Source organism: Rhodococcus sp. WAY2 (assembly GCF_009859915.1).
Taxonomy (GTDB): domain Bacteria; phylum Actinomycetota; class Actinomycetes; order Mycobacteriales; family Mycobacteriaceae; genus Rhodococcus_F; species Rhodococcus_F oxybenzonivorans.
The window spans coordinates 3129731-3187401 of record NZ_CP046572.1; the positions used below are offsets into that span (position 1 = coordinate 3129731).

48 protein-coding genes and 3 pseudogenes (2 of these 51 running past the window's edge) are annotated in these 57671 nt (G+C 63.5%); 25 read left to right on the forward strand and 26 right to left on the reverse strand.

The window, feature by feature from the left end; translation table 11 throughout:
• The 10 genes from GFS60_RS14410 to GFS60_RS14455 form a co-directional block, all read left to right on the forward strand.
• Window positions 1–110: the 3' end of an SDR family NAD(P)-dependent oxidoreductase gene (locus GFS60_RS14410; protein WP_159922179.1), read on the forward strand. 616 nt of this gene lie to the left of the window's left edge; the window shows 110 of its 726 coding nt (coding positions 617–726); the start codon falls outside the window, past its left edge; the stop codon is at window positions 108–110.
• Window positions 111–124: 14 nt separating this feature from the next.
• Entirely contained in the window at window positions 125–1021 is an 897-nt protein-coding gene (locus GFS60_RS14415; protein WP_159922181.1) for an intradiol ring-cleavage dioxygenase, read from the forward strand.
• Complete coding sequence (locus tag GFS60_RS14420; protein WP_159922183.1) at window positions 1018–2094, forward strand: maleylacetate reductase; 1077 nt, start codon at window positions 1018–1020, stop codon at window positions 2092–2094. Before GFS60_RS14415 ends, GFS60_RS14420 begins: the two co-directional genes overlap by 4 nt.
• A 49-nt stretch (window positions 2095–2143) precedes the next feature.
• Window positions 2144–2533, forward strand: a complete 390-nt coding sequence (locus GFS60_RS14425; protein ID WP_159922185.1) for a nuclear transport factor 2 family protein — start codon at window positions 2144–2146, stop codon at window positions 2531–2533.
• A gap of 76 nt (window positions 2534–2609) precedes the next feature.
• Window positions 2610–3392 (forward strand): SDR family NAD(P)-dependent oxidoreductase, encoded by a 783-nt coding sequence (locus GFS60_RS14430; RefSeq protein WP_159922187.1) that lies wholly within the window; start codon window positions 2610–2612, stop codon window positions 3390–3392.
• Window positions 3393–3648: 256 nt separating this feature from the next.
• Window positions 3649–5202: a sugar ABC transporter ATP-binding protein gene (locus tag GFS60_RS14435; RefSeq protein ID WP_159922189.1), complete on the forward strand. Its 1554-nt coding sequence runs from the start codon at window positions 3649–3651 to the stop codon at window positions 5200–5202.
• Window positions 5195–6193, forward strand: a complete 999-nt coding sequence (locus GFS60_RS14440) for an ABC transporter permease (RefSeq protein ID WP_159922191.1) — start codon at window positions 5195–5197, stop codon at window positions 6191–6193. Before GFS60_RS14435 ends, GFS60_RS14440 begins: the two co-directional genes overlap by 8 nt.
• Window positions 6190–7203 carry an ABC transporter permease gene (locus tag GFS60_RS14445; RefSeq protein ID WP_159922193.1) on the forward strand — a complete coding sequence of 338 codons (1014 nt, stop codon included), beginning with the start codon at window positions 6190–6192 and terminating at the stop codon, window positions 7201–7203. The genes GFS60_RS14440 and GFS60_RS14445 overlap by 4 nt, the downstream gene beginning before the upstream one ends.
• Window positions 7200–8222, forward strand: coding sequence for a sugar ABC transporter substrate-binding protein (locus GFS60_RS14450; protein ID WP_159922195.1), 1023 nt, complete (start codon window positions 7200–7202; stop codon window positions 8220–8222). Before GFS60_RS14445 ends, GFS60_RS14450 begins: the two co-directional genes overlap by 4 nt.
• A gap of 24 nt (window positions 8223–8246) precedes the next feature.
• Window positions 8247–9047 (forward strand): SDR family NAD(P)-dependent oxidoreductase, encoded by an 801-nt coding sequence (locus GFS60_RS14455; protein WP_159922197.1) that lies wholly within the window; start codon window positions 8247–8249, stop codon window positions 9045–9047.
• Window positions 9048–9490: 443 nt separating this feature from the next.
• On the opposite strand, the gene GFS60_RS14460 is transcribed toward GFS60_RS14455, so the two are convergent.
• Window positions 9491–10501, reverse strand: a complete 1011-nt coding sequence (locus GFS60_RS14460; RefSeq protein WP_236603459.1) for an NADP-dependent oxidoreductase — start codon at window positions 10499–10501, stop codon at window positions 9491–9493.
• 236 nt (window positions 10502–10737) lie between these two features.
• Here GFS60_RS14460 and GFS60_RS39105 point away from each other — a divergent pair, with 236 nt between their 5' ends.
• The 8 genes and pseudogenes from GFS60_RS39105 (at window position 10738) to GFS60_RS14495 (ending at window position 18835) form a co-directional block, all read left to right on the forward strand.
• Window positions 10738–11247, forward strand: a complete 510-nt coding sequence (locus GFS60_RS39105; RefSeq protein WP_236603460.1) for a polysaccharide deacetylase family protein — start codon at window positions 10738–10740, stop codon at window positions 11245–11247.
• Window positions 11244–11705, forward strand: a complete 462-nt coding sequence (locus GFS60_RS39110; RefSeq protein ID WP_236603461.1) for a hypothetical protein — start codon at window positions 11244–11246, stop codon at window positions 11703–11705. Before GFS60_RS39105 ends, GFS60_RS39110 begins: the two co-directional genes overlap by 4 nt.
• 45 nt (window positions 11706–11750) lie before the next feature.
• On the forward strand, window positions 11751–13271 hold the full coding sequence (locus GFS60_RS14470; protein WP_159922201.1) for a long-chain-fatty-acid--CoA ligase: 1521 nt from the start codon (window positions 11751–11753) through the stop codon (window positions 13269–13271).
• A gap of 86 nt (window positions 13272–13357) precedes the next feature.
• Window positions 13358–14311 (forward strand): helix-turn-helix transcriptional regulator, encoded by a 954-nt coding sequence (locus tag GFS60_RS14475; RefSeq protein WP_268962601.1) that lies wholly within the window; start codon window positions 13358–13360, stop codon window positions 14309–14311.
• A 139-nt stretch (window positions 14312–14450) separates the two neighbouring features.
• Window positions 14451–15286: pseudogene (locus GFS60_RS14480) on the forward strand (SDR family oxidoreductase).
• Between the two features lie 472 nt (window positions 15287–15758).
• Window positions 15759–16532, forward strand: a complete 774-nt coding sequence (fabG, locus tag GFS60_RS14485; protein WP_159922205.1) for a 3-oxoacyl-ACP reductase FabG — start codon at window positions 15759–15761, stop codon at window positions 16530–16532.
• A complete protein-coding gene (locus GFS60_RS14490; protein WP_159922207.1) occupies window positions 16529–16984 on the forward strand; it encodes a MaoC family dehydratase in 456 nt (151 codons plus the stop codon). Before fabG ends, GFS60_RS14490 begins: the two co-directional genes overlap by 4 nt.
• A 510-nt stretch (window positions 16985–17494) precedes the next feature.
• On the forward strand, window positions 17495–18835 hold the full coding sequence (locus tag GFS60_RS14495; RefSeq protein WP_159922209.1) for a potassium channel family protein: 1341 nt from the start codon (window positions 17495–17497) through the stop codon (window positions 18833–18835).
• A 283-nt stretch (window positions 18836–19118) separates the two neighbouring features.
• Here GFS60_RS14495 and GFS60_RS14500 read toward each other — a convergent pair whose 3' ends face one another.
• The 16 genes from GFS60_RS14500 to GFS60_RS14575 all read right to left on the reverse strand — a co-directional run bounded on the left by GFS60_RS14500 (window position 19119) and on the right by GFS60_RS14575 (window position 38423).
• The gene (locus GFS60_RS14500; protein WP_236603463.1) at window positions 19119–19793 is read right to left on the reverse strand and encodes an esterase/lipase family protein; all 675 of its coding nucleotides are present in this window, start codon (window positions 19791–19793) and stop codon (window positions 19119–19121) included.
• Window positions 19794–20738: 945 nt separating this feature from the next.
• Window positions 20739–21812: a 2-oxo acid dehydrogenase subunit E2 gene (locus tag GFS60_RS14505; protein WP_159922211.1), complete on the reverse strand. Its 1074-nt coding sequence runs from the start codon at window positions 21810–21812 to the stop codon at window positions 20739–20741.
• 18 nt (window positions 21813–21830) lie between these two features.
• Entirely contained in the window at window positions 21831–24167 is a 2337-nt protein-coding gene (locus tag GFS60_RS14510; protein ID WP_159922213.1) for a transketolase-like TK C-terminal-containing protein, read from the reverse strand.
• 481 nt (window positions 24168–24648) lie between these two features.
• On the reverse strand, window positions 24649–26271 hold the full coding sequence (locus tag GFS60_RS14515; protein WP_201453574.1) for an AMP-binding protein: 1623 nt from the start codon (window positions 26269–26271) through the stop codon (window positions 24649–24651).
• A 159-nt stretch (window positions 26272–26430) separates the two neighbouring features.
• Window positions 26431–27555 (reverse strand): 3,4-dihydroxy-2-butanone-4-phosphate synthase, encoded by a 1125-nt coding sequence (locus GFS60_RS14520; protein WP_159922215.1) that lies wholly within the window; start codon window positions 27553–27555, stop codon window positions 26431–26433.
• Between the two features lie 2 nt (window positions 27556–27557).
• Entirely contained in the window at window positions 27558–28076 is a 519-nt protein-coding gene (locus tag GFS60_RS14525; RefSeq protein ID WP_159922217.1) for a flavin reductase family protein, read from the reverse strand.
• Between the two features lie 81 nt (window positions 28077–28157).
• Entirely contained in the window at window positions 28158–28913 is a 756-nt protein-coding gene (locus GFS60_RS14530; protein WP_159922219.1) for a creatininase family protein, read from the reverse strand.
• Between the two features lie 8 nt (window positions 28914–28921).
• On the reverse strand, window positions 28922–30829 hold the full coding sequence (locus tag GFS60_RS14535; RefSeq protein WP_236603464.1) for an AMP-dependent synthetase/ligase: 1908 nt from the start codon (window positions 30827–30829) through the stop codon (window positions 28922–28924).
• 2 nt (window positions 30830–30831) lie between these two features.
• A complete protein-coding gene (locus GFS60_RS14540) occupies window positions 30832–32103 on the reverse strand; it encodes an ABC transporter substrate-binding protein (RefSeq protein WP_159922221.1) in 1272 nt (423 codons plus the stop codon).
• A gap of 111 nt (window positions 32104–32214) precedes the next feature.
• Window positions 32215–32934, reverse strand: coding sequence for an ABC transporter ATP-binding protein (locus GFS60_RS14545; protein WP_159922223.1), 720 nt, complete (start codon window positions 32932–32934; stop codon window positions 32215–32217).
• A complete protein-coding gene (locus GFS60_RS14550; RefSeq protein ID WP_159927182.1) occupies window positions 32921–33706 on the reverse strand; it encodes an ABC transporter ATP-binding protein in 786 nt (261 codons plus the stop codon). The genes GFS60_RS14545 and GFS60_RS14550 overlap by 14 nt, the downstream gene beginning before the upstream one ends.
• Window positions 33706–34695 (reverse strand): branched-chain amino acid ABC transporter permease, encoded by a 990-nt coding sequence (locus tag GFS60_RS14555; RefSeq protein WP_159922225.1) that lies wholly within the window; start codon window positions 34693–34695, stop codon window positions 33706–33708. The genes GFS60_RS14550 and GFS60_RS14555 overlap by 1 nt, the downstream gene beginning before the upstream one ends.
• A complete protein-coding gene (locus GFS60_RS14560; RefSeq protein ID WP_159922227.1) occupies window positions 34692–35558 on the reverse strand; it encodes a branched-chain amino acid ABC transporter permease in 867 nt (288 codons plus the stop codon). Before GFS60_RS14560 ends, GFS60_RS14555 begins: the two co-directional genes overlap by 4 nt.
• Window positions 35559–35568: 10 nt before the next feature.
• Entirely contained in the window at window positions 35569–36363 is a 795-nt protein-coding gene (locus tag GFS60_RS14565) for an enoyl-CoA hydratase/isomerase family protein (protein WP_159922229.1), read from the reverse strand.
• A 3-nt stretch (window positions 36364–36366) separates the two neighbouring features.
• Window positions 36367–37233 carry an enoyl-CoA hydratase/isomerase family protein gene (locus tag GFS60_RS14570; RefSeq protein ID WP_159922231.1) on the reverse strand — a complete coding sequence of 289 codons (867 nt, stop codon included), beginning with the start codon at window positions 37231–37233 and terminating at the stop codon, window positions 36367–36369.
• Complete coding sequence (locus GFS60_RS14575) at window positions 37230–38423, reverse strand: LLM class flavin-dependent oxidoreductase (RefSeq protein WP_159922233.1); 1194 nt, start codon at window positions 38421–38423, stop codon at window positions 37230–37232. The genes GFS60_RS14570 and GFS60_RS14575 overlap by 4 nt, the downstream gene beginning before the upstream one ends.
• 338 nt (window positions 38424–38761) lie before the next feature.
• On the opposite strand from GFS60_RS14575, the gene GFS60_RS14580 reads away from it, so the two are divergent.
• Window positions 38762–39364, forward strand: coding sequence for a TetR/AcrR family transcriptional regulator (locus tag GFS60_RS14580; protein WP_201453575.1), 603 nt, complete (start codon window positions 38762–38764; stop codon window positions 39362–39364).
• A 343-nt stretch (window positions 39365–39707) separates the two neighbouring features.
• Window positions 39708–40061, forward strand: coding sequence for a VOC family protein (locus GFS60_RS14585; RefSeq protein WP_159922235.1), 354 nt, complete (start codon window positions 39708–39710; stop codon window positions 40059–40061).
• Between the two features lie 34 nt (window positions 40062–40095).
• On the opposite strand, the gene fdhD is transcribed toward GFS60_RS14585, so the two are convergent.
• The 3 genes from fdhD to GFS60_RS14600 form a co-directional block, all read right to left on the reverse strand.
• Window positions 40096–40923, reverse strand: a complete 828-nt coding sequence (fdhD, locus tag GFS60_RS14590; protein ID WP_159922237.1) for a formate dehydrogenase accessory sulfurtransferase FdhD — start codon at window positions 40921–40923, stop codon at window positions 40096–40098.
• Window positions 40923–43226, reverse strand: coding sequence for an FdhF/YdeP family oxidoreductase (locus GFS60_RS14595; RefSeq protein ID WP_159922239.1), 2304 nt, complete (start codon window positions 43224–43226; stop codon window positions 40923–40925). Before GFS60_RS14595 ends, fdhD begins: the two co-directional genes overlap by 1 nt.
• A gap of 81 nt (window positions 43227–43307) precedes the next feature.
• Window positions 43308–44222, reverse strand: a complete 915-nt coding sequence (locus GFS60_RS14600) for a LysR family transcriptional regulator (RefSeq protein ID WP_159922241.1) — start codon at window positions 44220–44222, stop codon at window positions 43308–43310.
• Window positions 44223–44555: 333 nt separating this feature from the next.
• Here GFS60_RS14600 and GFS60_RS14605 point away from each other — a divergent pair, with 333 nt between their 5' ends.
• Window positions 44556–47864 (forward strand): protein kinase domain-containing protein, encoded by a 3309-nt coding sequence (locus GFS60_RS14605; protein ID WP_159922243.1) that lies wholly within the window; start codon window positions 44556–44558, stop codon window positions 47862–47864.
• Between the two features lie 31 nt (window positions 47865–47895).
• Here GFS60_RS14605 and GFS60_RS14610 read toward each other — a convergent pair whose 3' ends face one another.
• Window positions 47896–48477, reverse strand: coding sequence for a dihydrofolate reductase family protein (locus GFS60_RS14610; RefSeq protein ID WP_159922245.1), 582 nt, complete (start codon window positions 48475–48477; stop codon window positions 47896–47898).
• Between the two features lie 225 nt (window positions 48478–48702).
• Window positions 48703–49449, reverse strand: a pseudogene (locus GFS60_RS14615) (helix-turn-helix transcriptional regulator); the annotation flags it as partial.
• Window positions 49450–49698: 249 nt separating this feature from the next.
• On the opposite strand from GFS60_RS14615, the gene GFS60_RS39115 reads away from it, so the two are divergent.
• On the forward strand, window positions 49699–49917 hold the full coding sequence (locus GFS60_RS39115) for a recombinase family protein (protein WP_328799831.1): 219 nt from the start codon (window positions 49699–49701) through the stop codon (window positions 49915–49917).
• Between the two features lie 168 nt (window positions 49918–50085).
• Window positions 50086–51882: a zinc ribbon domain-containing protein gene (locus GFS60_RS14630; RefSeq protein WP_159922247.1), complete on the forward strand. Its 1797-nt coding sequence runs from the start codon at window positions 50086–50088 to the stop codon at window positions 51880–51882.
• On the opposite strand, the pseudogene GFS60_RS40120 reads toward GFS60_RS14630, so the two are convergent.
• Window positions 51873–52275 (reverse strand): annotated as a pseudogene (locus tag GFS60_RS40120) (LuxR family transcriptional regulator); the annotation flags it as partial. The gene GFS60_RS14630 and the pseudogene GFS60_RS40120 overlap by 10 nt on opposite strands.
• A 103-nt stretch (window positions 52276–52378) precedes the next feature.
• Here GFS60_RS40120 and GFS60_RS14640 point away from each other — a divergent pair.
• Both GFS60_RS14640 and GFS60_RS14645 read left to right on the forward strand, forming a co-directional pair.
• Window positions 52379–52849, forward strand: coding sequence for a grhN (locus GFS60_RS14640; protein ID WP_236603466.1), 471 nt, complete (start codon window positions 52379–52381; stop codon window positions 52847–52849).
• Window positions 52850–52860: 11 nt separating this feature from the next.
• Window positions 52861–53664 (forward strand): MBL fold metallo-hydrolase, encoded by an 804-nt coding sequence (locus tag GFS60_RS14645; RefSeq protein WP_159922249.1) that lies wholly within the window; start codon window positions 52861–52863, stop codon window positions 53662–53664.
• Window positions 53665–53795: 131 nt separating this feature from the next.
• Here GFS60_RS14645 and GFS60_RS14650 read toward each other — a convergent pair whose 3' ends face one another.
• The 3 genes from GFS60_RS14650 to GFS60_RS14660 all read right to left on the reverse strand — a co-directional run.
• The gene (locus tag GFS60_RS14650; RefSeq protein ID WP_159922251.1) at window positions 53796–54662 is read right to left on the reverse strand and encodes an SMP-30/gluconolactonase/LRE family protein; all 867 of its coding nucleotides are present in this window, start codon (window positions 54660–54662) and stop codon (window positions 53796–53798) included.
• A 267-nt stretch (window positions 54663–54929) separates the two neighbouring features.
• Entirely contained in the window at window positions 54930–56561 is a 1632-nt protein-coding gene (locus GFS60_RS14655) for a flavin-containing monooxygenase (protein WP_109329781.1), read from the reverse strand.
• Between the two features lie 46 nt (window positions 56562–56607).
• Window positions 56608–57671, reverse strand: the 3' portion of a protein-coding gene (locus GFS60_RS14660) for an AMP-binding protein (protein ID WP_159922253.1). Its footprint extends 553 nt past the window's final position; only the last 1064 of its 1617 coding nucleotides appear in the window; the start codon falls outside the window, past its right edge; the stop codon is at window positions 56608–56610.

The following is a 57671-nucleotide window of genomic DNA, read 5'->3' on the forward strand; positions in this document are numbered from 1 at the left end:
CCGCCAATCCTCGCGAAATCGCCTATGGCGCATTGTTCCTCGCCAGCGACGAGGCCAGTTACGTCACCGGCATCGAACTGCCGGTCGACGGCGGCTACACCGCACCGTGAAAGGAGTTGAACCGATGACCGATCGTGGACTGTTCACCGAAGGCCGCTCAGCCGAGGTGGTGATCGACAGCCTCGGAGCCGACACCGATCCCCGGCTGCGGCAGATCCTGACCTCCCTGATCCAGCACCTGCACGACTTCGTCAAGGACGTCCAGCTCACCGAGGAGGAGTGGGAGAAGGGCATCGAGTTCCTCACCCGCACCGGGCACACCTGCAACGACGTGCGTCAGGAATTCATCCTGCTCTCCGATGTTCTCGGGGTATCGATGCTGGTCGAGACGATCAACCACCGCGCCCTCGATCACGCCACCGAGCAGACCGTTCTGGGCCCGTTCCACATGGTCGACTCCCCGCCGCGCGAGCTCGGCGACACCATCGCCCTCGACGACGGTGGTGAGCCGTGCCTGGTGACCGGACAGGTCCGCAGCGCGGACGGCACCCCCTTGGCCGGGGCGAGTGTGGACGTCTGGCAGGCGAACGCCGAAGGCTTCTACGACGTCCAGCAACCCGGCATCCAGCCGAGGCTGAACTTGCGTGGGTTGTTCACAACCGACGACGAGGGCAAGTTCTGGTTCCGCTCGATCGTTCCGCGGTACTACCCCATACCCGACGACGGACCGGTGGGGGAGCTGCTGGCCATCACCGGGCGCCATCCCAACCGGCCGGCGCACGTGCATTTCATCGTCACCGCACCCGGCCACGAACCGGTCACCACCCATCTGTTCGTCGACGGCACCCCTTACATCGACTCCGATGTCGTGTTCGGGGTCAAGGAAAGCCTGATCCGGGAGTTCCCGGTGGTCGACGACCCGGACCGCGCCCGCGAGCTCGGATTCGACAATCCTTTCCGCACGGTCCACTTCGATGTGACCCTGCTCGAATCCGAGGTACGAGAGGCGGCCGGACTGTGACCCTCACCAGCTCCTTCCACTATCAGGCCCTGCCGATGCGGGTGAGCTTCGAGGTCGGCGCGGTGACCAAGATCGGGGAGGAACTCGACCGACTCGGGCTGAGGCGGGCGCTGGTCCTGTGCACTCCCGAGCAGAAGCACCTGGCCGATCTCGTCATGGATCATCTCGGTGACCGCGGTGCCGGCATCTTCGACCAGGCTCGCATGCACGTGCCGGTCGACACCGCGGACCGCGCCCGGGACCGGGCCCGCGAGCTCGGCGCGGACAGCTGCGTGGTGATCGGCGGTGGTTCCTCGATCGGCCTCGGCAAGGCGATCGCCCTCGAACACGGGCTACCGATCATCGCGATCCCCACCACCTACGCCGGATCGGAGATGACCCCGATCTGGGGTCTGACCCGCGACGGGCGCAAGCAGACTGGGCGCGACGCGAAGGTGCTGCCGCAGAGCGTCATCTACGACCCACAGCTGACCGCCACGCTGCCGGCGGAGATCTCGGCCGCCAGCGGTCTGAACGCGGTCGCGCATGCCGTCGAGGCGCTCTATGCCCCGGACGCCTCGCCGATCATCTCGCTGATGGCCGAAGAGGGAGTACGCGCCTTCGCCGAATCGCTGGCCGCGGTGGTCGCCGACGGCACCGATCTCGACGCCCGCTCGAAAGCCCTCTACGGGGCATGGCTGTGCGGCGCCTGCCTGGGGGCGACCACGATGTCGCTGCACCACAAGCTCTGCCACGTCCTCGGCGGATCCCTCGACCTGCCGCACGCCCAGACGCACGCGATCGTGCTGCCCTACGTGCTGGCCTACAACGAATCCCACGCCCCGGCAGCGCGGGCCGCCCTGCAGCGGGCCCTGGGCGCCGATGGTGACCCGTCTGCCGCGTTGTGGGACCTCGAGCAGCAACTGCAGATCCCGCACTCGCTCGAAGAACTGGGCGTGCGCGAAACCCAACTCCCTGCCGTCATCGACGAGGTCCTGTCCAACCCTTACTCGAACCCGACCCCGGTCACCGAGGACGGGCTGCGTCACCTCCTCGGCCAGGCTCTGCGCGGCGATCGGCCCACCCGCCGATGACCCGGTACGACACCCACCCTCACCCACCCTGAACAGCACAGGAGCCGACGTGACAGCTACCCACGACGCGACGACCACCATCCGGGATCTCGAAAACGCCCGGTACCGGGCGATCGTCGACCAGGACCTGGCCCGGTTCGCCGAGCTCAGCCACCCCGACCTGGCCTACTCGCACTCCTCCGGCGACACGGACAGCCTCGACTCCTACCTCGACAAGGTGCGGTCGGGCTACTACGTCTATCACGACATCGACCACCCGATCGAGTTCATCCGGATCGTCGACGACGTCGCGCTCGTCATCGGTGAGATGAACGCCAGCATCACCGCCGGCGGACGCGAGAAGAAGCTGCGTAACCGGTGCCTGGCCGTATGGAAGTACACCGATGATGCGGGCTGGCGATTCCTCGCCTACCAGCCCACCCCGGTGCCCACCGCGTAAACCCCCTCACCCGACTCCCCCGTGCACCGGTGTGCCGGCGGAGCTCACCCCACCCGAACACCAGATTGGATTCCCCATGTCCACCCTCGAGAACAAGATCGCCATCGTCACCGGAGCCAGCCGCGGACTCGGTGAGGGCATCGCCGTCGAACTCGCCCGGCGCGGGGCCACCATCGTCTGCGCCGACCTGCACAGCGCCGAGGACACCGCCGCCACGCTGCAGTCCGCAGGCAGCCCGAAGAGCAGCTCCGCCAAGGTCGACGTGTCCAGCGCGGCGTCGGTGGACGAGTTGGTCGGTTCCACTGTCGAGACGCACGGGCGCCTGGACATCATGGTCAACAACGCCGGCATTTACACCTACGGTGCAATCGCCGACGTCACCGACGAAGACTTCCGCCGCACCATGGACGTCAACATCGGCGGCGTCTTCAACGGATCCCGTGCGGCCGCCCGGGTGATGAAAGAGCAAAAGTCGGGGCGGATCATCAACACTGCCTCCCAGCTCGGCAAACTCGCCCGCCCCAACGAGGGCGTCTACTCCGCATCGAAGGCGGCCGTCATCTTGATGACGCAGGCCCTCGGGCTGGAACTGGCGCCTTTCAACATCACCGTCAACGCCATCTGTCCCGGCTGCATGTACACCGAGATGATGGAGAAGTCGTTCGCGGAAATCGCTCAGAGCGAGGGAATTACGCTCGAGCAGAAGCTGCAGGACTACCTCGACGCCAAAATACCCACGGGTCGTTTCGGCACTCTCGACGATATGGGCCGGATGGTCGCCTGGCTGGCCTCCGACGAGGCTTCGTTCACCACCGGTTCCGCTCTCAACCTCACCGGTGGCGAGCAGGTCTTCTTCTAGGTCTCCGGCCTCCTCGGCGCAGACACCGCGGTGGTAACCGATCGGCTTCGTCCGATCGGTTACCACCGCGTCTGTATTCAGCTGCAATGAACATTGTCCAATGCTACTCCATGATTCCCCGATATTGACAGTCACACTGAACTAGATGGTATGGTGGGCGTCACACTTTAAGTAGTGATGAAAAGTCGTTCGGGGCGTCCATCACCCCCGCGCCCTGCAGTACCGCGTTATTTCCCAGCCTGTATCAGGAGCCCCCGTGACCTCACAGATCCCCGCTTCGTCACCCGCTGCCATCGAGGCCACCGGGGTCAGCAAGCACTTCGGCGGTGTGCACGCGCTCGAGGACGTGAGCATCCGCATCGACTCCGGTACCTGTCACGCCATAGTCGGCGCGAATGGCGCCGGCAAATCCACACTGATGAAGGTGCTCGCCGGCCTCTACACCCCCAACGAGGGTCAGGTGCTGGTCTCCGGACAACTGCTGTCCGGGGGGACCGTAGCGTCCAAGGCCGCCGGCATCGCACTGGTCCATCAGGAACTGAGCCTGTGCCCGGACCTGACCGTCGCCGAGAACATCTGCGTCGGAACCACTCCCACCAAACACGGACTCGTCGACCGCAAAGCTATGCGCTCGATCGCCGCCGCACTGTGCGCGCGGCTGGGCGTGAACATCGACCCCGACACCCTCGTCGGTCAGCTGCCGGCGACCCTCCAGCAGTTCGTCGAGATCGCCAAGGCATTGCGCCTGGACCCGCAGATCCTCATCCTCGACGAGCCCACCGCCTCCCTGACACCCCAGGAGACCGACCAGCTGCTCGACCTGCTCGAGTCCCTGCGCGATCAGGGTGTGACCATCGTGTACATCTCGCACCGGCTGCGGGAGATCTTCAAACTGTGCAGCCGCGCTACCGTCCTCCGCGACGGCCGCCTGGTCGAGCACCTCGACCTCGCCGAGACCACCACCGACCGGCTGGTCGAGAGCATGGTCGGGCAGAAACTGCTCGACCAGGAACAACACGAGCGGGAAGAGAAGACGGACTCATTCGGTGAGGTGGTCCTGTCCGTCGACAACCTCTGGGCGCCTGGGGTGTTCGGCACCAGCCTCGAGGTCTGTGCCGGCGAGGTCCTCGGTCTCGGCGGACTGATGGGCTCAGGTCGCAGCGAACTGGTCCGGGCCATCCTCGGCCTCGAACCCCGCTCCCGCGGGTCGGTCACCCTCAGCTACGACGGCCACCGCCGCACCATCAGTTCCTACCGCTCCGCGGTCCGGTCCGGCGTCGCCTTCGTCCCGGAAGACCGCCGTACGGAAGGGGTACTGCTAGCCCGATCGGTGCGCGAGAACCTGGCGCTACCCTCGCTGACCGCGCTGAGCCGGTTCGGACAGATCCGTACCAAGGCACTGAAAAAGATGGCCACCGGCCTCGCCGGCGAGGTCAACCTGCGCCCCGCCAACACCTCCGCCACCGTGAAACTGCTCAGCGGCGGCAACCAGCAGAAGGTCGCCTTCGGCCGGTGGCTACCCACCAATCCACGACTGTTCGTCCTGGACGAGCCCACCGCCGGCGTCGACGTCGGAGCCAAAGCCGAAATTCACGAACTAGTCCGCTCTTTGACCGCGAAGGGCACCGCCGTCATCGTCGTCTCCTCCGACCTCGAGGAACTGCTCTCGTTGTCGGACCGGATCGCGGTCCTGCGCGACGGCACGATCACCGGCGAACTGTCCGCCACCGAGGCCGACCAACAGGCCATCGTCCGGCTCGGCACCCATCACGACACCACGCACCAACGCAAGGAAGCCGCACATGTCTGACACCCAGATCGCGCCGGCAGGGCGGGTCGCACCTTACGTGCCGCCCCTGCGGCGCACATTCGATGAGAACCCCACCGCAATCGTGGTCACCGGGGCGCTGATCGCACTACTGCTGTTCGCCGCGGTCGGACTCGACGGTTTCTGGTCCGCACAGAACCTCGGCACGCTGCTGCGTAACAGCACCTTCCTCGGATTCGTCGCACTGGCAATGACGTTCGTGGTCGTCTCAGGCCTGATCATCGACCTGTCGGTGGTGCCGCAGATCGCCCTCGCCGCTATCGTCGTGATCGCGGTGAGCCCGCACGGCATCGCCGTGGCCGCACCGGCCGCGATCCTGGCGTGCCTGTCCTTCGCGATCATCAACGGCATCGGCGCCGGACTGATGCGCGGCAACGGAGTCATCGTCACCCTGGCCACCGCCACCGCCGGCATGGGCGTGCTCAACTACATCACCGGCGGCGCCCAGTACTCCGGAAACACCACGCTGTTGTCGTGGATCGGCAACGCCTCCGTCGCCGGCATTCCGGTGGTTTTCCTGATTTTCGCCGTCGTGGCCGTGCTCGCCCACAACCTGCTCTCCGCCACCAGCTTCGGGTACTCGCTGCGGGCCACCGGCACCAACCGCGGTGCCGCCCGGATCGCCGGACTGAACACCACCCGCACCCTCACCCTCACCTTCGCCGTCTCCTCGCTCGGGGCGGCCGCGGCGGGCATGGCGCTGGCCGGCTACAGCTCGAGTGCAGTCTCGACGATGTCCGCCGGCTACGACTTCAACGCCCTCGCCGCCGTCGTCATCGGTGGCACCAGCCTCTTCGGCGGCCGCGGATCGATCCTGGGCACCGTCCTCGGTGTCGCGTTCGTCCAGGTACTGCTCAGTGTCCTGTCCCTGGCCGGGTTGCCGTTCCAATGGCAACAGTTCGTGCAGGGCTTCATCATCGTCGCGACCCTCGCGGCGGACGCCATCCTGCGCCGACGTGGAGGTCTCAAGTGAACGGCCACACTCTTCTGACCCAGTTCAAGAGCTGGACCGCATTCCGGGCGGTGATCCTGCTGGCCCTGGTCGTCGTGGTGCTGCTGGCAGTCCAGCCGACCGCACTCGGCTCCTACGGCATCGCCCTGTCCCGCATCGTCGACGTCTGGCTGGTGGCGATCGCGCTGGACCCGGTCCTCGTCCTCGGCGAGATCGACCTCAGCGTCGGATCGACCATGGCCGTCACCGCGGCCGTCGCCGCGCAGGCCTCCGGCAACCTCGCCGTCTCGATTCCCCTCGCGCTGATCACCGGTGCGGTGGTGGGACTGATCAACGGTCTCCTGGTCGTCAAGGTCGGCATCAACTCCTTCATCACCACCCTCGGCATGCTGATCACCCTGCAGGGTCTCGCCCTGGCGATCACCGACGGCGCCCCGGTGCCACTGCAGGACTCCACCCGGGCCCTGGAATTCAGCGTCCCGCTGATCGGGCAGATCACCCCGGACATCGTCATCGCCGTCGCCGCGACCGCCGCCCTGTGGTTCTTCATGACCAAGATGCGTACCGGCCGCGAGCTCTACATCATCGGCGGCAACGCCGAAGCCGCGGCGTCGGGCGGTATCTCCATCGACACCCGCAAGATTCTCGCCTTCACCATCTGCAGCTGCGTCGCCGGCCTCGCCGGTGTCGTCGACACCCTCAACCTGGTCGCCGCCTCACCCACCCTGGGATCGACGGTGATGCTGCTGGCGATCGCGGCCGCCGTCGTCGGGGGCGCCAGCCTGTCCGGTGGCCGCGCCAGCGTGATCGGCGCCGTCATCGGGGCGATCGCGCTCGGTGGCATCAGCATCGGCCTGCAGATGAGCGGGCTGGACTCGAGCGTCGAGGGCATCGCCATCGGCGCAATCCTGTTCGCCGCCGTCGTCTTGACGAAGGAGGGCGTGCGCGCCCTGCGGCTCCCATCGCTGCTCGGTCCCCTCACGGGCGCATCCTCAGACCCCACAGCCGTCGCAGCAGGAAAGGCACGATGATGGCGCACAAGAATTCTCTATTCCGGCGAGCTGCACTCGCGATCGCCGTCTGCGTAGCCGCCGTGCTGGCCGGCACCGCGTGCGGCGCTCCCGGCGCGGCCACCGACAACGGGGATTGGCCCACGATCGCCTTCCTCGTGCCGATGGACCGCAACCACGAGTACGGGCGCAACTACGTTTCGTCCCTGCGGAAGGCAGCCGAAGAACACCACGTCAACGCATTCGTGATGAACTCGAACTACGACGCTTCGGTGCAGGCGTCGCAGATGAAGATTGCGATCGCCAAGAAGGTCGACGGCATAGTCATCTGGCCCGCGCTCTACGGCGCCGAACAGCCGATGCTGATCCAGGCCCAGCGGGCCGGAATTCCGGTCAACATCAGCAACTCCCAGCCCCCCGAGAGCCTCGACGCCAGCCTGTACCACGCGTTCACCGGACCGAACGACCAACGTATCGGCGAACTCCAGGGCAAGGAACTCGCGAAGCTGCTCGGCGGCAAGGGAACCTACGTCTACATCGGCGGCACCCCCGGCAACGCGGCAGCGATCAACCGTCAGATCGGCCTCGAACGCGAGATGGCCAACCACCCCGACATGAAGCTCCTCGGCTCCCAGCCGGGCAACTTCGACAAGAACCAGGCCCAGACCGCAGCGAGCTCACTGATCAGCCGCTTCGGCAACCAGATCGACGCCCTCGTCACCCCGGACGACATCATGGCCTCCGGCGCCGCCCAAGCCCTCGACGCCGCAGGGATGGCCGGACAAGTCAAACTCCTCGGCCACAACTACGCGCCGGTCGCCCGGACCCTGCTCGAGAACGGATCCATGTCGACGACACTGTTCCAATCCCCGTGCTGGGACTCCACCCACGCCCTGACCACCATGATGGACGTCCTCGCCGGCAAAGACGTGCCGCCGGTCCTTTACATGCCGCTGCCGGTGGTCACCAAGGACAACCTCGACGAGTTCACCCCCAACGGCTGCCTGCCGGCGGGGTACTCCGAACTCGCCCGCAACTAACACCCACGCCCGAGAGGAATCACGATGGAAACCGGACTAGGGGACAAGGTCGTCGTCATCACCGGCGCCGGCTCCGGAATCGGAGCCGCATCCGCACGGGCTTTCGCCGCGGAAAACGCCCGCCTCGCCCTGCTCGATCGCGACCGGCACGGCCTCGACATCCTCGCCAAGGAACTCGAGCAGGTCACCGAGGTGCACTACGCCGTCGCCGATCTGAGCACCGAGGCCGGGGTGACCGGAGGTCTCGACGAGGTCCTTGCCCCTTACGACGGCCGCGTGGATGTGTTGTTCAACAACGTCGGCGCCGGCAGCCTGGGAACCATCGACAGCCTCACCGACACCGACTGGGTCTCCACCCTCGAACTGAACTTCCTCAGCCAGGTCCGCGCCGCTACCTACGTGCTGCCGACCATGCGGGCCGCCGGACACGGTGTCATCGTCAACAACGCCTCGGACCTGGGTCGTCAGCCGATCGCCGCCGGACCGGACTACGCCGCGTCGAAGGCGGCCATCCTGTCGTTCACCAGCTCGCTGGCCATCAGCGAGGGCCCGATCGTGCGAGTCAACGCGGTCGCACCCGGCCCCATCCTCTCGCCGATGTGGCTGATGGAGGGTGGCCTCGCCGACACCTTCGCCGCCGTCCACGGCGTGCACCGCGACGAATCCATCGACGTCGAGATGAAACATCGCGGACTTCCTTTGCAACGCATAGGAACTCCCGAGGAAGTGGCCAACGTGGTTGTCTTCCTCGCCTCCGACCTCGCCTCGTACGTCACCTCCTCGGTGTACGGCGTCGACGGCGGTTCCTTCCGCGCCATCACCTGACCGCCCGCCCCACCCGGAGCGGCTGTCGATCACTGACACGGTTCGGATCCATCGGAAGTGAGCCGAAGCGTTCGCTGAAGGGCAGCCTTGTGGTCGTGTGGTATAGCCCGACGAGACCGCACGGCCTGCGCCACAAGCAGATTCCGGTCGCGGCCGGCTTGACTGATGGTCAGGCGCGGCGCGAGGAACCACTTTTCGTATCCAATCTGGTTGCGCAGTCGGGGCGCCCAGGGCGGGAAGCCGCGGACTGAGCCCAGTACGCCTCGACAACCACCCGACCGGGTAGTTAGCGGGTATACCACGAAAGGGGAGCGTGCTATCCGGCTGGGGGAGTGATCCGTTGGTGGGGGGTGCTCGGACAGTGATGGATGCGTGTGGAGGCCGGATCCCTCCTGCGCGGTGGCGGGATAGGGCCTCGGGCTGAGGCCGGCTTCAGAGGCTGGCTACGCGGTGAGATCGATGATGATCTTGCCTGGCTGGCCGTTGGAGAACGAGTCCACGAAGGCGGCCGGCAGCTGTTCGAATCCGGGCAATACTGATTGCACGGCCTCCAACTGTCCGGAACTGATGAGTTCGCCGAGCGTGGCTTCAACCTCTGCTGCTCGGTCCATGTAGTCGAGCACGATGAATCCTTGTGTGAGGATTCGCTTGGTGAGAAGCTGTCCGAAATTGCTTGGTCCGGCGGGTCGCTCGGTCAAGTTGTAGCCGTCGATCAGGCCACACAACGCGATGTGTGCGTGGTTGTTGAGTCGGGTGATCGATGCGTCGAACATCGGGCCTCCGGAGTTTTCGAAGAGGCGGTCGATGCCGTCCGGTGTTGCCGCCTCGAGCTGGCCCTTCCAGTCAGGGGCCTTGCGATCGATGACGGCGGCGGCGCCGAGTCGGGCGACCATCGAGCACTTCTCGGCGCCTCCTGCGATGCCGACAACATGTGCGCCCGCCTGCTTCGCGAGCTGGACGGCCACGCTTCCGACTGCGCCCGAGGCGCCGGAGATCAAGACGGTGTGCCCTGGTTCCGGCCGCAGGATGTCGCATACTCCGGCCCACGCGGTCAGGCCCGTCATCCCGAGGATTCCGAGGTAGTGCTCCAAGGGAACGTCCTCCCGTGGTGTGATTCGGTCCCAGTCAGTACCGGGCGAGCTGATGATCTGGCGCCGTTGCCAGCCGACGAAGCCACGCACAATGTCGCCCACGGTGAAGTTGCTGTTGCGTGAGGCGGTCACGCGTGCCAGACCGAAAGCGCGCACTGGCTCTCCGATCGCGACTGGCGGAAGATAACTCGGTCGGTCGTCGAGCCAGCCCCTGATGGCCGGATCGATCGAGATGAAGAGGGTCTCGAGTACGACGTCGCCGGCCTCGAGTTCGGCCAGGACGACGTCCTCCACACGGAAGTCCTCCACGCTCACGTGCCCGTGGGGGCGCTGCGCCAGGACGATCTGTTGTGATGAATTCACGGTGTGCTTCTCCTTCGTCACCACCGACGGTAGAAGTCATGACAAGGCGAAACTTGGCCCGATGCGCACGGAATTCGACGAGCACGCACAGCGCGCATTTCAATGCCGGATGCGTGTGCGCCTGATGAAAGCAGATGCGCGCAAACAACCAAGACGTGACGTCCGTCACTTCGTAGGGTCGGTGAGAAGTGGGCTGCGTGCCGAGGAGCCCACCTGGAAGATCCGGAGTCAACGCAATGAATGACACACGCACCGACCGACCTCTCGAGATTGCGGTCACGATCGATGACTTCGTCCTGTGGGACGGCGTACCCATGCCGGACGAGACCACTCCCACCGACATCACGCGGTCTGTGGCGAAAACGCTGAACGACTACGGACTTGCGGGAACCTACGGCTTCTCTCATACCTACCGGCTCGAGAACGAGCCAGAGCAAATCGAGGCCTTCGAGGCGTGGGCCGAAGCGGGCCATCACCTGGGCAACCACACTCACCAGCACGCTCCACTGCGCTGGATGCCCGATGCGGCATTCCGATGCGATTTCGAGACGGCCGAGAAGTACATCGGTCATCTGATCGACGCCGCACCGTCGAAGTACTTCCGGTACCCCTGGACATGTCATCAGGATCGGAACGACGTCGAGGGGAAGTCGAGACGTACATCGCAGATCTCGGCTACCGCACTGCCCCGATCACGAGTTGGTTCAGTGATTTCGCGTTCATCATGCCGTACTTTCGCGCGATGACCCTTGGCGACAAGGACGTGCAGAAGCAGGTCCGCGACCTGCATGTGTCGACCGCAGTTGACATGCTCTACAAGCACGCGGACACCGCGCGTACCTTGTTCGGTGCCGACGCCCCTCTCATCTGGCTCGTACACGGCACCCCGATCTCTCGTGACACCCTCGCTCCGATCCTCGAGGCCTTCCTCGAGCGTGGCGTCGAATTTGTCACCCTCGATGAGGCGATGAAGCATCCGGTGAACTTCGGGAAGCCGCCGTGTAATGAGAGCTTCACCAACCAGCTTCAGAGGTTCGCGCTTGCTGCGCGCGTGCCGAAACCTGAACTCGACGTCGAGCGGCTGGCCGAGATCCTGAACCTTGCGCCCATTCCTGGTCTCGACACGATGGCGACCTACGAAGAGCGCATGTTCAAGCCGCTGGCGAAGCGGGTGGGAGCGAAGTACGACTGGGATTGGTCCTGAGTCGGCATTCCACATTCACAAACGTCATTATCTGAAAGCAGGATCATGCTCAACCTGGCCACCATGCTTGCCGACACTGCTCGACGCACTCCCAGCAGAACCGCTGTCATCGAAGGTGACCGCACCCTTACCTTCGGTGAGATCGATGCGGCTGCGAACAGTGTGGCCCATTTTCTTCTCTCACGGGGGTTGCGTCCAGGCGACCGCGTCGCCTTGACGATTGCGAATGTTGTCGAGTTTCCGATCGTCTACTTCGGCATCCTCAAGGCCGGTGGAGCCGTCGTGCCGCTCAACACGATGCTCAAGCGGGAGGAGGTTGCCTATCACCTCCGTGACTCGGGCGCGACGGCATACTTCTGTACCGTGCCGGGGCCCGACGACGAGGCGTGGCGCGGGTTCCAGGACGTCGAATCCTGCGAGTATCTGGTCACCCTTGGTTCCGCGTTGCCCGATGAGCCAGACGTGGGAACAACCCTGGCGAAAGTATTGGCCGAACACCCCGCGAAAGACGTCCTGCAGGTGACCGAGGCAACGGACACGGCGGTAGTCCTGTACACGAGCGGGACGACCGGCCAGCCGAAGGGCGCGGAGCTCACCCACGCCAACTTGGTCCTCAACGCCATAGGGCATAACCAACTGCTCGACGCCCGAGCCGACGACGTGCATCTGGTCACTCTTCCGCTCTTTCACTCGTTCGCGCAGACCGTACAGCTGAACGCCGGTTTCGCAATGGGTGCCACCCTGGTCCTGCTGCCACGATTCGACGCAGCTCAGGCTCTGGCATTGATGACACAGCACCGGGTAACGGTCTTCGCCGGTGTTCCGACGATGTACTGGGCGCTGCTCAACAAGGCCGCTGACGGAATAGACGTCGATCTGGCCGGTCTCCTGCGAATCGCGCTTTCGGGCGCAGCTGCCATGCCCGTCGATGTGCTGGAGCGGTTCAGGGATGTCTTCGGTGTCGGGATCCGGGAGGGCTACGGACTCTCCGAAACCAGTCCGACCGTCACGTTCAACCCGCTCGACCAACCGAACCGGTCGGGGTCGATCGGCACACCGATCTGGGGAGTAGAGGTCAAGCTCATCGACGATCAGTGGAACGAGGCTCCCGCCGGTGAGCCAGGAGAACTCGCGATACGTGGATACAACGTGATGAAGGGATACCTGGGGCAACCCGAGGCGACACAGGAGGTGATCCGAGACGGCTGGTTCCGCACGGGCGATATCGCAACGCGAGACGAGGACGGCTACTACTTCATCGTCGATCGCGCCAAGGACTTGATCGTGCGGGGAGGCTTCAACGTCTATCCGCGCGAACTCGAGGAAGTGATCATCGGCCACCCAGAGGTCAGCCTCGTGGCCGTCGTCGGAATCCCCGACGAGCGAATCGGTGAGGAAGTGAAAGCCTTCGTCATCCGCGAGCCCGGATCGGAGTTGAAGGAAGAAGATCTGATCGGCTGGTCACGGGAACGGTTGGCGGCTTACAAGTACCCGCGCCTGGTCGAGTTCAGGGAGACCTTACCGATGAACGCGACAGGAAAGCTCCTCAAGCGGGCTCTGCGATGATCAAGCCGTTGGCGTGGGCGCCAGCGCGCGCTAGCGTCGACTCTGGCACGAGTCGCAGTTTCTGCATACCGGTGTGAGTAGGTGTTGTGGCCTTGTATTCCGTCGATACGTTGCGTAGCAACGAGCATGACCAGCGCGAGCGCGGTGATTGGTGGCGCGATCAAGTCTCTTCGATCCACTGTCCGATGGCCTTCTCCCTCGCAGACAACTACCAGGGAACCCTTCAGCATCAACATTCGGACACGTACCAGCTAATTCGCTGGTGGGGTGAAGCGGAGGTCCTCTCCCGCACGGCATCCGACATCCGTCGACATCCACACGGCGCCTACGAACTGCTCATACCGGTCCAGGGTGAAGTAATCCTCGAGCAGGATCGTCGTGAAGCCACGATCACACCGGCGGTCATGGCCCTCACGTCGCTGGACACCGCGACCGTTCTGCGCCACGGTGATGGCTTCTCCTCTGTCGCATTCGTGATTCCACGTGACCGGATCGAGGCGCGGGTGCCGACATTGCCTCACCCCGGCACCGTCCTCGATGCAACATCGGGACTGGGACGCATCGTTGTCGACGTGGTCAGTAGTTTGCGCAGGGAGCGGCACCAGCTCACCGGCGGTCAATTCGACGCGATCGCCGACCGAATCGTCGATCTCGTGGCACTCGCCTACAACGCAGACACGGCCGGCCCCTCCGTCGACGTTCAGGACGAGTTGGTCACCGCCATCCGGCGCTTTGTCCGAGAGAATGCGCACGACCCGAACCTCACAGGCGCCGTGGTCGCGACGCGCCTGGGCTGGTCGCTCCGTCACGTGCAGGCCCAATTGCAGCGGATCGGGACAACACCGTCGGACCTCATCAGACAGGAGCGTCTGGCGTTGGCCCGGTTGCGTCTTCAGGACCGTGGCTGGAGCCACCAGAGCGTTTCTCAGGTCGCATACTCCTCAGGATTCGGCGACCTCAGCACCTTCAGTAATGCGTACCGGCGGGCCTTCGGTGAGCGCCCGTCCGACACACGTTCTGCAGCATCCGAACACGACTGAATCAGCAGACCCGTGGGTCGGCTCGAGCGTGAGGATCGGGCCCGCCCGCCGGGTCAGCTCATGGGTTTGCTGCGCGCGGTGCAAGCGGAGTGCGTTGCCCCCCAATAGATAACGTCAATGCGTTCCTAGCGTAGATAGCATGAATAGTGCCACGACGTACGAAGTGCGACCGGAATTCGACTCCCTCTTCTCTGTCGCCGGGACGACCGCCGTCGTAACCGGTGGCTCACGAGGGATCGGCTCCATGATCGCCCGCGGCCTGGCACTGGGCGGTGCCCACGTTGTCATCACCAGCCGAAAGGAGGAACAGTGTCGCGCGACGGCCGAAACTATCAATGCCGAGGCAGACGCTGCGGGAACGGCAGGACGCTGCACCCCCGTCGCCGGTGACCTGTCATCTGTAGACGGGGTGGCCGGTCTGGTCGACTGGCTCGGCGAGCACCTGCGAGCATCGACATCCTGGTGAACAATGCCGGGGCTACCTGGGGTGCGCCGCTTGAAGAATTTCCCCTCGTCGGTTGGACGAAGGTACTCAACACCAACCTTGTCGCTCCGTTCTACCTCATCACGCTTCCGCTTCCGCTTCTGCGCAATGCGGCACGGCCCGACCGGCCCGCTCGGGTCATCAACATCGGCAGCGTGGATGCCTTGGCTACGCCGAGCTGGGAGAACTACTCATACAGCGCGAGTAAAGCGGGGCTGCACATGCTCACCCGCCATTTGGCCAAGCAATTGGCGTCCGACGGCATCACCGTCAACGCGATTGCCCCTGGCCCGATCCTGACGGACATGCTCGGACACATCGCGGCGGATCCAGAGGTCGAGTCCGGGCTCCTCGGGCGCGTCCCGCTCGGCCGCTACGGAGAAACCGACGATCTGATCGGCACGGTCCGGTTCCTGGCCTCCCGTGCCGGCTCTTACCTCACCGGCAGCATCATTCCGCTCGACGGCGGGATCTCCGGCTGCGCCGGCTGAATGAGAACCACCATCTGCTCCTTCTTCCACAGCAATCACCGATTCGAGGAACACCCCCTGCCTGAAGCTGTCATCGGCGCCTCCGCCGGTTTACCGATCGGGAGAGCGATCAAGGGCTCATTGAAGGACATTCTGCCCGATGGTTTCACCGTCCAGATGATTGGAATCACTCCACTTACGCGCATCGTCAGCACCGGGGTCACCGGCTTGTAGCCCCGAGATCATGAAGATGTCGCCTTCCCCGGCGCGAAAGGCTTTGCCGGACGTGTACATCCGAAGCTTGCACCGAGACCTTCTCAGCGCCAACGTCAACGATGGGGCCATCGCAGAAGACGAAAACCGGGACAACCCCCGCGGGGGTGAGACCCCGAAACTATGTGCGTAGGCAGAGGACGGGGCATGGCCCTGACCCTCGACTCGCTCTCCTGACCCGAAGTCACACCGATCTAATCCCCGGAAGGAACCCCATTTCGTGAACGCATCACCTCATCCCGAACGCCGCCGCACCGCCATCGTCACCGGCGCCGCCGGGGGAATCGGCGCCGCCGTCGCACAGCGGCTCGCAGCAGACGGCCACGCTGTCGCCGTCCTCGACCTGGAGGAGGCCGCCGCCCAGAACGTGGTCGACACGATCACCCAGGCCGGAGGCACCGCACTCGCCGTCGGCGCAGACGTCTCCAACGCAACCGCCGTCGAAAAAGCAGTGGATAAGATCACTACGGAGCTCGGAGCACCGGTCGTTCTGGTCAACAACGCCGGCATCACCCGCGACAATCTTCTGTTCAAAATGTCGGCCACCGACTGGGATAGCGTCATGAACGTCCACCTACGTGGCTCGTTCCTGATGACGAGAGAGGTCCAGGGACACATGACTCAGGGTGGTTTCGGACGAATTATCAACCTCTCGAGCGTGTCGGCGCTCGGAAACCGCGGTCAAGCAAACTACGCCGCAGCCAAGGCCGGGCTGCAAGGTTTCACCAAGACCCTCGCCCTCGAACTCGGCAGATTCGGCGTTACCGCCAACGCCGTTGCTCCCGGTTTCATCGAGACCGAGATGACAGCCGCAACAGCAGCGCGAATGGGAATGAAATTCGACGAATTCAAGAAGAGGGCGGCCGCTGACATCCCCGTCGCCCGAGTTGGGATCCCCGACGACATCGCACACGCGATCTCATTCCTTGCGAGCGAGGGAGCCGGATTCGTCTCCGGGCAGGTTCTCTACGTCGCTGGAGGCCCTCAGGTATGAAGACACTCAAAGGGATCGACGGACTGCACGCCGTGGCGAACACCCGGATCGGCCACTCGTCATGGCACACCCTCACCCAGGAGAAAATCGACGCATTCGCTGACGCAACGGGTGACCGCCAGTGGATCCACGTCGACCCCTCACGGGCTGCTGACGGACCGTTCGGCGCCACCATCGCCCACGGACATCTGCTGACCTCGATGATCCCGATGCTGGTATGGGAGGTCTACGCCGTCGACGGCATGCGAATGGGCATCAACTACGGGTCGAACAAGGTGCGATTCCCAGCGCCCGCACCCGTCGGCTCACGAATTCGGGCTGCGGTTGACATAGCAAACGTTGAAACCGTTCCCTCGGGCGTCAAAGTTGTCACGGTCGTCGCGATCGAACCCGAGAATGCCGACAAGCCGGTTTGTATAGCTGAGATCGTCAGCATTTACGTCCCGAATTAACGTCGCAAAATTGCAACCTGTGCATCCCAGTGTCCCGACTCTTGCCCACGCGCGACGCTAGACAGACCGCCTTGTTCTATCGTCCCTCGGCGCTGTATTCGTCCGATCCGGAAGGACGTGTCATCATCCCCGGTGAAAACCGCACTCAGTAGTCGGTGAGGGGACCAGGAACGGGCGCACTTCGATCCGCGGCAGTGACGTATTGGGAAGTGTCTGTGTAATGCACTACCGCTCGGTGCGAATCCCAGGGCCTTGAACGGGATCACCCCTGACCTGGTTCGAATTCTCGCCTACCGCCGTGAGGCCGGCGGTGGAACGGGGCGACAACAGAGGTGGTGACGTGCGGTGAACATCAGGTTTTGTGAGCGCGTAGTTCCGGACTTCGTGTGCTGCGGTCCTGTTGCGCTACAGCCGAGCTTGCTCCGGACTACTCGCCGGTAGAAATTCTCGTGTGGGATCCGTGGTTTTTCTCGGGTACGCTCTCGTGATCCCGAGCCGGAAGGACCACACGTGAACGACTCATATCTCGTCATCGGCGAAACCACCGTGGCCCGACGGGTCTGTGCCTCCCTCCGCGAGAGGGACTTTCACGTACGCCATCTCGTTGCCCCGGACGACGACGAACTTCGCGTGGCGATGGCGGACGAGCCTTGCGGTATGGCCGTACTGGTGCGCGACGATGTCGTCGCGCTGCGTTACGCGCTGGCCGCGGCGCACATCTCGGCGTCGGTCCCGTTGGTGGTGACTATCTTCGACCGCACGGTCGCGGACCAGCTGTCCCAGCTGCTTCCGCAGTGCGAGGTGACGTCCCCGGCCGACCTCGCCGCACCGACGCTCGCCGGACCCTGTCTGGAATCCGAACTCGTCGCTGCCCGGCATGCGGGCGAGCACATGCTGACGGTCCGCATGATCGACGGCCACCCAGAGGGCGCGCACGTCGACCTGCCCCGGCGGAGCTGGTGGCGCACCGCGACGACCGGCGCGACCGGACTGTTGCGGTCGCACGACATCGGCACACGCATTCTGCTCGGTGGGCTCGCCGGACTTCTCGCGGTCCTGTTCGCTGACTGGCTGTGGCTGATGCTCGGTCAGCACGTGGCACCGCTCGACGCGTTCAACGAGGCGGTGCGCGTGGTGACCACCGTCGGCCCGGGAACCGATACCCACGGCAGCCCCGCTTACGCTGTGTTCTCCTCGGTGGCGATGCTGTTCACCGTCGTCTTCACGGCCATGTTCACCGCCGGGATCATCGAGCGCCTGCTCGGCCCCCGGCTGGTTGGCCTGGTGGGCAGCCGCGTCCTGCCCCGCTCCGGCCACGTCATCGTCGTGGGCCTCGGCCAGGTCGGGCTCCGGCTCTGTCGGGAACTCCAGGCTCTCGGTGTCGCGGTGGTGGGCGTCGAACGCGACCCTCACGCCAGGAACCTGCGGCTCGTGCGGTCGATGAACATTCCGACCGTCGTCGGGCACGGCGGCGACCGTGAACTCCTCGAGCGACTGGGCGTGCGCCGCGCGCTGGCCCTGGCCGCCGTCGGCTCCGACGACCTGGACAACATCGCCGTATCCGTGGCCGCGCAGGCACTGTCACCCGGACTGCGGCTGGTCCTGCGAGCCGGTGAGCAGGAGGCGATCGCCGAGACACGGTCGTTGCTGCGGCTCGGCATCATCCGCGACGTCACCAGCCTGAGCGCCACCTACGTGGTGGCCAAGCTGATCGGCCTGCAACCGCAGGGGGTCGTGGCCAACGGCAGCCACCTCTACCTGGAGGTGCCGACGGCGGAATCGCCCGAACCCATATTCACCGAGCTGCCCGTGTCACCGCGGATGAGTTGCCGGCACCTTGTCACTGCCTAACGACTAGCGCGTCCGCTCGAAGCCGCCGGTTCGCTCGAATCCATGATCTGAAATCTTCTGGCAGGGCTTGCAAGTCGGGAACGCGTCGTCGCGGCTGCCGTCGGTCGGTCGAGCGGCCCGGTTCGTGGCGCGTGAGATGAATGCTCCGCTGGCGTACCAGCGTGCCGCCCATTACCGACAGCTCGATTGGGCCCACCTGATGGTGACCGGGAAGGTGGGCAGTGAGGAGTCCGGAATTGTGGACCGAAACCGCGGTACGCGATTCCGGTCCACACCAGCGGTGCTACCGGACGAAGTCGCGGACCTGACCGTAGATCGTAGAGTTCTCGAGTATTCCGTTGTGGGTGAGGCATCCTGTCTGAGTGTTGGTCGCACCGGCAAGGGACACGCTGGAGTCGGGGTTGATCACCGTGTCGCAGGGCGACCACCACGTTCCGTAGGCGGGCGCACCGGGCGTCTCGTCTCCGGAATTGAGACTCGTCAGATACGCCGAGCCGATCCGCATTTCGGTGCAGGAAGCGGTTAAGCAGCCGTTCGAGGTGTCGGTGCCGTGGTTGGGGCCCGCAAGGGAGATCCAGTCGTCGATCTTGGTGGCGCCGTTGAGGTTCTTGGCGTAATACCGGGTGGATAGTCCGCCCATCGAGTGTGTGACGACATCCACCTTGGCGGCGCCGGTGATGCGGAGAATGTCGTCGACCTTCGCCTCTACCTGTGCGGCGGTGGTGACATTGGATTGATTGGAGTTGTACGACCAGTTGTAGAGCTCGGCGTCGGTCCATCCGTCTGCCTTGAATGCCGCGATCATGGTGTTCCACTGCGAAGAGCTGCCCTGCCATCCATGCACGAAGAGGATGGGATCGTGCCCGGTCGCGTGAGCGGGCGCCAAGGGTGCGATCAGCAACGACACCGCGGCCAGGCCGACGGCGGCGAACAGACGCGAGAGTAGAACACGAGGCATGTAGGTCTCCACTTGTAAGAAACTGATAAGGACTGGTGATGTTAACCACCGGTAACTTAGCCGCTGGCGTAGGAGCGGGGAGCGTTTTGGCCACACTCGTTCATGGGGTCCCGGCAGGGTGAATGTAACCCTGCGACAACAGATACCACCTTTCATACCAAGGACGACTTCCTCGCTCGAGGGCGCGAACATCTTGGCGACGGCGGGTTCCATCTCGCATTGAGCGGTCGAGACATCGCGGCTTTGCGACCAGTCCGGCCAGCAGCTCAGCTAGCTCGGCGTCGCTTGGTCCCATCCCATCGGACCGTTATGTGCGATGTGAGAAGTAGATGGATCGGAGCGTGGTGGCGGTCTGGGGGTCGCAGTCCGGCTTTGAGAGGGCATCGGCAAGAACCTCGAGGTATCGCGCCGCTGTCATGCCGTATCGGACGAAAATCTCTTCCGTGGGCACCTTTCCGTAGGGTGCCCATGCCTGTGCAAAACGTATGAGATCAACGCTTTCTTCTGGTAACTGACGGTGTCGCGCTCGACGCAGTTCCTCGGACATTCGAGCGCGGCGCTGGCGGCGGTAGGCGCTCAGCTGGTCGGTGAGGGAATCTGAGGACATGGACGTGTGGTTTCCGGTGAGAGTGTTGCTCGGTGCTCGCTCCGCTCAACTGCAGATTGTCGGTCGTGAGGCGTCCAACTTGTGCTGGCAGAGTGCAATGATGTGTTGCCGGTCCGATGGATCCAGGCGTGGGCACGGGGGCGTCAGAAGGAGTGTGAGGAGTCTCCGGTAGTACATCGTTGGCTGCAGTCCGAACTCCGGCAAGATGTACTCGTCGAAGTCGGGGAAATTGTCGTTGATGGCAACTATCGGTGCCCACCGTAGGGCGAATGCGACGAGTCGGTGATCGTCACTGGTGCTGTGTCCGGGCATAGAACCTGGGACGTGTGCTGGCCCATTCACTGCAGGTCCGACGAGAGAAATCCGCCTTCGAGGCTGTGACGGACGGCGGCGAGGTAGCCGGCGGCGTCGGCGCCGTCGACGATGCGATGGTCGTATGACAGTGAGAGGTACGCCATCGACCGGACGCTGATCTGGAGTGCGCCGCCCTCGCCGCGCGTGGGGACGACGCGTTCGACGACGGTTCCAATGCCGAGGATGGCCGACTGCGGCTGGTTGATGATCGGGGTATCGAACAGGGCTCCGCGGCTGCCGGTGTTGGTGATGGTGAACGTGCCGCCGGAGAGGTCGTCGGGCCGGATCGTCCCGTCCCGCACGCTGTCCGCGACGACGGCGATTGCATTCGCGAGTTCAGGAATTCGCAATGCTCCTGCGTCGCGGATGACGGGAACCATCAGTCCCTTGTCGCTGTCGACGGCCATGCCCAGGTGCACCGCCCCGTGGTAGGTCACCTCGGTGCAGTCGACGTTCAGGGACGAATTGATCACCGGATGCTCGGCGAGCGCTTCGACGGCGGCGGTGACGAAGAACGGCAGAAAAGACAGCTTCACCCCGGTGCGGCGCAGAAACGCATCTTTCTCCCGAAGACGCAGACGTGCGATGCCGGTGACGTCTACTTCGACGATCGTGGTCAATTGCGCTGATGTCTGCAGGGATTCGAGCATGCGCTTTGCGATGGTTCGCCGAATGCGGGGCAGCTTCTCCACCCGGTCTACTGCGGAAGGTGGTGAAGCTGGACGGGGAGCCGGGTTCGAGAGGGATGTGGGTGCAGGGCCCTCTGGAGCGGCAGCGGGCGCCAGCGTGTCCTGGGGATCGCTGCACTGTGGGCCGAGGATGGCCATTGCCGCCCCGACCTCGACGACAGTGTCTTCCGGGGCGACAATTTCGAGGAGGGTGCCGGCGGCAGGGGAGGGGACCTCGGTGTCGACTTTGTCGGTGGCCACCTCGAGCAGCGGCTCTCCCGCCTCGACTCGGTCCCCTCGGGCCTTGAGCCAGCGGGTGATCGTGGCTTCGGTGACGTTCTCACCGAGCGACGGCAACACCACGGTGGTGCCTGTCTGTGTCGTGGTCATTCGTCATGTCTCTCTGGGTCAGTCGGTGAGGTCGAGGGCGGCGCGGACGATGTTGTCGGTGTCGATGCCGTGGTAGCGGTAGACGTCGTCGAGGGAGCCGACCTGCCCGAACTTGCTGACGCCGAGCGCCGCGCCGGGGACGTTGTTGATCCCGGTCAGGAATGCGAGGGTGTGCGGGTGGCCGTCGAGGACGGTTACCATCGGTGCCGCCCGGTCGGCGGGGAACACTTGGTCCAGGATCCACGACGGGCCGTCGGCGAGTCCGCGGCGCGCCTGCACCGCCTCGAACAACAGTCCCGGACTGGTGACGCACACGACGTCGGCGGTGATGCCCTGATCGGCTAATCGGTCTGCGGCGGTGAGGGTTTCGGTGATGACGGCGCCCATCCCGACCAGGGTGACGGCCGGACTGCCGGTGTGGCAGAGGGTGTAGGCGCCGGCGACGACCTGACGGCGACGGCGTTCCCGGGCCGCCGGATCGGAGGGGACGGCGGCGAGAGTCTGATCGACGGGGCGGGTCGAGAGTCGCAGATACGACGAGGAGCCGTCGGGGCGGCCCAGGCGAGAGATGCTGTCGAGCAGGGTCCACTCCACGTCGATCGCGAAGGCTGGTTCGTAACTCACGCAGCCGGGTTGTACGAGTCCGATCGAGGGGGTCTTGATCGACTGATGGGCGCCACCCTCCGCGGCGAGGGTCACCCCAGAAGGGGTGCCGACCAGGATCGACTGCCCGCCCGCGTAGATCCCGTACGACCACGGCTCGAGCGCCCGCTCGACGAACGGGTCGTACATCACCCCGATCGGGAACAGCGGCTGACCCCACCGACTCCATGTGGCGCCGAGCTCACCCATCAACCCGACCAGGTTGGTTTCCGCGATCCCCAGTTCCATGTGCTGTCCGGTCGGCTTTTCCCGCCAGTGCATGATCGTCTCGGCGTCGTCGTCGAACCAATTGCGGCGTTCGTTCGGTGACCACACCCCCACCTTGTTCAACCACCCGGCCAGGTTCGTGGTCGAGGAGACGTCGGGGCTGACCGTCACCACCCGCTTCGCCGCCTCCGGTGCCTCCCGGGACAGATCGAGCAGCGCCCGGCCCAATGCGGCCTGTGTCGTCGAGATCCCGGACGGGGTGCGGCCGATGTCGGCCGGCGCCGCAGGCGGGGTTGCCAGCTTGGTGGGGTCACGCTGAAGCCATTCGGCGGAGGCGGTGCAGACGCGGCCGGCGGTGCTGTCCGGGGCGAACCGCGCCCACGGATTGTTCGGGTCCATCCCCAGCTCCGCGGCCAATTCTTCGTACTGTTCCACCGTGAGGAGCGAGGAGTGGTTCTGCGGATGCCCCTGCGTCGGCAGACCGCGGCCCTTGATCGTGTAGGCGATGATCACCGTCGGGCGGGTGTCGTCGATCTGCCCGTACGCCGCGCGCAGGGCGTCCAGGTCGTGACCGCCGAGATTGCGAATGGCACGCAGGACGGTGTCGTCGTCAAGACCGGCGATCAGGGCGGCGATCTCCATCGCGTTCGGGCCGCCGCCGGGCAGCCGGTCCCGCACCTGCTCGGCCGTACAGCGCAGCAGCCGCTGGTACTCGGGATTGGGCATGTCCAGGATTCGGGTGCGCAGCGCCGACCCACCGGGTCGGCTGAACAGTGATTCGAGCAGGGTCCCGAATTTCACGGTGAGCACCTGCCAGCCGGCGGCAGCAAACATCGCTTCGAGCCGGCCGGCGGCGATGTTGGGCACCACCCGGTCCAGGGACTGCCGGTTCAGGTCGACGATCCACACGATCTCCCCGAGTTCGGCGACGGAGGTGTCGAGGATCGCCTCCCACACCGCACCCTCATCCAACTCCGCGTCGCCGACTAGCGAATACTGCCTGCCCGTCCCGGCGCCGCCGAGATGGGTGTCGACGAAGCGGCGGGCGATGGCACCCCATATCGGCGCCGTCGCCCCGATCCCGACCGACCCGGTCGAATAGTCCACTGGATCAGGATCTTTCGACCTGCTCGGGTACGACTGCAGCCCACCGAACTCCCGCAACGTCGTCAGATACTTCTCGTCCAGCTCGCCGAGCAGGTAGTTGATGCCGTGCAGCACCGGGGAGGCGTGCGGCTTGACCGACACCCGATCACCGGGACGGAGCTGCTCGAACCAGAGCGAGGTCATAATGGTCACGATCGACGCACACGACGCCTGGTGACCACCGACCTTCAGCCCCGTGGGGTTGGGGCGAACCCGGTTGGCGTGGTGGATCATCGCGGTCGACAGCCACAACACGCGTTGCTCGATCTCCACGAGCGCCTCGGGGGTCGGGGAGGGAGCGGTGTTGATGCCGGTGTCGACTGTGTTCGTGCCCTGCATGAGATTGCGTCCTTGCCTATGAATTCGTGGGACCGACTGAACTGCGGCCAGCTCAGGTCGTGAGCGGTCGGTCGGTGATGTCAGCAGGCGGCTCTGGTGAGAGTCCGACGCCGCCAGTGGCGGTCGGTGAATCCGCCTGCTGAGGAGGAAGTCCCGTGTGCAGAACTCGCCTATAGTTCAGCATCGGCAGGTACTTTGTGCAACACCCATCGCAAGACTTCAGCATTGTGCGCACCGGTGCGCCTACAACCTCGCTGGGGGGTAGCACAATGCCCAATCGCGGCCACCATTTTCGGCGATCTCCGCGCCGCGGCGACGTGATCGCTGTGCTCTCCGATAGACGCCGGAAGTGTTCTGGCGCAGGTATTCTGCGAATCAGTCACACTGCAAACGCGGGTCGGACCGAGAAATAGCCTTTCGGCACCGGCCATGCCCCGGTGTGGTGGCGGGCGCCACCGCCAGTGCAACAGCTCGACAGTTCTCAGCCGTTGATCATGTTGTGCCGTGAACTCCACTCCGCGTCACGCAGTTCGTTCTTGCGAATCTTTCCTGTTGACGTTCTGGGAAGGTCGTCGACGAACTCGACCGATCTGGGTGCCTTGTATGACGCGATTCGCGACTTCACGTGTGCGATGACCTCAGCCTCGTCGATGTGCGCTCCATTGCCAGTCATCACGAACGCTTTCGGCCGTTCGCCCCACTTGTCGTCAGGTACCCCCACGACGGCGGCTTCGAGTATCGCCGGATGCGACAGAATTGCCTGCTCTACCTCGATCGTCGAAATATTCTCTCCCCCGGAGATCACCACGTCCTTCGCCCGGTCGAGAAGTTGCACGTATCCGTCGGGATGCATGACGCCCAGGTCACCTGAGTGGAACCAGCCACCCTCGGTTGCCTTCCGCGTCCCGTCCTCGTCGTCGTAATAGCCTTTCATCACGGTATTGCCGCGCATGACGATCTCGCCCATCTCTGTGCCGTCTGCGGCCACGTCGGTCAACTCGCCCGCCGGTGAAAGTCCGGGACGCACAACCCGCAGCCGCTCGGCAGTGATCATGCCGACACCCTGGCGCGCCATGAGTTTCGCGTGGTCCTCGACATCCACCTCGTCCCACTCGGGCTTGGGTTCACAGACCGAGTAGGGTCCGTAGGTTTCAGTGAGGCCGTAGATGTGCACTATCGATGCGCCCAGAGCGCGGATCCCGGCGATGATGGTGGGGCTGGGCGGTGCACCTCCACTGCTGATGGTTAACGGTGTCGTGAGGGGATGGGCCTGCTCAGCGTTGGCCAGGAGGGTCAGAACTGTCGGTGCTCCGTTGAGGTGGGTAATCTGGTGCTCGTCGATCAGCGACCACATGCTGTCGGCGCGCACCGCCCGGTAGCAGACGTGTGTCCCGAGCGCCGCGGTGACCGCCCAGGTCGTGCACCATCCGTTGCAATGGAACATCGGCAGAGTCCACAGATATTTGGTGGTCTTATCGAAGCCTGCATGTAAGATTCCGCCGAGCGAGTTGAGGTAGGCGCCGCGATGGGAGTACATGACTCCTTTAGGGCGGCCCGTGGTGCCGGATGTGTAGTTGATTGCCAGCGTACGGTTTTCGTCGTCAATCTCCCAGCGTAGATCATCGCCCTGGCCGCGTGTCAGCAGTGAGTCATAGCTGTGAAGTTCGTTAGATCCGGTGAAAAGACCTTCCACCGTCGGTAGTTCGATCCACTCGTCGACGGTGGAGAAATCGAGTCCGGCGTGGAGCAGCGGCTTCAGTAGCTCGATCTCACCGAAGAGCAGGTGCACACCAGAATGCCCGCAGATGTATTCGATCTCGGCCGCTGACAAGCGTGTGTTGATCGCAACGAGTACTCCGCGCGCGAGCGGGACGGCGTAATGGGCGATGAGCAGCTCGGCGGAGTTGGTGGCCAGATATGCGACGCGTTCGCCATCCGTGATACCGGAAGCCCGGAGCGCTTTCGCGAGGGCCTGTACTGAGGCACCGAATTCACGGTAGGTCCATCGACGCTCGCCGTCGATGATTGCGATTTTGTCGGGCATGACCTCGACTGCACGTTCGAGGAAGCGAATGGGTGTCAAAGGAACGTCGAGACCGGTCACAGATCCTCCAGTTGAGGCAGCGCTTCATCCGAAGCGCTGGGCGGGTCGGTTGCGAGATGGAGGTACCGACTACGTCGGTACCTCGAGGGGGGAAGTGGGGTTTCAACGGCGTCAAGTTCGCGCCCACGGTTTCGGTCCCCCTGCCCCGGTTGGGGGCAGTCAGAGCGAGGCGGCGGTCTTGTACGCCGGATTGCGGACAGTCGGCGTCAGGTCGAGCGCGCGGGCCGATGTCGGGTGCTGATCACCCGGCCATCCGGACACGATGACCGTGGTGAATCCAAGGTGGGTGAGGATGGAACTGATGGATCCCTGTGCGAGTTCGTGTCCCTGGACCGTGTACTGGTTGGCGGGCCGCGGGTTCGACCGCAAGTAGACGATGATCCCGCCTTCTGCGGCGATTCGGATACGACGGGTTTCGAACTCCCGTCGGCACCCGCAGTCGGGTGCGAGTGGATCGCGGTGCGAACATTCGAAGACGATGTACACCGTCGGAGCTGCCGCAGGCGTTGTCGAAGCTGCCGCAGGCGTTGTCGAACCGAGGAAGGCCGTGTGGTGGGCGCCGGTCAATTCGTCGTAGAAGTCGACTACGCGCAGGCACCTGTCAGGAACGTCCACAATCCGTGTGGCCGTCTGGCGAACCCGCCCAACGTGGCCGTCGCCGTGGTGTAGGCGGTAGTGCACCACATCCTGGACCTGCACCACTGGAACGCCGTGTACCTGGGCGAAAGCCGCGAGTTCCGTGCCCTGCAGCAGGGTTCCATCGTCACCCAGCAACGTGGCCGTCAGCGCTACCGGCGAAAGTCCGGCGATTTCACACAGGTCGACCGCCGCTTCCGCACTGTTTCGGCGCTCGAGCACTCCACGTGAAGCCGTTCTCAACGGCAGGACGTGTCCCGGCCGCGTCAGATCCACTGGGCGGGTCTGCGGGCTGGCGAGCACCCGAGCGGTCCGCGACCGGTCTGTCGCGCTGATACCGGTTCCGACGCCGGCAACGGCGTCGACCCCTACACCGAAGGCCGGAGTTGTCGTGCTGGAGCCGTTGCCCCTCACCATCGCGGGCAGTTCCAGCTCGTCTGCCCGGGTCGAACGCATCGCCGCACACAACAGCCCGGAGGTGTATCGAACTGCCCAGGCGGTCCACCGTGGGCTGGCTAGGGCGGCGGGAATCAGCACATCGGCGACCTCCTGATCGTCCGCTCCGCTGACGATCAGTGCCGGCCTTCCGGTGGTCAACGCGTTTGTCGCGGATTCGATTCTCTTTTTCACGTCACAGACGTCGGTCATCACTATCCCTCGCCGATCACGAGTGTGCGGAAACGGCTGTCATGAAAAACAAGGGGTTGTGCTGTCTCATTTACCGCGGTGCTGTTGACCTCCAGAAGTACAACATCGTGGTCCCCTGCGGGGATCGACGTCGAGATCCTGCAATCGAGCCATGCTGCGGCGTCGGCTAGGAATACTGCATTGGATTCGCCTGCGAACCAGGAGATCCCGGCGAACCGGTCGACGTTCTTGGCCGCGATCTGGCGACTCGCCGCTTCGTGCGTCGATGCCAGGACCGAAATACCTAGATGGCCGTCCTTCGACAGCGTCGGCCACGTCGTCGAAGTGTGCTGCACGCAGATCGATACCAACGCCGGGTCCATGGACACAGGTGTGAACGAGGTAGCCACGATTCCCACCGGTCGTCCCTCCTGGAGCGCGCATACTGCCGCGACGCCAGTCGGATATTGCCCGTACAGTCGGCGAAGCTTGGTTGTATCCCGTTGCGAGTCACCCGTCTTTACTGGATCGAAAGTGATCATGGCGTACCGCCTTGGCTGAGAAGTGAATTGGATTTATCGGCGTCGGAGGATCGCATTGGAGTCGCGCGCATGTCGTGCATGTCACGCACCCCTGGCGCGCGCATGCTGGACAACGAGGGAGGTGACGGCGTCGAGGCATACCGTCCCGATGGATGCAGAGGCGCCTGTAGGGTCCCCCAGGATTCCGTTGGGGGATATCGAATGAATGCCCTCCCGAAAGGCACGATCGAGGAGTCCCTTGTCAACCATGCCCGAGTATCCACGGGCAAAGCGTTCGACGCGAACCCTGTCGGGGTGAAGTGCGAGCATCACGGAGGTTTCTGCGACGTCAGCATGCCCACCGACGTTGCCGCCCAGGGAGGCCACGTCCTCGGCGGCCCGGCGCCAGGCGTCCAGAATCGCTTCACTGTCGGTGAAGACGATGACCGACAGTGGTGCCAGTTTGTCCGCCAGACGCAACTCGAAGTCGCGCATGACCGGGTAGTTGCCGATGTGGCCCGAGAACACGACAATCCGCTCGAAACCGGACGCAGCCAGGTGCGCGCTGTAATCTTCGCAGATCGCCTCGAGAGTCGATGCGCGGAGGGACAGTGTGCCGGGGAATCCGAGGTGATGCGGCGAGTACCCGACACGAACGGTCGGCAGGACGAGCGCACTTCCGAGGTCGTGCGCGACCCGCACTGCAAGAGCGTCGGCGTGGTCAGCGTCCATCGACAGCGGTAGATGCCGGCCGTGCTGTTCGACTGCACCGAGGGGCAGGATCGCGGTGCGCGCCCCACTTGCGATTGCGTCACCGATTTCGGCACTCGTCATGTATTCGATCCGAAGTTCGTTCATTGTGGCACCTACTTGCGATCCGGCCTGGCAAATCGGGCCTGGCGGGCAATCTCGTCCTGCTCGCCTGCGTCGTACATCTCGTCGACGAGATCGGTGAAGGAGGCGAGGATGTTAGAGCGTCGGATAGTGGCTTTGGCCGTCAGCTCTCCCGCTGCCGCTGACAGCGCCCGCGGCAGAACCCGGAACTTCTTCAATTGCAACGGGCGGGCGAGCTCGGAGTTGACCTCGTCGATCCATCGGGTCAGAGCAGCATCGCGGTCATCCCGAGTCATTGCCTGCGCCTCGTCGCTGACGCTGAGCAGTACGGTGAGGTACTTGCGGCCTTCGCCCACAACGATCGCCTCGTCGATGAGCGGACTCGCCTTGAGCCGTACCTCTATCGGCTGCGGGCTGACGCTCTTGCCGCCACTGGTCTTGAGGACATCCTTCATTCGCCCGATGATCTTCACCTCGCCATCGGAGCTCTGCTCGACAAGGTCGCCTGTGCGGTACCACCCCTCCTCCAGCGCCGAGGCCGTCGCCTCCGGATTGTTCCAGTAGCCATCGAAGAGACATGGGCTGCGCACCTGCAACTCGCCTTCGTGGGACACACGGACAACCCACCGGGGATCGGGCATGGCCTTTCCAATGGTTCCCGGCGCTGGAAAGGCGCGATCCCACTGGGCGATCACGGAGCCACACGTTTCCGTTGTACCGAAAAGCTCGCGAAGATCGAGACCCCACATATGCCAGAGCGCGGTCACGTCGGGGGCCATGCTTCCGGAGGCTGTCCAGCTCACCTCGATGCGATCCATGCCGACTTTCGCCCGCAGTAGCAGGAACACGTATTTCAGGCACACGCCGTAGAGGACTTCGAGGTACTTTGGCACCTGTTGCCCACGCCAGCGTAAATCGCTGACCCTGCGCGCGACCTTCATCGCAATCGCGTATCCGAAGCGGAAAGCTTTGCCGGACTCGGCAAGCGCCTGCAGTATTTCGCTGGCGAGCTTCTCGTGCATCCTCGGCGGCCAAAGGACAGCAGTTGGCCGCACCCCGCAGAGCGCTTCGACCCGTTGATCCATGGTGCAGTAGGTGACGACGAGCCTGGTCATTATCGGCGCGAAGACTCCGATCAGAGCCGGCGCAACATGTGAAAGTCCGAGGAATCCCACGAGGTCGTGCCGGGACCTGCCGATCTCGGGGTAGGACATTGCGAAACCAAGTACCGAGTACTGGAGTGTGCGGTGCGTGTGTCTCACGCCCTTCGGCGCTCCAGTGGATCCTGAGGTGTAAAACAGGGCGGCCAGCTGGTCGATGTCGCCCGCTTCGACAAGAAGCGAGAACAGTTCCGGCTCAGCCACAGCCCGAGCGCTCCCGATGGCGCATAAGGACTCCCAATGTACTGCTTTGACCGTTTCCGGCAGGTCTGCCGGCTCGGCGTCGAAACTGACAGTTGCACGTAAGTGCGGCAACTTGGGGGCGAGCGCAGCAACTTTCGCGATATCGGACGTGCCCTCGGCGAAGATCGCGGTCGCGCCGCTGCTCTCGAGCGCGTGCTCTACCTCAGGGGTCGAGCTTGTGGGGTATACCCCGACCGGAACGCCACCCACACTCAGGATCCCGAGTGCCGCCACAACCCACTCTCGGCGGGTAGAAGACATGATGGCCACCCGGTCGCCCCGCGCCACCCCGAGATCATGGAGGCCCAGTGCGGTCGCCCGCACTTCCTCTAGATACTCGCTCCAGCTGGTCGGGCGTGCAGCGCCCTCAACCCAGCTGCAGAATGCGACCGTGTCCGGTTCGCGCTCGGCGCGGTCGCACAACATCTGGGCGAAGGTGCGATCCACGGCCTCGAATCCCGAGACGCTGCGCAGTACCGGTATTCCATCCCTGCCGCCCTCACGCGAACTCATTGAAACAGTGTTCTCCATCTCCATGGTCACTGCAATTCCTCAGCTAAGTCGTTGATCTCGGTGCCCGTGTAGCGCTTGACTACCTGCCACTTCCCGTCGACTACCTGATAGATCCCGTAGTCGGGCACCGCAGTGTTCGTCGAGTTGTAATTGACGGGACCGCTGGCACCGTGATAGTCGATCGTTTCATCTTTGGCCAGGAGATCCAGGCCTTCGTCCAGGGAGAACACCGGCGTGCCGCCGGAATCAGTCACGTTGTGAAGGTTCTCGGCAATCGCCGTGCCGGTGGTCTCGCCGCCGGCCGCCATCGCCAAGAGTCCCGAAACGATCGCATCGTATGCCATGGCCGCCGTGGGCTGCTGAGCGATGGCCGCACCTTGCTCGACGCCATACTCCTCGACCAGAACATCGCGCATCCCCGCGACGGACGGCGAGTCTGCCGCGACCGCGGACTGACCGTACGCGCCTTCGAGGTATTGGGCCCCGACCTCGTCGAGTAGCACGGGGAAGGTCAACTCTGCGATAAATGCCCATTTGCCAGGTAACCCCGACCGCGCCCACTCGCGCACGATCGGCACAGCGGGCTCCACGGAGCCGGCGAGGAACACCATATCGGGCTGAGGCTCAAAGGCGCTGCGCACCTCCGGCAGATAGGAACTCTGTCCGCCGTTGAAAGCGACCTTCGCCACCACTTTGCCACCGAGCTTCGTGTAATAATCCTCCAACCAGCTCGACGTGCTTCGCGCTGAGTCGGAGTTTTCGTAGAGTATGGACAGGGTCTTGATGCCGTTGTCCCAGAGGTTTTTAGCGACCGCCAGGCCATCGAAAGTGTCCGGACCAATAGTGCGGAAGGTGTAGGGATTGGCCTGGTCGTCGTACTCGACGATGCCGGAGTACGGAGACGCGATCGCAACCTCGCTGCGTTCTGCCTGGCTGAGCGTCGCCATGAACGTCGATGACGTCGGACCCACGATGAATTGCGCGTCGTCTTTATTGATGAGCTTGGTGACGGCGCGGACTCCATCCTCGGCGTTGAACTTCTCGTCCTCGCTCACAACCTCGAGGGTCGTCCCATTGATGCCGCCACGCTTGTTGACATGGTTCACTACTGCTCGGGTGATCGAATCGACAGGTCCGCCGAAGACCGCCGCTTCGCCTGATAGCGGCGCGGCCACACCGATCACCGTGGTTCCGCCCGACGCCCCTCCACCGTCTCCGCAACCCGTGAGCACTGCCCCCGTCGCCATGACCACGCATGCGACCGATACCTTGCCTGCTGTTGTTCTGAGTACTTTCATCGCTCAAAATCTCCTGTGAACTGCTGCTTTGGGGGGTCGGACTTTCTCTGATAGAAGCGAGGAGAGTGAAGCCTGCTTCTCTTTCGCGACTGCGGTAGGCATGCGTGCTGCTCACGCCTGTGGGATTCGAGCGCCCAGGAACATCTCGGCGAAGCCCGGATCCGCTAGCAGTTGCGGCCCGCTTGCCTCGTGATGAATTTGGCCCGATTCCATGAGAAATACGCGTTCGCACAGCGGCAGGATCTGGCTGGGATGCTCCTCGATAATCCATAAGACGCCGGTCCCGCTGCGCTTGATGACGCAGATCTGCTCGATGAGCGAATCGACAATCTGGGGCGCTAGACCGGTGGTGGGTTCGTCGAGGATCAACAGCCGTGGTCGCATGAGCAGCGAAGAGGCGATTGCGAGCTGCTGGCGTTGTCCGCCGGACAGCGTTCCGGATCGCTGCTTTCGGCGCTCTGCGAGGATCGGAAACAGTTCGAAGACCTCGTCCACGCGATCATGAGGCAATCGCATCGCGCGGGTGACAACTTCCAGATTGTCCTCGACGGATAGTGCACCGAAAACGTTGCGCAGCTGAGGTGTATATCCGAGGCCACGGCGTGCGCGTTCACGGGCGGACATCCCATCGAGGGGCTCGCCACCAAGTCTGACGCTCCCGCCGCGTGCATCGACTACCCCGGCGATGGTCTGCACGAGGGTTGTCTTGCCGGCTCCATTAGGGCCAATGATGGCTGTAATCGATCCTTCCTCTGCGGCAAGAGAAACGCCCCGGATGATGTTGTTTCGACCGTAGCCGCTGGTGAGGTTTTCGACATTAAGCAGTGGCACGGCATACTCCCAGATAGGTTTCGATAACTAGGGGGTCGCGGATGACGTCCGCCGGTGGGCCGCTTGCAATGACATGGCCGTCGTGCATGACGTACAGCGCATCGGAGATTGCGTTCATGAAGGACATGTTGTGCTCGATGACGAGCACCGTGACACCCTCTACATCGCGCAGCTGACGCACTGTCGCAGATAAGCGGTCCTGATCGTCGGGGTTCAGGCCCGAGGACGGCTCGTCGAGCATCAACAGCGACGGCGGTTCCATGAGCAACCGGGCGATCTGCAGTAGGCGGCCTTGGCCGATCGACAGATCTCCCGCCCGGACGTTCGCCAATTCGACCAAACCCAGGCGATCAAGCAGAATCCATGCACGGTCGACCAGGCTGCGCTCACTCGCCGAGATCGCGCGCGGAGACGTGAAGAGGCGCGAGAGGCGCTCGCCTGGCACAGTGCGCACAGAGGTGAGCAAATTCTGCACGACCGACATGTCAGTGAAGTCAGCAGTGTTCTGGAACGTGCGCTTCAGGCCCATCCGCGCAAGTTGGTGCGTCGGAGCCCCTGTCACGACACGCCCGTCGAACACGACCGTCCCTGCATCAGGCTTCAGGAAACCGGAGACTGCATTGAACAGGGTGGTTTTGCCGGAGCCGTTTGGCCCAATGAGTCCTGTAACCTTGCCCCGGCTAACGGTCATATCGACACCGTCGAGCGCCCGGAGCTGACCGAAGCTCTTCACAACGCCCTTCACTTCGAGCAAGGGATTCGGTGCAGTCATCAGCGACCACCTGCCACAGAAGTCGCCAACACAGCAGGTGTTACGGAGGGGGAGCGTGGTGGCGGGTAGACGGACAGTCGCGGCCGGAAGAGGCCACCCGGCCAGAACAGGAGTATCACAATGAGGACCAAACCTTGCAGTGCGTCCTGAAGGCTGGCCAGCAGCTCCGGTGTAATAAAGTCCACTTGAATGTATGTGAGGCCCTCCCGCAGGCCCAACAGAACAACCGCACCAAGAACCGCGCCGACATTGCTGCCTGTCCCGCCGATAATCAGAGCAATGAAGACCGTGAAGGTGATATTCACGTTGAAGAAAGTCGGAGTAAGGATCGACAGATACCACACATACATCACCCCGGCCAGACCCATGAAGAACGCCGCAAAGACGAAAGCTTTGAGCTTGACCGCGTAGACGTTCACACCGAGCGAACGGGCCACCGCTTCGTTCTGGTTGATCGCGAGCAGACTTCGGCCGAACGCCGACCGAGTCACCCGCCGGAAGAGCAAGAAGCTGATTCCTAAAACAACCACAACGATCGCAGCGACGAACAACACCTGCGCTCGACCCGGGACGATATCGAGGCTGGGCACCGGCGCGTTCAGCAGCCCGCGCGCCCCATTGGCGATCGCCGGCTGGTTGATGAACAACTGGCGGATCACCTCGGCAAGCGCAAGCGAGACAACGGCGAGGTACTCCCCACCGACCTTCAGCAGGCCGCTTCCGACAACGAACGCGAGCAGAGCTGATACGAGACCACCAATGATTGCGCCCGCCCACCACGGCAAACCGAGCCCGAGAAGGTATGTGTACGATCCGGACGGTGCCGGCAGGACGGTGAGTGCGTAGGCATAGGCGCCGACACCGAAGAATGCCGCCACACCGAAATTCACCATCCCGCCAACGCCGAACTGAAGGTTCAGTGCCAGGGCTGCGACGGCGTAGATCCCCATTAGAGTGATCAGTCCGCCAAGAATCAGCAGAGTGCTCATGCGACACGCTCCTTCGGCCCGCTGAAAAGGCCCTCAGGCCGGATGAACACGATCAAGGCGATCACCGCGAACACAACCATCTGGGTGTATTCGGACGGAATGACAAGGGTCGCGAGACTTGACGTAAGACCGACGAGGACTGCCGCGAGCATCACGCCGTAGATACTGCCGAGACCGCCGATGATTGCGGCGGCGGAGATGATCAACACCTGATCCCAGCCGAGCTCAGGGTAAATGCGTGCGGTCAAGGCGATGAGCGTTCCCGCCAGCGCAGTCAGCGCACTCGCTACCGCCCAGGTGATGTATTGCAGATAAGTGGTGTTGACACCGCGAATCTGAGCCAGTGCCTGATTGTTGGCCATCGCGCGCAACGCCCGTCCGCTGTAGGACTTCGACAGCCAAAAGTGCAGTGCTATAACCACCAGAGCGGCAATGACAATTACAGCGACCTGATCGATGCCGGCCACCGCAATCCCACCGATACGGAAGGTCTCTTGAAGAGGGACGTCGAGTGTCTTTACGCCGTACCCCGTGAAGACCTCGATCATTGCGTGAATGAAGAACGCGAGACCGACAGATGCGATCATGGGAATATAGTGCGGACGCCCGCGCATCGGCCAGAAGATCAGCCGAGCTGATCCGACGCCCGCCACCGTCGTGACCGCGATCGCCGCGAGACACGAGACTATCCAGTGCAACCCGAGCAGCACGTTGAACCCGTACGCGCTGAACCCACTGAGCACGATCAGCTGGGGCAGAGCGATATTCAGGAAGCCCTCCACCCGGCGCACCAATTCGAAGCCCACGGTTGCGAGCAGCAGAACCGCACCGCTGACCAGGCCTGCAACAAGGACGGCTAACATGACTCCACCCTCATCCCTGACCTCCTCGAGTGCGACTGCCGTTCCAGCTATCTCGTAGTCCACGGGCGACGGGGTCATCGAAGTACTCGGCGGCAGACCCAAGTGTGCGATGCAGGGAGACCTCGTCGCGGGAGTCGTCGGAATCGTTGACACTGCGTTTCAATGCGCCGTAGAGCACGGGTGCCTTGGCCCCGGCCTCACGCGCCGATGCGACAGCCGCAGCGACAAGCTCTGCGGGGTCCGCGAGGACATCGACGAGACCGATCTCCAGTGCGGTTTCAGCATCGAATAGTTCCCCCGACAACAGCAGTCGCCTCGCGGTACGTGCTCCGAGTAGTCGGGCGGCACGCTGAATACCTTTATCGGCCGGTAGGAGGCCGTGATTGATCTCTGGGAATCCAAAACGCGCACCGTGGACGGCCAGCACGGTATCGGCGAACAGAGCAATCTCCATGCCACCGCCCACACAGTGACCGTTGATCGCGCTGATCACCGGTCGCGGGTACCTGTCCATTGCTACAAGTAGCGAGTGAAACTCCCGCATCCGTGCATCCAACTCTTGTTGGGGTGCTTGTTCGAGTTCTTTTATATCGCCTCCGGCGCAGAAGAATCGTTCTCCCTGGCCTGTGAGGACGACCGGGGGTGCTTCACGCATCTCGCTGAGGTCGGCAAACAGCGCCGCGAGATTTCGAATGGCTGATCGGTTCAGTGCGTTTGCCGGCGGCCGGTCCAAGGTGACGACAAGGACACCCGTATAGTCCGCGGCGGTGAACCCGGCGGTCTGTGTGGTCTCAGGCCCTCTCATGCTTCACCCGGCAACTTCTTGCGTCGCCGGGGAACCAACAACGAGGTGGTCATCTCGGCGGGCGGAGGGAAATCGGGCCGGTCGCCCTTCGCGGAAGGCTTGTCGGGCCTCGGCGTAGTCTGCGCCGGCGAAATTGAGGGTTTCCAACGCCGCCGACAATTCCTGCTGCGGAAGGGCGTTGGTCAGCCAACCAGAGTTCAGTGAACGCTTCGTCCAGCGGATTGCCTGCTGCGAGCCCTGGGCAAGGTCATCGGCGATCGCCAAGGCGCGTTCGAGTACGGCGCCTTTCGGTTCGGTGAGGCTCACCAAGCCGATCCGCTCGGCCTCCGCGCCGGTCAGGCTTGCTGACGTCAGCTGGTAGTACTTAGTTTTGGCCATGCCGACCAGCAGCGGCCAGATCAGGGAAGAATGGTCGCCGGCGACCACCCCGATGCGGGTATGGCCGTCCAGAAGCAAGGCGTCTTCAGCAGCTACGCTGATATCGGCGAGCAGTGCCATCGACAAACCCCAGCCCACCGCTGGTCCGTTGATCGCGGAGATGAGAGGCTTGTCCATGTTCAGGAGGGTCGTAATTCGCCGCCGCTCATCCTCCATGAGTTCGATCGCGTCATCCAGAGTAGGGTCTGGTTCGCGTACGTCCATGCCCGTGCAGAAACCGCGGCCGGCGCCGGTGATGACAGCCACACGCGTGTGGGGGTCTCGGTCGACGTCCTCCCAGATTTCGGACAGATGCTTGAACATCGGCAGCGTCAGGGAGTTGAGTCGCTCGGGACGATTGATGGTGATGAGGAGTACCCCATTCGGCTTGCGCTCGATCAAGATCTCCTTCGGGTATCGGCTGAAGACGTCATCCGTGGCCAATGTGCTCATCGTGCTTCTCCTACCTCGACACTGTTTCCGGTTGTTTCTTTCTGTGCACTTTCGAACGCTTCCACCTCGGCGTAGTGGGCCGGACGGGCGGCGCGAATATCGTCCAGAACCGCGGCAGGGGTGCGCACCATAGCGCGGGGGTTCTTGAACTTGGGGATTACGTACTTGCCGAAAAGTTCGATCGACTTCATCAATTCCCTGTGGGGGAGCCCGTCGATGCGCATAACGAGCGAGTCGGCGCCCAAGTCGGCGAATCGCTGTACCTGGGCGACACAGTCGTCGGGATCGCCCACGATGAAGCCGGAGGAGTCCTCGAACATGTAGCGCTCATCGTTGAAGTCCAGATGCTTGACGGCTCCCATGTACTGGTAGTCATCGGAGAGTTTCGAGAGGCGTTGGTACGCGTCGGTCGATAGCGCGACCGATTCAGTGAGGCTCCTCGCCCATGTGACGGCTTCGCCGCGTGTTTCTGCGCAATGCATACCGCCGCCGACTGCAACGAGCTTTTGTGCCTGCACTGGGTAGGTGTGCGTCGCGCCGTCGAGAGCGTCATCGTAGATACGCAGCATATTCTCGAGGAAGTCGAAGCCCAGGTAGAAGCCTCCGACGATCGCGCCGACGCCGAGCTCCGCCGCAGTTCGAACAGACTCGGGACTCCCGGTCGCCATGTGGATCGGAGGATAGGGAGTTTGAATTCCTCTGGGTACGAGGCTTCGTGGTGGGATCTTGTAGTGCTCGCCCACAAAGGAGAAGACGTCGTTGTGCAGCGCGCGTCGAATGACTTCGAGCCCCTCGATCTGCTGGGCCTTGTTTTCCGTCGGTGAAACCTCAAAGGCCCGCAGTGCAAGGGTGGTGTTGCCTCGGCCGACACCGAGTTCCACGCGGCCGTTGGACAGAATGTCTTCGGTGGCCAGCCTCTCGGCGACCCGAAGCGCGTGGTTGATGCGCGTGGGCAACAGGGTCACCAGGTGCACGAACCGAATGCGTGAGGTCAGCGCCATCAGGTACGGATAGAGGACCTCCGGCGCGGACGTCGTCGCCGTGCCAATCGCCACGTGCTGCTCAGAGGTGCCGAACGCATCGAAACCCACCTCTTCGGCGAGGAGGACCTCGTCGACGAGCTCCCGGTAACGGTGCTCATGGGTATGCCCTGGGGGCGTTTCCCCCTCGCTCATGAAGATGAATCGCATGGCCACAACCTTTCGTGTGTGAATGCGCATTAACGTGAATGAGCATTAACGTAGAACGAGAGTGTGAGCTTGTCAACACTCGGCGGGCATTTGGGCACCTTCACTCGCCACGGCTCGCAATATCCCTGGTCAGATGCAAAAGTGTGCGGTCGCGCACGGAGCGTGGGCCCGCAGCTAGCATCGACAGGTGTCCGATCGCTGTCCGATTGTGTTAATGCGTGTTACTATTGGTCGCATGGAGCTGATCAAGGTGGATGCGAGCGACGCTTGCAGGCGGTGTGCGACTCGGTATGTGCTGTTCTCAGATTTCTCGGGTTGCCCCGTTGCTGTCGTGAACCATGAAGGCTGATCAGATGCCGTCAGCCTCGCCAACGGTTCGCCGGTCACGCCGGGAGCTGCTGCTGGAGGTCGCTGCCGATCTGTTCCTGCACCAACCCTACGATTCGGTTACGGTCGAGATGATCTGCGCGAAGGCAGGAATCTCCGCTCCCGGGCTCTATCGTCACTTCCAGAACAAGCAGGCCCTCCTCATCGCAGTGGTGGAGAATCCGTTGGAATTTCTCCATCAGTCCGCCCGGGCGACGGTGGAGTCGGAACCCGATCCGCGTGCTGCGCTGGACGCCATGGTCGAATTCCACATCAGGTCGGTCCTGTCTGCGGCTCCGACAACACTGATTTTCCTCAAGAACGAGCACGCGTTTCCCGAAACGGATCGCCGGCGCATTCGACGAGCGATGAATATGTACGCCGAGGAGTGGATTTCGACAGTGTCGCTGCTGCGGCCAGAGCTGTCGGATCCGGAGGTACGCCTGCTTACGCAGGCGGTGTTCTCGATGTTGAATACCGTACCCACGCTCAACAAAGGTCTTGACCAGGAGTCGATCGTCAAGACAATGTCAACTGCGGCGGTCCAGGCATTGACCTCTCCTCGGGCCGAGTGAGGTCGGACCTGCCGGATTGATCAGGCGCCTACGGAACGTGGCGATAGCATCCGGTACTGGCCTGTAAATAGACCCCGTTCAATCGGATACCCTGGTTGAACGGGGTTTGATCGTCGACGATCGAGCGAAGGCGACATCCGCCTGTGTCGGTCGCACCAGTCTCGACCTCAAATATTTAAATACACTGTTGCACAGTCGAATACTGCAGCAGACTGCGCGATCCTCAATGCGGCACGTGGATCGGAACAGTGACGCCGGCCGGGGTCGCGCAATGACAGGATCCGCGCCCTTCCGTGCGGAAGCGCCTGGCCGGTCCTGCAATCCGAATTACAGGGAGGCTCAATTGAGCGAGCATGATGTGCGAATGATCGTCCTGTCGACCGACAACTTGGACGAATCGGTCCGGTTTTACTGCGAGACCCTGGGAATGCCGTTGAAATTCCGCGACGGGGACCACTTCGCGGCCCTGGATGGAGGGACTATCACCGTCGCGTTGGCGACTGCGGTGGACCATCCCATGCCCGGGCAAGTTGTCGTCGGCATAAGGACCGCCGACGTCGACAGTGCGGCGAAGGCCGTGGAAGCCAACGGCGGTGGCATTGTGGGAGGCCCGTTAGACCACGGACACGAACGCCGTGCAGTGGTCTACGACAATAACGGCAACGGCTTGGTCTTCTACAGCCCGCTTACCCGGTAGCACTGGACTGTCGGGGCCCGCGCATTGCACGTGGTCAGCCTTGTATTACCCGATGGGTGTGGGTGTAGAGGTTCATGTTCTGGCCGCGAAGAAACCCCACGAGTGTCAGTCCTGTTTCGTCTGCGAGGTCGACAGCGAGCGACGACGGCGCGGAGACAGCGGCAAGTATGGGTATGCCTGCCATTGCGGCTTTTTGGGCGAGTTCGAACGAGGCGCGACCGCTGACCATGAGGATGCTGCCCCGGCAGGGGATGCGGTGTTGAGCGATTGCCCAGCCGACGACCTTGTCTACGGCATTGTGCCCGCCGATGTCCTCGCGGAGGGCGAGTAACTGCCCGTACTGATCGAAAAGTGCGGCTGCATGTAAACCACCGGTGCTGTCGAATACTTTCTGCGACTGGCGTAGTCGGTCGGGCAGTGTCGCCAGAACATCGACATGCACCGTGGTGTTGTCCTCGGCCGGGGAATGGACCGTCGCGAGGCGAACGGCGTCGAGTGATGCTTTCCCGCAAACTCCACATGAGGAGGTTGTGTAGAAGTTGCGTTCGACACCGGGTTGGGGTGGGGGGATGCCAACGGTGAGGGTGATGTCGAGGACGTTGTAGGTGTTGAGGCCGTTGTCGTCCACTCCGTCGCAGTAGCGGGCCGAAGCGACGTCGTCAACGCTGTTGATGACTCCTTCGGTGAGGAGGAAGCCGTGCGCGAGTTCGACATCGTGGCCTGGGGTGCGCATGGTGACCGCGAGCGGGGAGCCTCCGACACGGATTTCGAGTGGTTCCTCGACGACGAGTGTGTCGGGCCGAGTTGTGGAGTTCGGTCCACGCACGCGCACGATGGGGCGACGGGTAGTGATGCGTCCCATCAGGGTCGGTGCTCGAGCCGAATCAGGATGGCTTTGCTGACGGGCGTGTTGGATTTGTCTGCGACGTGGTCGAGGGGAATGAGGGGATTGGTTTCGGGGTAGTAGGCGGCGGCGTTGCCGACAGGCGTGGGGTAGGCGACGAGTCGGAAGTTGTCGGCTCGTCGTTCTTCGACGTTCCCGCTCCGGTTCTTCCATTCGGAAATCAAGTCGACGTGGTCGCCGTCTCGGTATCCGAGTTTTTCGATGTCGCGGGTGTTGACGAACAGAACTCGCCGGCCGCCTTTGACGCCGCGGTAGCGGTCGTCGAGACCGTAGATGGTGGTGTTGTACTGGTCGTGACTTCGCATGGTCTGCAACATGAGTCGGCCAGGCGGGACAGGTAGCCACACGAGGTCGTTGACGGCAAAGTTCGCTTTACCGGTCTCCGTCTGGAACGTGCGTGAGTCTCGCGGCGGGTGGGGGAGTCCGAACCCCTCCTTCTGTCGGACCTTGGTATTGAAGCCGTCGAAGCCGGGCACGACGCGCGAGATCGCATCCCGGATGAGGTCGTAATCGGCGGTGAACGACGTCCACGGCACGGGATGGCCGGGGCCGAACAACGTCTCGGCGATGCCGCAGACGATGGCAACTTCGGAGCGCATGTGGATGCTCGACGGGGTAAGACTTCCGCGGGAACGGTGGACCATCGACATCGAATCCTCGACGGTCACGAACTGCTTACCAGTCGCCTGGACGTCTTTGTCGGTGCGTCCGAGCGACGGCAGAATGAGTGCGGTGCGGCCGTGAACGAGATGACTGCGGTTAAGTTTGGTGGACACCTGGACGGTGAGCGAACAGTTCCGGAGGGCGGCCTCTGTGACGTCGGTGTCCGGCGTGGCGGACACGAAGTTGCCACCCATTGCCATGAACACCGAGGCTCGCCGTTCGCGCATGGCGCGGATGGAGTCGACGGCGTCGAGCCCGTGTTCTCGTGGTGAGGTGATGCCGAATTCGGTGTCGAGGGCGGCGAGGAACGATTCTGGCATCTTCTCCCAGATGCCCATGGTGCGGTCGCCTTGGACGTTGGAGTGCCCGCGGACGGGGCATACCCCGGCTCCGGATTTACCGATCATGCCGCGCATCAGCAGCAGGTTCACGGCTTCTTCGATCGTGGCAACACCGTGTGTTTGCTGGGTCAGTCCCATCGCCCAGCAGATGATGGTGGCGTTCGACTCGATCAGGGCCTGCGCTGTGTCGTGGAGTTGTTCGATTGTCAGGCCGGTGGCGTCGACGACCGTGCCGAGATCGACTCTGCGGATGTGATCGAGCCAAGCGTCGAACCCCGCGGTGTGGCGGTCGATGAAGCGTCGGTCGAGGACGGTGCCTGGCGCGGCGTCCTCGGCTGCGACGAGCAGTTTGGCCAGCCCCTGGAAGAGGGCCATGTCGCCGCCGATGCGGATCTGCAGGAAGTCGTCGGAGATCGCGGCTCCGTCGCCGATGACACCATGAACCTTCTGTGGGTCTTTGAACCGCAGAAGTCCGGCTTCGGGAAGCGGGTTGATGGCGATAACCCGGGCGCCGTTGGATCTGGCTTTTTCGAGTGTGGAGAGCATGCGTGGATGGTTGGTGCCCGGGTTCTGGCCGGCGATGAGAATGAGGTCGGCGTTCTCGATATCCGGAACGGATACCGATCCTTTGCCGATGCCGATCGAGGCGGTCAGTGCGCTGCCGGACGATTCGTGACACATGTTCGAACAGTCGGGCATGTTGTTGGTGCCGAAGGAGCGAATCAGTAACTGGTAGAGGAACGCTGCTTCATTGGATGTTCGGCCGGAGGTGTAGAAGATCGCCTCATGTGGGCTACCCAGCGCGTTCAGTTCGTCTGCGATGATGCGGTTCGCGTCATCCCATTCGATTGGCTCGTAGTGTGTGGCGCCTGGGCGTAGCACCATGGGGTGGGTGAGGCGTCCCTGCTGTCCGAGCCAGTACTCGGTGCGGCCGAGGAGGTCGTCAATGGAGTGTGCGGCGAAGAAGGCTGGGCCGACGGTCCGCTTGGTGGCTTCTTCGGCGACGGCCTTGGCGCCGTTCTCGCAGAATTCGGCGTGCTTGCGGTGGCCGGGTGTTTCCGGCCACGCGCAGCCCGGACAGTCGAAGCCTTTGCGCTGATTGAGTTTGGCGAGAGTGGCAGCGGTGCGCGTCGCACCCATCTGTGACATGCCGCGTTGAAGTGATACGAGCACCGCCGGTACGCCTGCGGCGTACTGCTTGTTCTTCGTCACGACGATGCTGTGCTCGTCGTATTCGTAGTCGTCTCGACGCGCCATCAGCAGTGCAGCCTTCCCCAGGTTTACAGACAGTCGGTCGAGGATGCACCACGGATATGGGTGGTGTCCAAGATGCCCGTCCTACTGGTCGATAGGCGTTGCCGATGATGTCTGGTCGAGGACTGAAGCCGTCGCTTCGAGAGCCTGAACGAGAAGGGACGACGGGCCTTCTGCGCGGGTGATCAACCCGACCACTGGAGCTGTGCGACCTTCGATGAGTGGAGTGGACCGGAGGCCGGGTGGTTCACCGAATACTTTGAACCACACCTGAGGCACGACTGCAGCCCACTGCCCGGTCTTGACGTGGGCATAGAGGGAAGCGATGGAATCGGTTTCGACTTGTGCGGTGTGGACGGCTCCGTCGTCGGCGAAATAGTCGTCGAGGATGCGCCTGCCGCGCATGATCGACGGCAATGTGCACATCGGCAACGTCGACGCTTCGCTCCAGGAGATGTCGGCGCGGCGCGGGAGGGCCGGGTCGTCGGCGGTCAAGAGTGCGTATCGCTCACGATAGAGCGGGAAAGTGTGGTAGCGCAGGGCGATGTCGTCGTCGAGGTAAGTGATGCCGCCGTCGAGCTCGAAGCGATCGAGCCGAGCTGTGATCTCGCTCGAGGACAGGTCTTCGGCGAGACGCACCGTGATAAGGGGATGCCGCAGACACAATGGGCTCGACAGGTCGGCGACTGTCGCGGATGCGGTGGGAATGACCCCTATTCGGAGGGTGCCGGTGACGCCCGACCGTAGGCTGGCGGCCTCGTGTAGGAGTGAGTCCTGGTTGGCAAGAATTCTCTGAGCCCAACGTACGATCTGCTCGCCCTCCGCTGTGAGGCCTTCGAACTTGCGGCCTCGAACGATCAGCGGCAGATCGAGTTCGATCTCCAGTTTGCGGATCGCCTCCGACAAAGCCGGTTGAGAGACAGCACATGCATCCGCTGCGCGAGTGAAGTGCTTCTCACGCGAGAGAGCGACGAGGTACTCGAGCTGCCGGAACTGCACAGCATAATCTTCTCATCCCGTCTCGCTCCCGGAGGAGGCGGCGAAGTTCTGCGGCCCGACAGCTGAGTATCGGATGCGTCGCTTGGTGCCAAGGTCACCTCTCTCACATCGCTGGCCAGGGTCTAGGCCAGGTCCGTTTTGGCCGTTTCGTGGATCGTGGTGAGGCCTCCCCAGGCGACTGCAATGGGACCAGACGGTCGGTATCGACGATTCGATCAACACAATTGCCCCGACTCGGTGGCAGGTGGCGTTACCCTGAATTCAGATCATTGAGGGACAAAGAAATGCTGTGTCTTTGGGGTACCGCCGGATCGAGTGAATCGCCAGCTGCGCATGGCAAATGGTGATCCACTCGAGACTCAGCGTGACGTGGCGTCCGCCGTCGTTGCGGAGTTGACCACGGCAGGGTTTACGGAGGTCCACGAAATCGGACGTGGCGGCTTCGGTCTTGTCTACCGTTGTGGGCAACCCTCGCTGGACCGCACTGTCGCGGTGAAGGTCCTCACCGCCAATCTGGACGAAGACAACCGGGCACGGTTCTTTCGAGAGCAGCGGGCGATGGGCCGCCTTACGGGTCACCCGAACATCGCTAACGTGCTCCACATTGGAACCACAACCAGCGGTCGGCCCTACATCGTGATGCAATACCACTCGCACGGTTCGTTGGACACCCGAATCCGTCGGCATGGCCGACTCGAGTTGGACGAGGCTCTGCGATTCGGCGTGAAGTTGGCCGGCGCGCTCGAGACCGCGCACCGGCTCGGCATCCTCCATAGAGACGTCAAGCCGGGGAATATCCTGATCACCGATTACGACGAGCCCGCCCTGACCGACTTCGGCATCGCTCATTTTGCTGGGGGATTCGAGACCTCGACGGGCATTCTCACCGGATCCCCGGCTTTCACAGCCCCCGAGGTGCTCGAGGGAGAGGAGCCGCCCAGCGCGGCCTCAGACATCTACAGTCTCGGCGCGACCTTGTTCTCGGCCGTAACCGGGCACGCAGCTTTTGAACGTCACAGCGGCGAGCAAATAGTCGCACAGTTCATTCGCATCACTACCCAACCGGTACCAGATCTCCGCGAGCAGGGGATTCCGGATGATGTCAGCGCGGCCATCGAACACGCGATGTCAGTAAATCCTCGGGAGCGTCCCCTCAGCGCGGCGCAGTTCGGTGACGAACTACGCCGGAGTCAGCTCGCTCACGATTTCCCGGTCGAAGAGATGGACCTGCTCGCCGAACGAGGCGCGAAGCGCTCCGCACAAGACCAACCAAGAGCCCGTCGCCGCTCCACCGCCGGCCTCCTCCACAACGCGATCCCGCCGTCAACATGGGGAGCGGCGGGAGATCTTCCGGCGGACCTCACCAGCTTCGTAGGCCGCCGTCGCGAGCTGACCGACGCCAAGGCGAAGTTGTCTACTTCCCGCCTGGTCACCTTGACCGGGATCGGCGGGGTCGGCAAAACGCGCCTTGCGCTACGCGTTGCGACGGAGGCGCGGCGCGGGTTCAGCGGCGGTGTGAGGTTGGTCGAGCTAGGCGAACTGAACGAGCGGTCACTGCTCGTGGATGCGGTCGCTGCGGCCGTCGGAATACATCATCGCTCGGCACGACCGCTTGAACGCGTAATTGCGGAGTTCCTCGCCACACGCAACCTTCTGCTCGTTCTGGACAACTGCGAGCGTTTGGTGGATGCAGTCGCCACGCTCGCCGGGGAACTGCTTCGGACCTGTCCCGAGCTGCGGATTCTGGCCACGAGCCGGGAGGCCCTCGGTATCGAAGGGGAAGCGGTGCTGCGCGTACCGCCGCTGACGATTCCCGACGCGGACGATGAGTCGTCCCTGCGCGGGCTTTCCCAGTACGACGCCGTGACGCTGTTCTTGGAACGTGCCGCCGCTGCGGTGTCCGGGTTCGAGTTGACCGAGGAAAACCGGATCACGGTAGCGCATATCTGCCGGGCACTTGATGGTCTACCCCTGCCGATCGAGTTGGCGGCCGCGCGGTTGCGGGCGATGTCTGCCGACCAAATCGCCGAGCGACTGAATGACCGGTACAAACTGCTGACCCTGGGACGTCGCGGTGCGCCGAGGCGCCAACAGACGCTGTGGTTGTCGATGGACTGGAGTTACGACCTGTGCAGTTCCTCGGAACAGCAGCTGTGGGCACGCGTGTCGGTATTCGCCGGGAGCTTCGAATTGGACGCGGCGGAAGGCATTTGCGTGGGGGAGAAGGCTCCTGAGGATCTGCTCGACGTGCTCACAGCGTTGGTCGACAAGTCGATCCTGATCAGGGAGGCTCCGTGGGGAGTGGTGCGTTTCCGCCTTCTCGAGACGGTACGTGACTACGGCCGACACAAAGCAGAGCAGTCCGGCGACTACCAGACGTTACGCTCGCGGCACCGGGATTGGTACGAGAAGCTGGCACTGACAGCGGAAGCGGAGTGGGTCAGTTCGCAGCAGTTGAAATGGATCGCACGGCTCGGGCGCGAGGAGTCGAATCTGCGTGAGGCGATGACGCTGTGCCTATCCGAGGTAGGCGATACCGACCCCGAGGCCGGGCTGCGGATCGCAGCTGCGCTGTATCCCTTCTGGCTTACCCGCGGCAAGCTCACCGAGGGACGATACTGGCTCGACCGAGCCCTCGCCTGCCATCCCCGGCAGCCCACCGCGACACGAGTCAAAGCCCTGTACTACAGCAGCGTGCTGTCCGAACTTCAGGGCGACCTCCCCGCTGCGACTGCACTGGTCGAGGAGGGGCGATCCTTGGCTGAGCAGATCGACGACCCGATGACGCGTGCACTCGGCACCCAAGCAGAAGGGCTACTCGCGCTCAACAACAGCGACCTCCAGCGCGCGAGCGGACTTCTGGAAGAAGCCCGCACCATGTACGCGACACTGAACGATGACCATCGAAAGGTTGCAGTTGAGTATCTACTGGGTATGGCATATGGACTGCGTGGGGACATTCCGCGGGCGATGGCATGTCATGACAGGGTTATCGCGATGACGGATGATTTGGGCGAGTCGATATATCGCTCGTATTCGTTGTGGTCCATGGGTGTTGGGGTTTGGCAGCAGGGAGATTCGAAGCGTGCCGCTCGCTTGCTTGAAGACAGTTTGCGGCTCGGCCGACTGGCGGACGACCAAATTACCGTCACCGTGTGTCTGGAATCCCTGGCGTGGCTTTGTGACGAGCGCCATGCACAGCGTGCCGCGGTGCTGATGGGCGCCGCCGAGGAATTGGGGCACACCGTGGGCAGCTCGACGGTGATGTTCCCCCACCTCCTCGTCCACCATGAAGAGAACAAGCGCCGGATTCGCCATACACTCGGTGAGCGCGCCTTTCAAGCCGCCCATCGGGAAGGGCGCGCGCTCGGAACTCACGATGCCATTGTGTATGCCTTGAACGAACAGCCCAGGGACACGACGCGGCCCGCCGGTATCGCGACGAACCTGACCAAACGTGAATGGCAGGTCGCCGACCTGGTAGCAAAGGGTTTGACCAACAGGGCGATCGCAAAGAGTCTCGTCATCTCGGACCGTACCGCCCAGGGCCACGTAGAACACATCCTGAGCAAGCTCGGATTCACCTCACGAGCACAGATCGCGGCCTGGTTCGTTGACCAGACCCAAGGCGAACAACTCTGACTCGTGAGCTCCGCGTACCCGCTCAGATCGGTCAACGGCGCACCCGATAGCGCAGGTGAAGCACCCGATTGCCCTGAATCACCACGTCAGGATCCTCCAACAGGTGCTGCGCGTGGACCGATCCGAAGAAACGCTTGCCGGACCCGAACACCACGGGTGCGACGTCCATGCGCACCTCGTCGACCAAACCTGCGGCAAGCACCTGGCCACCGACGTCGCCAGCGGCGACCTCGACGATGCGGTCACCCGCGAGCTCCTGCGCCTTGGCCACGGCTGCGTCGATGCCGTCGACGAAGTGAAACGGCGCCTCGCGGTCCCAGCCCTCGGGCATCGGCCGGTGCGTCACAACGACCACGTGGTCGATTCCGCCCGGAGGCTTGCCGTCCCAGCCGTCCGTCATGTCGAAGACGTGGCGGCCGACGATTGTCGCCCCGATCTGGTCCCAGTACGGCCGGGTGTAGTCGTAGGACGTCTGCGACATCTTGATCTCGCCGCTCTCGTCCAACGGGACGTCACCGCTGGACAACCAATCGAACAGCGGTCCGGGCTGGTCGTTCTCGTCCGCGATGAAGCCGTCCACCGACACCGAGCTGTACATGACCACCTTGCCCATGGGGCACTCCTCTGCTTTGGGGTTTCCCAAATGTAGCGGGTCGTGAGCTGTCGCTCTTGTAAGAAATCAATCGCCTGGCAGCGGCCACGCGAATGAGTGTCGCGCCGGATCGGTACGGCGCGGCAGGAGGCGCGGAAGACCATTGAGGAGATCCACCGCAGCACCGCTCTCGAGATCGCGCTTGGATTACGAACGAGATTTTTTGGCTTATTAGAAGGGGTTCGGCTATTGATATGTGCGGCGCCGACGATCCGTGGGCCAGGGTCCACCCCGGAGCGGTCGGTCGCCGAGCGTGCGTTTCTCGTTGTCACGGAACCGCGGCTCGTAGTGATGGAAGAACACCTTGCCGACCAGGTCCCGTCGGCTGTGCACGCCGGTCTTGTCGAAAATGCTCTTCAAATGTTGCTGTACGGTCTGCGCCGACACGTGCAGCTCGGCGGAGATCTGCGAAGTCGACGCCCCTTGTAACACCATCGACGTGACCTCCTTCTCCCGCTCGGTCAGCCCGTACGCCGACATCAGCAGGGGATACAGACGACTCGGATGCGCCGGCTCGACGATCACCGCGATCCGCCGCCTGCCCGTCGACGTCAGGCATGCACCGTGCAGCACCAACCACGCACCCGACCGCGACAGCACCCGCGAGATGGCCACGTCGCCCAGCCGATCGCGGTCTTCTACACACCGCAACACACGACCGGCGAGCGTGATCACCGCGGCCGGCAACTCGCCCCGATCCCAATCCCCACCCGGCAGATCCACCATCCACCGGTCGACCCCGGGCGTCGCGGATTCGATGTTCCAGTTCTCGTCGAGAACGAGCAGACCCGGCGAATCGGCGTACTCCGGTTCCTCGGCCTGCCCGTACAGCAGTGCGCGGCGGGCACCACCCGCGAGGACCGGCGCGATCTCCTTCACGAACGACTTCTCGGTTTCGGAGAACATCGGCATTCCCTCGTCGCGATAGAGGCTCTCAACTGTTGAAGTCATGTCCAGTACTTTGCTAATCGTTTCTATTGTTGTCGGATCGTGCGCATCGGTGAGGCGGCGGCATACCTGAACTCGTCGGCGTTGGGGGTACCGTCGAGATCCTCCCGATCGACGACTCGCTGACCCCGAACCTATACGCCGAGAAGGAAACCAATCCTCCGACGCGGCCTTCCGCGGAAGCGTTGCACTGTCGGGTGTGGGGCTCGATCGGTCAGTAATCCTCGCCCGCCAGTGGAGGAAAAGGGGCTGCGTGAGGGTGCCACCGGCACCGTGTGCCGGGTCTACCAGGATCGTGGTTCAGGTCTGCGGGAGACCCGGGCGGGACTGAATCGGATGCTCGATGACGCAGCCGGGGGTCACCTCCGGGTGGTCCGAGTGGTGTGGCGGGATCGGTTGCCCCGGTTCTCCGGTGGCGTGGATCGAGCGGTACCTGTCGGTGGTCGGGGTTAAGGTCGAGGTCCCGCGTGAGCATGGGGACACGTCGCTGGTGAGGAGCTGATGGATGACTTCATGGCAGTGCTCGCGTCGTTTCCGGTCGTTTCTCCCCATTGCGGTCGAAGCAGAATCAACGTCGACTTCTTCGGTGATGTTGCGGCACGGTGGGAGATGGGCTAGCTGATGGCCGATACCGGATTGACTGCGCTGCGGCAGTTCTCGTTCACCACCCGCCCCTACCTGGCTGTCGATGACGCGACCGGTGCGCCGATCGGGCTCGACGACCTCGACGTTCGTGTCGGGTGGATGCTCGACCTGGTCTCGGGCGCCGAAGCGCAGCTGCTGTTCCGGCTGTGGCAACCGGCCACCTTCGATGTCCTGGCCGCTGGATGTGACGGCCAGGGCCGGAAACTCCCGATGCACGGTCATGTCGCTGCTGCGCGGCTCGGCTGGACCCCGCACTACCCGGACGGTGTCTACGTCCCGTCGCGTGTCACGCGGGTGGTGACCGCGCAGGCAGTAGGCACTTTGCGGGCTCTGGCATACCGAGACACCGCGATCACTGCACTGTCGGCCAGGTTCGACCCGGCCACCGGCCGCATCACCGCACCCACTACTGCTGCGGAGTGCGTCCCGCCCGGATTCGCCCGTGGCGTGGTGCGGCAGCTCACAGCGCGCGCACGCCGCACCGCCGGCGCGCGCCTGCGGATCACCGACGTGCAAGCACCACCCCGGACCTCGGCGATGGCACGGCTTTCCGCAGCGGATCGACAACTCGCACACATCACCGTCACAGACGCAGTCCTGACGTTGACGGTCAAACTCCCCACCACCGTCGCCCCGACAGGACGCGCGCAGTGGCGACGGGTTCGGGTGACCGCCGCGATCCCACCGCACCTGCACCGGCGGCCGATCAGCGAGTGGCATCTGCCGACCCTGGTCCTCGACCACCGGGGTCTGTTGTTGCGGTGCGCTGCCACCGAAGCAGTCCCAGCCGCTGATGTGACATCGGGAACGACGGCGGTAGGGGTGGACTGGTCCCCGTCCACACTCGGGGCCGCCGCCATCACCGCCGACGGCCCGAAGGGGCTGGTCTCTGACTACCGGGGCTGGACCTACGACGATCGGGGTCTCGGTATCAAACTGGCCCGCCTTCAGCAGGAAGGTCAACTGCTGCACCGGAAGGCGGCCCGGTTGACCCGACTGGCCACCACCGCCCCACCCGAGGTCCGTGCCCGGTTGGAGGCGAAGATCACCGTCCTCGACCTCCACCGCGAGGCGGTGGGCGTCAAGCGGGGGAAGATCAACCGGGAACTGGCGTTCCACTTCGGCCGTCAGGTCACCGACTACGCCGCCGCAGCGGGCGCGGAGATGATCGCGGTGGAAGATCTCACCACCCTCGAAACCCGGGGTCACGGCCGGGTGAACAACAATCGGGCCGCGCAGTCCGCCCGCCGCAAAGCCGTCGCAGCCCTCGCCCACACCGCCGCGGAGGTCGGTGTCACGGTGGTCTCGGTGCCTGCCCGAGGGTCGTCCGCATTGTGTCCGGGCTGCAACGAACCACTTGCCCGCCCCGCCGGCTATCACGACGCGTGGTGTGCCCGCTGCCAGGTCGGCGGCAACCGCGACCACATCGCCGGGGTGAACCTGGCCAAACGCGCGCTCCTCGGCAAGAACAACGTCACCCGCCGGCGTGGGCAGATGCCCGCGATCCTGGTCGCCGAACACACGCCGGTGCGTAAGTGCCGCGACAAGAACGGACCCACACCGCGTCGGCCGCGACACCGCCGGGTCCGCCGCAGCCAGCCCGCCGCACCTCAGCGGTTGGGGGTGACTCCGAAACAGCATGTTCCTGCACCACAAGCGTCGGTGTGGGACACGGTCAAACCCACACCACCGCACGGTGATGTGGGTAGCCGTGACACACGTCCATCTCCCACGCCCGCCACGCAAGTGGCAGATAGTATGAGATCTACGTAGACGCTCAGCGCTCCCCACGTGCGTGCGTAACCGTGCGATCAGCTCCTGGTCGCCGCCGAGCGTCCGGTTCCGGCGCCAGCGCGGACTTCCCGACAGATCACCGTGCGCCGCTTCATGCAACGTGGAAACCCCGTCGGCGGAACGCATTACGTCGGGGACGGACTGAACGTCGTCCTCGTAGTACTCGGCGGCCAGCCATTCCCCGGGAAACTCGTCCATGCCGAAGTGATAATGACTGGTCATCAGCAAGGACACGGGGTCGAGCGTGAACCAGCACGGCGTCCAGTAGTACGGGACGACCCCGGCGACGACGTCCGACGCTTCCCGCCACAGCGAGACCAGCCCGCGTGGGGCGGCGCACAATCGTGCGACCTTGTCTACCGCGCACTGCACGGAATCCACGCTCACGAGTCAATCGTACGAGCGCGGATCGGCAATCGGATATACCAGAATTGTGGAATGGTGCCCCCTCCGCGTCGGGCCTAGCGTCGGTGACATGTCCAAAACCGATACCACGAATGTGCGGCTGAGCCCGCCGCCGCCCCAATTGATGCGGCTGGTCAATCCGTTGGTCCGGCGGGTCCTCACGACCCGGTCACTGGGGCGGCGCATCTGGCGCCAAGGACTGATCGAGTTCACCGGCCGTCGTACCGGGCGTACCCTGCGGGTGCCGGTATGCCTGCACGACGTCGACGGTCAGACGCTCGTCTTCACCGAGCGTCCGTGGCGGCGCAACTTCGCCGGCGGTGCACCCGTGACGGTCACCCACCGGGGCCGTGTCCGCCGGGGGCGGGCCCTGCTACTCGAGGCCACCCCCGCCGAGGCAGGCGCCGCATTCCGGGCAGCTCTCGACGACGGGGCCACCCCGTTCGAACTCGGGCTGAAGGTTCCGCGAGGATACGAGCCGACCGAAGCCGAACTGGCGGCGATCGCCAGGTCACTGATCCGCGTCGACTACGATGACTGAGGAGAGTTCTTATGCGTATCAACAGAATCCGACGTGACATTACTGCTCTGAGCGACGAATTGGAAGTACCGGGGATCGGACACCTGCCGGTGAACGCGTACGTTCTGCACGCCGCCGAACCCGTCGTCGTCGACACCGGACTGAGTCTGCCCGGACGCGGGTTCATGGACGCCCTGGGATCGGTGCTCGACGCCGCGGACGTCGAGTGGATCTGGCTGACGCATCCGGACCGCGATCACACCGGCGCGCTGTTCGACCTGCTCGACGCGGCGCCGCGCGCCCGCCTGATCACGACCTTCGCGGGCGTAGGCATCATGTCGTGCGCACGGCCCGTGCCGATGGACCGGGTCTATCTGCTTAATCCGGGTCAATCCCTCGACGTCGGCGATCGGACGCTGACGGCGTTGCGGCCGCCGCTGTTCGACAATCCCAGCACCGTCGGCTTCTACGACGACCGCAGCGAGGCCTACTTCTCCTCGGATTGCTTCGGGGCGCCGATGGAGACCGCCGAACTCGCCACCGCCGATGACATCGGCTACTGCACGCCGACCACGGTGCGCGCTGCCCAGCACCTGTGGGCCACCGTCGACAGCCCCTGGGTTCACACGGTGGACCAGGACAAATTCCTGGCCACCGTGTCAACCCTGAGCGATCTCGAACCCCGGCGACTCCTCAGCACTCACCTGCCCCCGGCGGACGGGCGCACCGCGGAGTATCTCGACATGCTCGCCACCGCGCCACAGGCTGATGCCTTCGTCGGACCCGACCAGGCCGCACTCGAACAAATGTTGGCCGGATTCGAACCCGCTCGCTGAGAGTCCTCCGGGCTTGTTCGCGACCGACGCCGGCAAGCAGGAACAGGTGAAGCGGTTTCCACCACGATGTGCTCGGCCAGGTCGCGCACCGAAATCTGTGACGGTGTGGGCAGACGCCTGTCACCTCACGTTCAGATGGACGCCGGAACTCCGGTGCGCCCGACCCGCGCGACGGCCACATGAGCGGTCGAGCGTCCTTCGTGAAACTCTTCGAGCGTCGTTGTATTGCAGCAGAGGTAGAGGGTGTCGAGGTTCTCTCCGCCGAATGCGCACGCCACTGCCCACGTGTCGGTGACCTCGACCTTATCGGTGATCTGGCCGCCTTCGACGACCCGATAGAAGCCACTGTCGGCACCGAGGGTCAACGCGTTCCCGAACCAGAGGCCTCCGTCACTATCCAGGGCGATGCCATCGGGATGAAACGACTCGTCGAGCTGAGCCCATACTCGGTGGTTGGTCAGACCGCCATCTTCCGCCATGTCGAACGCGCTGATGCGGTGCGGGAAGGTTTCCGCGACCAGCAGGGTGCCATCGGGGGTACGTGCACAGCCGTTGGGGAAGATCAGATCTCCAGGAACCTGCGAGACGCTGCCGTCGGCACGGATGTGGACGAGGTGTGTCGGCTTCGGATCCTCTTCGCCGAGCGCGAATCCGAAATTGCCGGCATAGGCGTCGCCCGCCGGTGCAACGTACAGGTCGTTGCCGGTCCCTCCAGCCAGTGCGCTGAAGTCGGCATACTGCTCGAGCTTGCCGCCGGCGGTGATGCGATACACCGACCGCTCGTTCTGCGAGACGACAAGAGGTGTCCCGTCGGGAAGGAAACCGAGTCCGGACGGTCGTCCGGGCACTTTGGTTATCGGCGTTGCGGCGCCGTCCTCAGCGAAGGTGAGCACCTGTTCGCTGAAGAAGTCGCTGGCCCAGAGTTTTCCGTCATGCCAGCGAGGTGCCTCGAGAAACTGATGCCCGGTCGAGAATACTGTGGGTTGGTAGGTAGCCATCGCGTGAACTCCTAAGTCCGTGCGGGTTGAGGTACTGGGTGATTTTCACTCGGCTGTCAGGAATTGGGTCCCGTGCCAAGGATTCACACTTGGGCACGATTGTGGACTGGATCGGCTCCTTGTGGAGAGGGTGGTCGACGAAAGTTCGAAATCCTCTTCGGGAATCGTCGATTCCACTGGTCTAGATGGACGGCTCAAAGGTGAATGTCACGACAGGTATGAGCGTGTTTACCCTCGGTTCAGATCGGGGTGGTTGGTCAGGTGAGATCAGACAAGTTCGAATTGCTCCTGATATCCACCGGCAGCGGCCTTCTCGAGGATTTCGAGGTATACCGAAAGACCGCCGGGATACATGAGCATTTCGACGGTTTTGCCGGGTACGTTTGCGCCCATGTACCATGACTTGGCCAGCGGGAACAGGGTGGCCGAGGTGAGATCTGCGATATGCGCACCCCAATATTGCTGGGCTTCCGGCTTGGCCTCGATACGGGTATAGCCGTTGTTCCGCATGTGCTCGACGATTTGGATCAGATGTTCGCCTTCAAGTTCGGCGCATGTCGGACCATTGCAGAATGCGTTCGGGCTCTGGGGCCCGTAGACGTACAGAAGATTCGGGAAGCCTACTGTCGCCTTGCCCAGTGCTGTCCGGCTGCCGCCGCGGAACACCTCCTCGAAGGTCTCATTGCTGGTGCCGCGAATATCGATGGCAGTCAAACCTCCGGTGACCGAGTCGAAGCCGGTGGCCAGCACGATGACATCGACTTCGTGTCGGGTTCCGTCCGCGGTGACGATGGCGTCACTGGTGACCTCCCGGATCGGATTGGCAGAGGAATCGACGAGCTCGACATCGTCACGGCACAGGCTCTCGAAGTAGTTCTGCTCCAGGGAGACACGCTTGACGCCCCACGGATGGATCGGCTCGGTCGGTGCAAGCAGTTCCACCAGCTCCGGCCTGGTGATACGTTGACGTGTCTTGTCCCGCCAGAACGCGTACAGGATGTCGTTGTCGTCCTTGTCGAACAGGACATTCAGGAAGCCACCCAGCCAGGGCTGCAGTCCACCGTTGGTCCAGAGTTCCTCGAGTATTTCGTTGCGACGTTCCTCGCTCAGATCCTGGAGGTTCTCTTTGAGGAAGTCATAATCGAAACCGGCCCAGGTGTTCTTGCGGTTGGCGAATCGCTCCGGGTAGGTCTTCTTCATTTCGGCATTGTCCGCCTCAGTGAGCGCTCGCTGATTCATCGGAAGCGCGGTGTTGGGGGTGCGCTGGAACACTGTCAGATGATCTGCGACCTTCGAGGCCTCCTGGATTACCTGGATGCCGCTGGCTCCGGTGCCGATGACGGCGACCCGCTTGCCCGCAAGGTCGTAGCCCTCCAGTGGCCAGCGTGCTGTGTGGAAGTAGTCGCCCCCGAACTTCTCGAGGCCAGGGAGCTTGGGGAAGAGGGGCTTGGAGCCGGCACCGAGACACATGATCACGAACCGCGCCTGGGTGGTGAATTCCTCACCGGTGCGCTCGTTGCGGGAGACCAAGGTCCACTTATGGGTTTCTTCATCGAACCGGCCTGCCAGGACACGGGTCTCGTAGCGGACGTCTTTGCTCAGGTCGAGCTTCTCGTCGACGTATTCGAAGTAGCGAACCAGCTCGTCACGACCGGGGTACATCTCGCTCCAGTTCCAGTCGCGCCAGAGCTCTTCGCGCGAGAACTGGTAGACCGGCGCCCAGGTATCGACGCGTGCACCTGGATAGGAATTCCAATGCCAGACGCCGCCGAGTCCGGTGCCGGCCTCGTAGATCTTGACGTTGTAGCCGAGGGTGCGCAGCCGGTCGAGCTGGTAGACGCCGGAGAAGCCGCCGCCGATGACGAGGACGTCGAGTTCCTCGAGGAGTGTGGTGTTCACGGGAGTTTCCTTTCGGAAGGGGTACGAGGGAGATGGGGGAGTGCGATCAGACGGCCTTGTCGGAGGTCAGAGTGTCTCGGATTCGGTCACGCAGGACGAACTTTTGGATCTTGCCTGTCGCCGTCCGCGGTAGTTGTTCGACGACTTCGAGCCGCTCGGGCAGCTTCTGGGTAGCCATCCGATGTTCGCGCAGGAACGACGTGAGCTCGTCCAGGGCAGGTGGATGCGCCTGGTCGCTCGGTACCACATAGGCGCAGATGCGTTCGACCATGATCGGGTCGGGCATGCCGATCACCGCGATATCGGCAATACCGGGATATTCGAAGAGCAGGTCTTCGATCTCCTTGGCGGAAATGTTCTCCCCGCCCCGGACGATGATGTCCTTACGCCGGCCGGTGATCTGGATGTAACCGTCCTCGTCGATCACCGCCAGATCACCGGTCCGAAACCAGCCATCCGAGGTGAAGGCATCCGAATTGAGTGTCGAATCGAGGTATCCGGTGAACAGGTCAGGGCCGCGAACCTGCAGGTCGCCGACCGCGCCCGGGGGGACCGGAGTGTCGTGCTCATCGACAGTCCTCGCTTCTGCGGACCCGATGGGACGCCCGTCGGTGGCGGCGCGCTTGTCCAGCGGATCGCTCGCGTTTCCGCCGGACAGAGTCGGGAATTCGGTCGATCCATAGATGCGGGTCGCGGTGCAGCCCAGCTGCTCCTCGGCCTGCCGGATCAGTTCGGGAGGTACGTCGGCGCCACCGCAACCAAAAACCCGCAGGGTGATGTCGTACTCGGCGCGATCCGGGTGGTGTACCAGCCCGTGCAAGAAGGGTGTGGCACCGACGACGAACGTGCAGCGTCGGCGTTGCAGCAACTCCAGGCCGGCGCCGGGGTCCCAGATATCTTGGAACACGACATGGCTGCCGAGCATGAACGGCAACTGCAGTCCGTACAGAATGCCGGTGATGTGACCGACCGGTGAGGGCATGTACACGATGTCCTCGCCGGTCAGATCGAAGAGTTCGATGATGCTCCGGTTCTCGTAATCCAGGCTTTCGTGGGTGTGCAGAGCACCCTTCGGATCGGAGGTGGTTCCGGATGTGTACAGAAGCAATG

Coding starts and splice junctions, on each gene's coding strand:
- GFS60_RS14610 (WP_159922245.1), bottom strand. CDS start 48,477: ATGGGCAAGGTGGTCATGTACAGCTCGGTGTCGGTGGACGGCTTCATC.
- GFS60_RS14645 (WP_159922249.1), top strand. CDS start 52,861: ATGCGTATCAACAGAATCCGACGTGACATTACTGCTCTGAGCGACGAA.
- GFS60_RS14490 (WP_159922207.1), top strand. CDS start 16,529: ATGAAGACACTCAAAGGGATCGACGGACTGCACGCCGTGGCGAACACC.
- GFS60_RS14440 (WP_159922191.1), top strand. CDS start 5,195: ATGTCTGACACCCAGATCGCGCCGGCAGGGCGGGTCGCACCTTACGTG.
- GFS60_RS14570 (WP_159922231.1), bottom strand. CDS start 37,233: ATGAGCACATTGGCCACGGATGACGTCTTCAGCCGATACCCGAAGGAG.
- GFS60_RS14530 (WP_159922219.1), bottom strand. CDS start 28,913: ATGAACGAACTTCGGATCGAATACATGACGAGTGCCGAAATCGGTGAC.
- GFS60_RS14525 (WP_159922217.1), bottom strand. CDS start 28,076: ATGATCACTTTCGATCCAGTAAAGACGGGTGACTCGCAACGGGATACA.
- GFS60_RS39110 (WP_236603461.1), top strand. CDS start 11,244: ATGACCCTTGGCGACAAGGACGTGCAGAAGCAGGTCCGCGACCTGCAT.
- GFS60_RS14560 (WP_159922227.1), bottom strand. CDS start 35,558: ATGTTAGCCGTCCTTGTTGCAGGCCTGGTCAGCGGTGCGGTTCTGCTG.
- GFS60_RS14430 (WP_159922187.1), top strand. CDS start 2,610: ATGTCCACCCTCGAGAACAAGATCGCCATCGTCACCGGAGCCAGCCGC.
- GFS60_RS14555 (WP_159922225.1), bottom strand. CDS start 34,695: ATGAGCACTCTGCTGATTCTTGGCGGACTGATCACTCTAATGGGGATC.
- GFS60_RS14450 (WP_159922195.1), top strand. CDS start 7,200: ATGATGGCGCACAAGAATTCTCTATTCCGGCGAGCTGCACTCGCGATC.
- GFS60_RS14565 (WP_159922229.1), bottom strand. CDS start 36,363: ATGAGAGGGCCTGAGACCACACAGACCGCCGGGTTCACCGCCGCGGAC.
- GFS60_RS14630 (WP_159922247.1), top strand. CDS start 50,086: ATGGCCGATACCGGATTGACTGCGCTGCGGCAGTTCTCGTTCACCACC.
- GFS60_RS14455 (WP_159922197.1), top strand. CDS start 8,247: ATGGAAACCGGACTAGGGGACAAGGTCGTCGTCATCACCGGCGCCGGC.
- GFS60_RS14415 (WP_159922181.1), top strand. CDS start 125: ATGACCGATCGTGGACTGTTCACCGAAGGCCGCTCAGCCGAGGTGGTG.
- GFS60_RS14500 (WP_236603463.1), bottom strand. CDS start 19,793: ATGCCTCGTGTTCTACTCTCGCGTCTGTTCGCCGCCGTCGGCCTGGCC.
- GFS60_RS14650 (WP_159922251.1), bottom strand. CDS start 54,662: ATGGCTACCTACCAACCCACAGTATTCTCGACCGGGCATCAGTTTCTC.
- GFS60_RS14580 (WP_201453575.1), top strand. CDS start 38,762: ATGAAGGCTGATCAGATGCCGTCAGCCTCGCCAACGGTTCGCCGGTCA.
- GFS60_RS14595 (WP_159922239.1), bottom strand. CDS start 43,226: ATGGCGCGTCGAGACGACTACGAATACGACGAGCACAGCATCGTCGTG.
- GFS60_RS14520 (WP_159922215.1), bottom strand. CDS start 27,555: ATGACCGACGTCTGTGACGTGAAAAAGAGAATCGAATCCGCGACAAAC.
- GFS60_RS14470 (WP_159922201.1), top strand. CDS start 11,751: ATGCTCAACCTGGCCACCATGCTTGCCGACACTGCTCGACGCACTCCC.
- GFS60_RS14605 (WP_159922243.1), top strand. CDS start 44,556: ATGGCAAATGGTGATCCACTCGAGACTCAGCGTGACGTGGCGTCCGCC.
- GFS60_RS14575 (WP_159922233.1), bottom strand. CDS start 38,423: ATGCGATTCATCTTCATGAGCGAGGGGGAAACGCCCCCAGGGCATACC.
- GFS60_RS39105 (WP_236603460.1), top strand. CDS start 10,738: ATGAATGACACACGCACCGACCGACCTCTCGAGATTGCGGTCACGATC.
- GFS60_RS14640 (WP_236603466.1), top strand. CDS start 52,379: ATGTCCAAAACCGATACCACGAATGTGCGGCTGAGCCCGCCGCCGCCC.
- GFS60_RS14510 (WP_159922213.1), bottom strand. CDS start 24,167: ATGCAGGGCACGAACACAGTCGACACCGGCATCAACACCGCTCCCTCC.
- GFS60_RS14540 (WP_159922221.1), bottom strand. CDS start 32,103: ATGAAAGTACTCAGAACAACAGCAGGCAAGGTATCGGTCGCATGCGTG.
- GFS60_RS14535 (WP_236603464.1), bottom strand. CDS start 30,829: ATGGAGATGGAGAACACTGTTTCAATGAGTTCGCGTGAGGGCGGCAGG.
- GFS60_RS14505 (WP_159922211.1), bottom strand. CDS start 21,812: ATGACCACGACACAGACAGGCACCACCGTGGTGTTGCCGTCGCTCGGT.
- GFS60_RS14550 (WP_159927182.1), bottom strand. CDS start 33,706: ATGACTGCACCGAATCCCTTGCTCGAAGTGAAGGGCGTTGTGAAGAGC.
- fdhD (WP_159922237.1), bottom strand. CDS start 40,923: ATGGGACGCATCACTACCCGTCGCCCCATCGTGCGCGTGCGTGGACCG.